The organism is Bradyrhizobium lupini (genome assembly GCF_040939785.1).
In the GTDB taxonomy this organism is placed as follows: domain Bacteria; phylum Pseudomonadota; class Alphaproteobacteria; order Rhizobiales; family Xanthobacteraceae; genus Bradyrhizobium; species Bradyrhizobium canariense_D.
The window spans coordinates 5,621,723-5,678,719 of the sequence record NZ_CP162553.1 but is presented as its reverse complement, the minus strand read 5'-3'; the positions used below and the strand labels follow the sequence as shown (position 1 = coordinate 5,678,719).

Genomic DNA, 56,997 nt, shown 5'->3' with positions numbered 1-56,997 from the left:
ACAGATCGTAGCATTTGCGGTGCTGGCCCGCAAGCAGAGATTGCGAGGTCCCGTCCGATATCGCGAGCCGCCCATCCGGCGTGACTGATGGACGGCCGCAACGCTCCTAGAAATTCGGCCCGAGCGCGATCTTGGTGATCGTGCCGTTCCTGACGCCGATCCGCCATTCCGCCGAGCCGTTGGCGAACTGGGCGATGTAGATGTCGCTGTCGAGCGCGGTGACGCCGCGGAACGAGACCGCACGCAGCGCGCCGAGCTTCGCCAGGATCGCCTGGTCGAACGGAAGCTGCTGCCGCGTGATGTCGGCGACTTCCGACGTCATGTGCTCGTAGTCCGGCTGGCCCTTGCCGACATCAGCGATATAGCGGCGCAGCATATCCTCGCCATTGGCGATCGGAACGGCGCGGCGGGCGGCGCGCCCCGGCTTCGCGCCCATGTTGGAAGCCTCGACATTGTGGAAGCGCGTCTGCCGGCCCGGCATCAGCACCTCGAGGCACCGTCCGGACTTGTCGGCGATCACCCAGGGATTGTTCACCGTGGTCGTGGCCGCCCAGCTCATGTTGGGCCTGACCACGCTCTGGGCCTTGCGATTGCCGTCGGCATCGAGATTGAAGACGCGGATGTCCTCGCCCATCTCGTTGTAGACCATGATCCGGATCGGCGAAGTGCCGGCGCGGCCGCGCACATTCGCCTCCTCGGCGCACGTGACGATGCCGCCGAGCTCGTCGTTGCCGTCGGCCCGGAAGATGACGTCGCCGGCCTTGCCGTCTGGCTCGAGCAGCAGGCGGAATTCCGCCGTGCCGTTCTTGAATTTCGCACCATAGATGTCGTAGCCGCCCGGTCCGACGCCGCGGAAGAACAGCGACTCCACCGGACCGAGGGCGACGAAGCTCGCGTGCAACTCGTCGACCTGGCGGTGGACCTTGGCGGCGAGCGGTGCGCTCATCCGGTCGTAGTTCGGCGTGCCGCTGCGCAGATCCTCGATCCCGCGCAGGATCATCTCCTTGCCGCCGGAAACCGGGACCTGCTCGCGGAAACGATCGGGGACTTCCGCAACGCGACGCGCGAAGTCGGCCTCGATCGCCTGCGCCGCGGCCGCATCGATCCGCGGTGCGAGGCGGGCGCCGAACACCGCGTTCTGGACCAGCACGCGCGAGACCCTGGCCTGCTCGTCGCGCAGGAAAACCAGCAGATTGTCGCCACGGATCGAGAAGGCGTCGGCCCCCTCAGCGAGGAGCGCAGCCCGGCCCTGTACGGTTTCCTGCACCTGGAGCCGATCCCCGTCGCGGTCCACCGTGAGCACGCGGTTCGGTGCGATCCTGTACCAGCCCACATATTGATCGAGTGATCCGGAATCGGTGGCCGCCGTCGGCATCTCGGCAACGCGAAGTGCGCGGATGTCGCGTCCATTCATGCGCAGCATCAGCTCGGCGGAGCGGCGCTCCGCATCGAGCGGGAACGTGATCTCACCGGACGAGGCGGGGTAGGATGCGATGCCGTCAGTGCCGACCGTCAGGCGCAATTTGCGCTGCCCGGTGAGCTGGCCGTAGACCTCGTCGCCGTCGCGGAAGATCGCGAACACCGAGGTCGGACCCATGGCGTAGAAATTGACGAAGGGGCGGTAATGCTGGGCCGGCACCTCTCCACTATCCGCGGCGAGCGGCGCAGGCTGCGGCGTGCGATAGGCGATCATGCCGGCGGACACGATCACGGCCGGGACGATCGCAGCCGCGATCCACGCCCGCTTGCGCCAGCCGACCGCGACGGGCATCGCGGCGGCCGCGATGATGCGCTCGACGCGGGCGCGCACGGTCGAGGCCCGCGCCATCGCGAGCTCGACCGGCCGCGGGTTTACCGTGCTTGCAAAATCAAGCAGGATTTCCGCATAGGACAGCCGGTCGTCGATCACCTCGATGGCCTCGGCGTCGCTGATGATCTCGGCAAGTTCGGCCAGACGCGCGAGCTGCCACCACGAGAACGGGCTGAACCAGAACACCGCGCGATTGAGGGAGGCGAGCAGGAGTATATAGAAATCGCGGTTGGCGACATGCGCGCCCTCATGCGCGAGCACCGCGAGGCGCTTCTTGGCGTCCCAGCCGGAAAATTGCGGCGGCACCAGAATGGTCGAGCCAAACGTGACGGGACCGCCGACGTCGCGGCTGACGCGCACATCGGCGTCGACCATGCGCGGACCGTTGATCGGCCTTGCCGCGCGCGCGAGGCGCCAGGTCAGACAGAGGCCGATGGCCAGCCGCAGCAGCAACAGGCTGGCGACGCCGGCATGGATGACGGTAGCGATCAGCCACCAATTGATTGAGACGCCGCTCTTCGACGGCGGAACAATTGCCGCGCCGGGCGTCATCGGCTGCATGGGCTGCGGCATCTCGAACGTCGAGATATCAGCCGGCATGACATCAGCCGGCACCGATACCGGCGATGGCAGCCGGGTGATCGTGACCGTCGGCCAATGCATCACGAACGGCATCGCCAGCGACGCCAGCAGCACGACGACCCACGCCGTCATGTGGACGTGCGGATTGCGCACGCGAAACAGGTTGAGGCCGAACCAGACGACGCCTCCCAGCACAAGGGAGCGCAGCGCCGCCTCCGCCAGAGTTGCGATCATTCTTTCTTCACTCCCCTCGCCTTCTTCGCCTTGGCCACCTGGTCGGCCAGTGTGCGCAACTGCTGCTGATCGAGCATCGCATTGTCGACCATGCCGACGAGGACCTCCTCCATCGAGCCGTTGCAAAACCAGTCGACGATGCGCTGCACCGCCTTGGCCGCAACCCGCGCGCGCTCTTCGGCTGCGTGGTAGACATAGGTGCGTCCGTCCACCGTGTGCCGAGCATAGCCCTTTTCTTCCAGCCGGCGCAGCACCGTGCGGACTGTCGATTCCTTCAGCCGACGCGACAGCTTCTCACGCACAATTTCGGCCGTCACAGGACCATGGGCCCAAACCAGTTGCATGACCTCGTGCTCGAGGTCGCCCAGTTCGGGCAAACGATCGTCCATGGCGGCTTACCTTGATTTCGAATTTCTTGTAACGCTACAGAGCGTCGCATATACGGCCGCGCCGCGCAACCGGGTTTCTACCTGAAATGGTATCGCTGTGCTGACCTAACGTGGCTTGCTTCAAGCGGTCGTCGGGCCCGGGCTTGTCCCGGGCATCCACGTTCTTCGTACCATCCGGCGAGGCGTGGATGGCCGGGACATAGGCGAGCGGAAGCGACGCCGTCCTTCGGACGGCTATGCCCGGCCATGACGAGGCGGAGGCCTCAGTACTGCGGCTCGTACATCTGGGACTGAACCAGTCCCTTCACGTCGTTCGGCGCGGGTCCGTCCGCGAGCCCGCGCTGAAAGGCGACATCGGCGACGGCGGCGGCGATACGCACCGAGACCTCGCGGATGCGCGGCAGCGCCGGGTAGAGGCTGCCTTGCGCGAGATCGTCCTTGCCGACGCAATCGGCGAGCGTATGGGCGGCCGCCATGAACATCTCGTCCGTGACCAGCCGCGAGCGGCTGGCGATGACGCCGAGGCCGACGCCCGGGAAGATGTAGGAGTTGTTGCCCTGGCGCGGCACGAAGGTTCGGCCGTTGAGCTTGACGGGGTCATACGGACTGCCGCAGGCAAACAGCGCGCGGCCTCCGGTGTAGCGGTAGGCGTCCTCCGCCGAACATTCGGCCTTCGAAGTCGGATTGGAGAGCGCGAACACGATCGGCTGCTCGTTGAGCTCGGCCATCGCCTTGAGCACGTCGGGCGTGAAGGCGCCACCGACCGCGGCAACACCGATGATGGCGGTCGGCTTCAGCGTCCTGATCGCGGTGAGGAAATCGGCGATCGGCGCCTGACCGGCATGGGCATAACGGAGCTTGTGACCGGACAGGCCTTGGCGGGCGCCAACGACGAGGCCGCGGAATCCACCAGCCAGTTGCGCCGAAGCGCCTCGGCTTCAGAGGCACCTTCCGCCATCATCGCGGACGTCACGAGATCGGCGATGCCGGTCGCGGCCTCGCCGGCGCCGAGGAACAGGATGCGCTGGTCCTTCAGCTTGCCGCCGTTGACGCGCAGCGCCGAAAACAGGCCGGCGAGCGCCACCGCAGCCGTGCCCTGGATGTCGTCGTTGAAGACGCAGGCCTCATCGCGGTATTTGTGCAGCAGCTTGAACGCCGAGTGGTTGGCGAAATCCTCGAATTGGATCAGCACACCCGGAAAGGTCTTTCGCGCGGCGACCATGAACTCGTCGACGAAGCTGTCATAGGCCTCGCCCGTGAGCCGCCGCTCGCGCAGGCCGAGATAATACGGGTCCTTCAGGAGCTCTTCGTTGTTGGTGCCGACGTCGAGCACGATCGGCAGGCACGTTTCGGGATGCACGCCGGCGCACGCGGAATAGAGCGAGAGCTTTCCGACCGGAATGCCCATTCCGTTGGCGCCGAGATCGCCGAGGCCGAGGATGCGCTCGCCATCGGTGACGACGATCAGCTTGGCCGGATAGGGCCAGTTCTTCAGGATCTCGGCGATCTGGCCGCGATCGCGCGAGGAGATGAACATGCCGCGTGGCCGCTGGAAAATCAGGCCGTATTTCTGGCAGGCGAGCCCGACCGTCGGCGTGTAGATGATCGGTTGAATCTCGTCGATATTGTCGACGACGACGCGGAAGAACAGCGCCTCGTTGCGGTCGTGCAAGGCATTCAGCGCGACATATTTCTCGAGATCGGTCGGCAGCGTGCGCAGATTGACCAGCACGCGCTCGACCTGGGTCTCCATCGTCAGCACGCAAGGCGGCAGCAGGCCGCGCAGGCCGAGATCGTCGCGCTCCTGCGCGGAGAAGGCGGTGCCCTTGTTGAGCAGGGGATCGCGCAGCAGCGCCATGCCGTGCACGGAATCGGACGATGTCGAATGGGCGCTGACCCGAGCAGGTCTATTCACGAATTCCCCCAGGGAGTTTCTTATTGAAGGGCGGGCATTGTCGGCCAGCGCTCACCTGAGATCAAGGACGCAGAAAACTGCGGCAAGGATTGTGATCCCGCACCGCAGCGAGATTTTGGTGACAGACCGGTCGTCGTGCGCACGAAAAGGTTAACGCCGCGAGGCTGTCGTTCTCCTCATGGTGAGGAGCGCGGAACGCGCGTCTCCGGACGATGCTTTGCATCGCCGGGCGAACCACGCAGGCCCTGCTCTCGCTTGCGGCGCATCCTTCGAGACACCCGCTCCGCGGGCTCCTCAGGATGAGGCAGTGGTATTATTCCGCCTTGATGTCGGCGGCCTTCACGATCGGCCACCATTTCTCGGTCTCGGCCTTCTGGAAGGCTCCGAGCGCTGCGGGCGTCTGCTGATCGGGCGGAGGAATCTCCTGCCCCAATTCGCCAAACCGCTGCTTGACGGTAGGATCGGCAAGCACGGTGACGATCGCCGCGTTGAGCTTCGTGACGATCTCCTTCGGCGTGTTCTTCGGTGCCCAGATGCCGTGCCAGTAGGAGATGTAGAGACCGGGCAGCCCCGCCTCGTCGACGGTCGGGATGTCGGGCGCGGAGGCGAGCCGCGTCGGCGACGTCACCGCGAACGCCTTGATCGCACCGTTCTTGTAGTGCGGCAGCGAGTTCGAGGCCTGATCGAACATGATGTCGATCTGCCCGGCCACGAGGTCGATCATGGCGGGCCCCGCGCCGCGATACGGCACGAACTGGAAGTCGGTGCCGGTCCTCTCCTTGAAGAAGACACCGGCGACGTGGGCCCCCGTGCCGGCAGTCACCTTGCCGGGGTTGGCCTTCAGCCACGCGATCATCTCTTTCAGAGTGTTGGCTTCGAGCGTCTTCCGGCCGACGATGAGCTGCGTGCCCATCGCGATCGTCGCGACCGGCTCGAAATCGGCGATCACGTCGTATGGCAGCTTGAAGATCGCGCCGTTGAGCACATGCGTGCCCCAATGGCCGATCGTGATCGTGGTGCCATCAGGCGTTGCGCGCGCGACGCGGGCGCCGGCGATGCTGCCGGAGGCGCCGGCGATGTTCTCCACCACGATCGACGTGTGCAATTCAGCGGCGATGCGTTCGGACAGGATGCGCGCCAGCGTATCGGTCGGACCGCCTGCCGCGAACGGCACCACGAGGGTGATCGGCCGCGACGGAAACGGCTGGGCGCTTAGCGGCGCGATCAACCCATAGGCGATCAGCCCAGCAATGACGATCGCATGATTATGCAATCCGGCCCACAGCCCCCGCATCAGTCTCCCCCACGCTTTTTGTCGCCCGCATGTTGTCAGCAGGCTGGAGCCGGAGTGAACGCTGCGGCGCGGGCCGAGGCAAGCTGAAAATGATGTCGGACAGCTTAGGACATGTACTCATAAACTCGCGCTGCACTTCGTCTGAGGTCCACTCTGCCTCCGATACCGGCCGCGTTGGCGCACCTCACCCTAGGTCCGAGTTGGGCCATGTGTGGAAATCGCGTGGGGCCCGCTCAGCTGGCGTTAGTGCTTCATTGGCGCGTGTCCGACCGATGATCCGCAGGCTCGGCAAATCGCACGATGGGACCCCGCCTGCTCAATCGCTCAAGAACTTCTTTCTTACTTTCAGCAAGCCGATCAACATTATTGACCACAAACGTGTGATTACCTCCGCACTACTGGTCGCACCCGCTCCACTGGGACATGGTCGCCGTTTTTGCTGACGACCTTCAGAAACACTTCTTCCCGAGTCGCTTTGTCGATCATGCGGGCAGATCCTTTGCCGAGATGCTCATCTCCCCATTGGCTCAATGCCATCAGCACAGGCAATAGCTTGATGCCGGCTTTGGTGGGTTCGTATTGATAGCGCTTTCGCGCCCCCGGCTCCTTGTAAGGAGTTTTTTCAAAGATTCCGTACTCAACAAGTTTTTCCAGGCGCTCAGACAGCACCGCTCTTGGTATGCCCAAAAACGTTTGAAAGTCCTGGAAGCGGCGAACCCCCCATGAGGCCTCGCGCAAGATCAACAAGGTCCAGGTTTCACCAACAATCTCGAGCGTTCGCTTGATGGAGCAGTTGTTTTTTAGCTCCAACATCAAGCGAAGATCCAGCTCGGGCGAATGCGCTTTTTCTGAGTTCATTTTTCATACACAGGTTGACGTTAATGACAGTTCGTTATATGAACTTAGCATGGTTTGGCGTCGAGCGGTCAGGGAACCGTAAGATTACTTGGCGGAATGAGCCATACAGCTCTCGCGGAGGGGACAATGAAGTTTCTGCAAATGTCTAAGTTTGGCAAACCCACCGAGGTGGTTGAAGTTGTCGAAAGCGATCCACCCCCACCGCCGGCAGCAAATGAAGCCACGGTCGCGGTCGAATACTCAGCGATCGGACTTGCTGAACTTCTGATGATCCGTGGCATGTATGCGATCAGGCCGCAGCCGCCCGCGCCGCTCGGGAACGAAGCTATTGGCCGCGTTGTCGCCGTAGGAGCCTCGGTTAAAAATGTAAGGACTGGCGATCGTGTCGCCATTCCGATCGGGCTTCCCGTGTGGAGACAGGCCATCACGGTGCCGGCCACCGATCTCATCGTCTTGTCTGAGCAAGCCGATCCCCAACAGATGTCAATGCTTCGGATCAATCCGCTCACAGCGGCATTGCTCCTAACCGAGTATGTCGAACTCGGCAAGGACGACTGGGTCATCCAGAACGCCGGCAATTCCGGTGTGGGACGCAGCGTCATTGCGTTTGCAAAGGAGTTCGGACTGCGCTCGGTAAGCCTCGTGCGCAGACCCGAGCTGGTGGATGAGCTGAAGTCAGCCGGAGCTGACGTCGTGCTTGTCGATGGACCCGACGTTGTGAAGCAGGTCGCAGCGGCGACCGGCAAGGCTAAAATCAAGCTGGGCATCGACGGCGTGGGTGGCGAGTCCTCGCACTCGGTAGCGTCTTGCCTCGCGTCGAACACCAAGATGGTCGTCTATGGCGGCGTCAGCGGAAAGCCCGCGGCCATGAGTCCTCTGAACATCATTTTCAAGCAGATGACCCTGGAAGGGTTTTGGCTGGGATTTCCGCGCTTTCGAGATGCACACGAAAAGCTTGCGGCTCATACGCGGACAGCCGAGCGACTGATCGCCGAAGGCAAACTGCACGTTCCGGTCGCCGGCGTTTATTCGCTCGAGCAGGCAACTCAGGCCATGGCGCATGCGCAAAAAGGCGGGAAAGTCCTTCTGAAACCCAACTAATGGATGATCAACGGTCAGGCGCCCTGAATTCTAAGCGCCTGAAACCGCAGCTAGTGCGATATCGAAAGCGATGGCCCTAATTCCAATAGGGCGAACCGGAGGACACATGACTGCTCTTTTAGATCTGGTGCTTGAGTCTCACGGAACTCTTGAACGATGGCGAAAATTCAACGCGATCGACGTGAACCTCTCGATGCATGGTTCGCACTGGACTAGAAAGGGATGGGATGGTGTCTTCGAAAATGTTCAATTGAAGGCGCAAACGAAAGAACAGCGAACTTGCTTTACGCACTTTACCGAAGAGGGCGTGCAAAGCATCTACGAACCGGATCGTGTTCGGCTAGAGACAATCGACGGGAAGCTTATCGAGGAGCGCGTACATCCAAGAAATGCGTTTGAAGGACATACTCTTCAGACGACGTGGGATAGGCTGCATCTGGCTTACTTTACCGGGTATGCACTTTGGAATTATCTGAATACTCCATTTATGTTTGTCACTGAGAGTGCCAAAGCGGAAGAGATAGACCCGGCGACCGACCAAGGCACGGTACGCCGGCGGCTCAAGATCACTTTTCCCGAGAAGGTTGGAACTCACTGTCCGGACCAGATATTCCACGTCGATGAAAACGGGCTCATCGCTCGTTTGGATTATACCACACTCGTGGCAGGTGGCGCTCCAGCCGCGCACTACATGTCCGAGTACAAGAACATTCAAGGGATTATGATGCCAACCAAACGGCGCGCGTTCAGGAGAAACCCGGACGGAAGTATAAATACCGAATCTGTCCTCGTCGGTATCGATATCTCTGCAATTGCTTTGACTTAAAAAAGCATTCAGACGGCAGGAAGCACGCAAGCAAATGGGTACCCCCCGACTGCCCCATGGCGCGCGCCGTGGGTGTCATCGGCGATTGGGGTAGACACAATCGACTTGAGGAGCGCGTACATCCAAGAAAAACGTTTGAAGGACACGCGCGAGTACGTTCATGGCGTGGACACAAACGAACTTAAGGGCAAGGCGGGGCCAAAAGGCGCCACCTCCTCTGTTCTGAGTTATCGTTGGCATGCTGACTTCCGGTTTGGATCACGAGCCGCCGATCACACGCAAGGTCGGACACTTCCGCTTTCGATTGGCAAGCCGACGTTTATGGACAGACTCTCTAGCCGACCGCTCGCCTTGGCGTCAGATGAGCGGCGCCATCAGCCGGCGGCGCGATGTGCATCAGGATGGTCTGGGTGGCGGATGCGACCTCGATGCCGTTGTGCTGGAAACGCTGCTTCATGCGGCGGTTGAATTCGCGCTGCACCGGCCAGCGGCCGGCCTCGGTGCAGCGGATCTGGCCGACGATCGACACCATGGCGCCGTCGACCTTGTCGATGCCCCAGAGCTCGAGATCGCCGCGGATCAGACTGCGGAATTCCACCTCGCGGCGCATCTCGTCGACGATGTCCTTGAGGATCTGGCCGGCGCGGTCGGTATCCTCCTTGTAGGCGACGTTGACGCTGACGGACGCATTGCCGGCGCCGCGGCTGGCATTGGTGATAGTCGTGACCGCGCTGAACGGCACGATGTGCACGGCACCGTCGCCGGCACGAAGCCTGATCGTGCGGATCGAGACGTTCTCGACCACGCCCGATAGCCCGGACACGCTGACGCTGTCGCCGACCTGGACGGTGTTCTCCAGCAGCAGGAACAGGCCGGTGATGAGATCCTGCACCAGCTTCTGCGAGCCGAAGCCGATGGCGATGCCGACGATGCCGGCGCCCGCCAGCAGCGGCGCGACGTTGACGCCGATCTCGCTGAGCGCCGTGAGGCCGACGACGGTGGCGATCACGCAGAGCAAGGCCGTCCGCAGCATCGGCTGAAAGGTCCGCAGCCGCGCGGCGCGGGCATAGTGCCCGTCGCGCGACAGCGTATTGATCTGGCGGTCCAGCAGCGCGTTGCTGGCTTCCCAGATCGCCGCCGCGATGAATACGGCAAGTCCGATCGTCACCACCGCCGAGATCAGCCGGCTGCCGATCTGGCCGCCATAGAACCAGACGATCGCGTCCACGCCCCAGACTTCGAGCACGGCCACCAGGCCGATGAAGGCGATCACGCCAGATACGATCTTGCGCAGCAGCGGCAGATAGCGGTTGGCGCGGATCTCGAGGCCCGGAAAGCGCTGGAGAATTTCCGGCTTGATGCGGAAGCCGCGGTCGATCAGGCCCAGCGTCAGCATGATGGCAACGCGCGTGATCAGCGCCACCGCGATGGTGCCGACGAAATATTGCAGCAGCAACGAATAGCCGTTGCGGATGTTCAGCGCCCACACGGCCCACAGCGCGAGGTCGAGCGCGATGGCGAGATAGTGCCAGCCGCCCGCGATGCGGTTGCGCAGTCGCGCCGCGATGCCCTGCCGGTCGGCCGGCGCGCGGATGGCCTCGGCGACCTGGCGGCGGCATTGCAGGATGATGACGACGATGAAGAGATGCACGACCAGCATCACCATGCGCAGGAGCGCGGCATAGCCGCCGCGATGCAGGCCGAGCAGCAGCGCCACATTCGCAAAGGCGATGCCGGAGACGCCGACACCGACGATACGGCGCGCCCAGATCTCGATATAGGCGGCGGTTTCGGCCTTGACCGGAAACAAGCCGAACGGTCCCGCCAGCACACGGACCACACAGATGAGCCCGCGCGAGAACGCATAGGCGTTGACGACGGCGAGGATCACGAGACGGACGGTGGTGGGCCCCCCGATCTCGGTGCCGAGCAGCGCCGTGGCGACGCCGACAAAGACCAACACGGGTAGCAGCTCGAGCAGGAAGCGTCCCAGCACGAGCGGCAGCCGCAGCATGATTTGCCAGGCCCGCGCCAGGCTGTGGCGGCGCATGTGCAGTTCGGGCGCCGGGGTGACATCGGCCACGGATGACGGCGGATCGGCAATGGGCAACACCTGCACCGGCAGACGCGCCGTTTGCGGCATGCGCCCTTCCAGGAACACGACGGGGCGGCGGATCAGACGGAAGATCACCCATTCGGCGCAGAAGGCGCAGCCGAACACCAGCGCAAGCTTCCAGGCGATCTCGATCAGGAGATTGTAGGCCGCGGGATCGTTCGCGGTCCGCACGATCCAGTAATAGAACGCCGGGAAGTGCGTGAGCGTCCTGGCCATATCGGCAACGTCTCGCGAAATCTCGCCGATTTCCTCGGACACGGTGAGCATGAGCTGCGCACCGAGGCCGTCGGCCGCGAGCGGGATCGGCGATTTTGGCTCGGGCGCGGGCTGCTGTGCACCGGACGCATTGGCGATCGCGCGCAGCGTGTCGATCATCTGCGCGCGCTTCTTGTCGTCCTGCAGCGTTTCCAGCGCGCGCTTGGCCTCATCGGGCGACAACGCGGCAGCGCTACTCGTCGGCGGCGCGGCGCGGGCGCAGGAGAGAGTGAGATCGCGATCAAGAGCGCGGCGAGAAGCGCGGAGGCAAGCTTATGCGACACGAGGGATCCCTGGGAAAATGAATGCGACGGCGACGTCGGGCCCGTCACCGCCGAAGCACATGCATCATGTCGGATCGACGCTATTCGCCCGGGCGCTGTGTCGGAAGTTGGCCAATGAGGCGACATTCTCTTGGCATTTGCCGCGGTGCAGGAAACGGGAACCGCGGTCTCAAGGCAGGACGTGCAGCGATCGGAATGCAGGCACGCGGCTGGAAGCTCAACCGCGGCCATTCTTCGAGACGCCCGCCTGCGGCGAGCCCTCAGGATGAGGGATGAATATGCGGCAACATTTCAACGCAGTGGATGCAGCTGAGCCTCATCCTGAGGAGCCGCAGAACGCGGCGTCTCGAAGGACGAGGCGCTCGCTCAGGCGCCGCTCAGACGTCATATGCGACAGCCCTGATATGCGACAGCCCTCCGTCATTCCGGGAGTCGGCCCGGAATGACGGCCGTGAGGAGGAGGAAGAGAGAAGCACGATGTCAAAAGCACGGCGGCCGCGTCACGGCCCTCCGACGTGGATCGGTGTGCAATCGATGTGATGCACAATACAGCGCCGGGCAGGTAGGGGCTATGCCACACTGATGCAGCCCTCTAAACCTTGGCCCGGCGTGCCGTTCGCGGTTTTCTGCCGCTATGCGATAGTCCGAACGAGCTCCATCGCACTTAACGCGGCTGGATCTGCGGAGGTGGTGTCATAGACCTCCCCTTGCTCTTGATGTGGACGTTGCGCGTCGCTTGTTTGCGACCATTGAGATGGTCCTCCCGTGACGCAGAACTGTCAAGCAAGATCAACCGCGCGCAAATCACATTTGAGGGCGCGTTCCATCTGACTGCGACGGATTCGCTTGCAGCGAAATGCGAGAAGTGGGCGAATTGCGAGGCCGCCCTTCCCGCCAATGTAGAACGCTTCTGCTACCGGTGGACGCGAGTACTGAGGAATTTGGGGATGATGACATCATGCCCCTGTTTTGCCCGACGAGTCAAACGATTTCGTTAAATCCGCAAGCGCTCGCGCTGACCTTCAAGTCATTGATTTCGTTATCCCCGGCTACTGTGCATGGGGTTGTTTTCGCGTTTTTTGTTTCTTGCCCGCCTTCTCCTCCTTCTCCAGCGCCTTGCGCACCTCGTCGAATTCACCCGCCGAGGCCTTGTCGGCGCGAGGGAAGCGCAGATCGAGCTTTTCGAGCGCCGCGACGATGGCCGACCCGATCACGACGCGCGCGAACCATTTGTGGTCGGCCGGCACGACATACCACGGCGCATGAGGCGTTGCCGTGTGCCGGACGATGTCCTGATAGACCGCCTGGTAGCGCGGCCACAGCGCGCGCTCCTTGATGTCGTCCATGGAGAACTTCCACTGCTTGGACGGATCCTCCAGCCGGTCGAGGAAGCGCTCGCGCTGCTCGTCTTTGGACAGGTTGAGGAAGAATTTCAGCACCACGGTGCCGTTGCGCGCGAGATAGCGCTCCCACGCACAGATGTCCTCGAACCGCTCCTTCCAGATGTTCTTGGTGACGAGCTTTGACGGCAGCTTCTCCTTGGCGAGGACCTCCGGATGCACGCGCGTCACCAGGCATTCCTCGTAATGAGAGCGGTTAAAGATGCCGATATGCCCGCGCTCCGGCAGCGCGATTGCATGGCGCCAGAGGAAATCGTGGTCGAGCTCCTTGCTGTTCGGCGCCTTAAAGGCACTGACTGCGCAGCCCTGCGGATTGATGCCCTCGAAGATCGCCTTGATCGCAGAATCCTTGCCGCCAGCGTCCATCGCCTGGAACACGATCAGCACCGACCAGCGGTCCTGGGCGTAGAGCTTCTCCTGAAACGCGATCAGCCGCTTCTTGTTGGCATCGAGAATGTCCTGCGCCTTCTCCTTGTCGAGGTCGCCCTTCTCGTCGGTCTTGTGATCCTTGAGATGAAACTTGCCCGAACCATCGTAGCGGAATGGCGTGATGTAGCGGTCAAGTTCCTGGGCGAGCGATTTGGACGACTTCTTGCTCATGAGCGCGGTGCACCTTGCGTTGCGGCTTCAATCGGTCGAGCAAGCTACCAAGGATGCCCTTCGGAAGGAATATGATGAACAGCACCAGCAGCACACCGTAGACGAGATTGTCCCAGCCGACCGCCTTGGTGCCAAAGCCGATGCGCAGGGTCTCGGCCAGCATAATCGTGATGATAGCGCCGAAGGTCGGGCCGAGCGAGACGAACAGGCCGCCGACGATGGCCGCGAACACCATCTGGAGCGACACCGCGATGCCACTGACGGTATCGGGCGTGATGAACATCTGGTACTGGCAGTAGAGCGCGCCGGCCAATGCCGTCATCAGCGCGCTGAGCAGCGTGATCTTCAGCTTCTCCGCGGTGACGTCGACGCCGGCGGCGGCCGCGGCGTCCTCGTCCTCCGAGATCGCCTCCAGCGCATAGCGGGCCATGCTGCGGTCGACCCAGTGCCAGACCACGATGCCGAAAAGCCAGACCCCGAGCGCGATCAGGTACCAGGTGATCTTGTCGTCGAATTGCAGCGACCAGAGCTTGTTGCCCGCGGCCCGGTTCGGCGTGTAGCCGAGCGAGCCGCCGGTGTAGTCGCGCGTCGCCGTGATGACCTGGAGCACGATGCCTGAGAGCGCGAGCGTCACCAGCACGAAATAGTGCCCGGTGATGCGGAAGCGAAAACAGGGATAGCCGACGATCAGCGCCAGCGCGCCGGCCGCGACCATGCCGATGGGGATGCCGATCCAGGGCGACCAGCCCAGGTGATTCCAGAGTAGTGCGGTGACATAGGCGCCGATCCCCATGAACCCGCCATGGCCGAGCGAGACGAGGCCGAACCGCCCCATCATCGACCAGGACGTATAGGCGAACGACCAGATCAGGATCAGCACCAGGATGTGCAGATGATAGGGATCGCGATAGACGAAAGGCAGCGCGACCAGCGCCGCCAATCCGATCCCCCAAGCTGCAAGCCGTCTCCGCCCCATCATCGGCGCCTCGCGAGCAGGCCCGCGGGCCGGATGAACATCATGACGATGAAGAACGCGAAGGCGAGCACATAGCCCCATTCGAGATCGGAGAACAGGCCGCCGAGCGAGATGATCTCGGCGAACACGAAGGCGGCGATGAAGCCGCCGATGAAATTGCCGAGGCCCCCGAGCACGCAGATCAGGAAGGTGATCGGACCGAACGACAGGCCGACGAAGGGATGCACGTCATATTGCAGAACCAACAGGCAGGCGGCGAGCCCGGCCAGCCCCCCGCCGATCGCGGAGGTGATGATATAGATCCGCTTCGTGTCGACGCCCATCAGCGCCATGATCTGCCGGTCCTGCGAGATCGCGCGGATCGCGGTGCCGGTGAAGGTCCGTGTCATGAACAGATAGACCGCGACCATGCCGACCAGCGCAGCCAGGAAGGACAGAAGTCGTGCGTAGCTGAAATTCATGTCGCCGAAGGCGAGCACCGGCAGGCGGATGCCGAGGTTGCGGAAGTCGATGCCGAAGGCGACGGTGGCAAAGCTCTGCAGCACGAACAGCACCCCGCCGGTCGCCAGCAACTGGTTGATCGGCGGCGCGGTGAGGAGCGGCGCGATCACGAGGTAATGTAGCGCCGCGCCGAGCACCGCGACCAGCAGGATGGTGAGCGGCGCGGCGACGAAATAGCTGATGCCGTAATACTGCACCAGGAAGTACATGGCGTACATGCCGATCATCACCAGCTCTGCGTAGCAGATCCAGGTCACGTCGATGACGCCGAAGATCAAATTGAGCCCGAGCGCGAGCAACGCCAGCACGCCGCCGAGCAGGATGCCGTTGATCACGGCCTCCAGCAGGTAGATGTCGAAAATGTCCAGAAATGCTTGCATGCCTGCATGAACCTCACACCCCGAGATACGCTTCCTTGACCGTGTCGCTCGCCAGCATCTCGGCCGAGGTGCCTGAGGACCTGATCGTACCCGCCTCGATCAGATAGGCGCGATCGACCACTTTCAGCACCTGCTGCACATTCTGCTCGACGATCAGCACGGTCAGCCCGCTGGCGCGGATCCGCTTCACCAGCTCGAACACCTGCTGCACCACGACCGGCGCGAGCCCCGCCGACGGCTCGTCGAGCAGCAGCAGCTTTGGATTCGACATCAGCGCGCGGCCGATCGCGCACATCTGCTGCTCGCCGCCGGACATGGTGCCCGCCATCTGGTGGCGGCGCTCCTTCAGGCGCGGAAACAGCTCGAACACCACGTCCAGCCGCTCGGCATAGTGGCCGCGCGCCTCCTGCATGAAGGCGCCCATCTTGAGATTGTCGTCGACCGAGAGCTGCGGAAACAGCCGCCGGTTCTCCGGCACATGCGCGATCCCGAGGCTGACGATCTTGTGCGGCGGCGTGGCCACGACGTCGACGGCTTCCATTCTGATCGAGCCGCGCGAGGGGCGGATCAGGCCGGAGATGACGCGCATCAGGGTGGTCTTGCCGGCCCCGTTGGGACCGATGACGCCGACGGCCTCACCCGCCCTCACGTCGAGATCGACGTCGAACAGTGCCTGGAAGGTACCATAGCCGGCATTGACGCCGCGGAGCTCCAACATCACTGCACCCCCGCGCGGCGGCGCGCTGCGGCGGCCGCGGCCTGCGTGGTCTCGGCATCGGTGCCGAGATAGACCTCGATGACGCGGGGATCGCCGGCAACGGCACTCGGCAAACCTTCCGAGATCTTCTCGCCGTGATCGAGCACCATGACGCGATCGACGACGCGCATCAGCACGCCCATGATGTGCTCGACCCAGATGATGGTGATGCCGAGCTCGTCGCGGATGTTGCGCAGCATGTCGGCCGCCTGACCCATCTCGGCCTCGTCGAGGCCGCCGAGGCTCTCATCGGCCAGCAGAAGTTTTGGCGCGGTGGCGAGCGCTTTCGCCAGTTCGAGCTTTTTCAGGCCGGCTGCGCCGAGGCCGTCGACGCTGGCATGCCGATCGGTCGGCAAGCCGACCATCGCCAACGATCTTTCGGCCGCCTCCTCGGCCCTGGCACGGCTGTGGCGGCCCTGGCCGTAGAATCCGGCGAGCGCGACGTTCTCGAAGATCGTCAGGCGGCGGAATGGCCGCGGGATCTGGAAGGTGCGACCGATGCCGCTGTTGATGATCCGGTGCGGCGGAAGGCCCGCGATCTCGAAGCCGTCGAACAGGATCGAACCGGACGTCGGCGCCAGCGTGCCCGAGAGCATATTGAAGATCGTGCTCTTGCCCGAACCGTTGGGGCCGATCAGGCCGAGGATCTCGCCCTGGTCGACTTTGAACGACACATTGTTGACGGCGGTGAAGCCACCAAACCGCTTCACCAGCCCGCTGACTTCCAGCACCGTCCCGCTCTCCTCTCTGCGCGCCCTGGCGCTACTGGTTGCTGTAGGTGGTGCCCTTCGGCAGCGGCAGCACGGCCTCGCGCTGCGCCTGACTCTTGGGCCACACCACGGAGGATTTGTCGTCGATATACTGGATCACGACCGGGAATGAGCGCTCGTTCTGCCCGGCCATCGGCGTGCCCTCGCCGTAAAACTTGACGCCGAATCCGAGCATGGTGCCTCCTTCGGGAATATCGGTGTCGAGCGCAGCCTTGCGCAGCGCATCCGGATCGACCCCGCCATACTTCTTGATCGCGCGCGGCAGCACGTCGTTCATGAACACATACGTGTTGGACGCACCGATGCCGACATGCGCCGAGCGGATGGCGACCCCGGGCCGGATTTTGTCGAACTCCTCGCCGACCATCTTGATCACCGGCGGGAGCTTGGGATCCATGGTCTTCTGGTTGGCAAGCCAGATCGAAATCGGGTCGGTGTTGAAGATGTAGGTGGCATCCACCCCCATGCCTTCCTTCAGCTTCTCATAGACGCCGTAACCCGCGCCGTGCCCCATCAGCGCGCCGAACTTCAGCCCCTGCTCGCGCGCCTGACGCAGCAACAGCGTGATATCGGGGTTGTAGCCGGTGTGGAAAATGACGTCGGGCTTGGCGCGCTTCAACTTGGTCACCAGCGCGGAGAGGTCAGGCGCGGTGGCCGAGTAGCCTTCCTTCATCACGACGTTGAATCCCGCCTTCTTCGCGCCGGCCTCGTTGCCCCTGGACACGTCGACGCCATAGGCGCCGTCTTCGTGAATGATGGCGACGCGCAGATCCTTCGGCTCCTTGTCGAACTTCGCCTTGGCATTCTGCGCGATGAAATCCATGGTCATCATGCCGAACTGGTCGCCGCTCGCCTGCGGGCGGAAGACATATTTGTAACCCTTCTCGTTGAACACGGCCGACGAGATGCAAGTCGTCATCCACATGAACTTCTTGAGCTGCTCGACGCGGGCCGCGACCGGCACACATTGCGCCGAGGAGAAGAAGCCGAGCACCATGTCGACCTTTTCCTGCTCGAGCAGGCGGACGGATTCGTTGATCGCGATGTCGGGCTTGCTTTGCGCATCGGCATAGACCGCTTCGATCTTGTAACCCTCGACGCCGGTCCTGGCGAAATGGTCGAGAATGATCTTTGCGCCGATATAGCCGAGTTCAGAGCCACCGCCGGCGAGAGGCCCGGTCAAATCGAAAACGACGCCGATCTTAATCTTCTTCTCTTTGCCTTGATCCTGAGCCTGGGCGGACGCCGCCAAGCCCGTCGCTGATATCGCGACCAACAGCCCACGTACCAAACGGGCAGCCCTGCGCACGCGCATCAAAACCTCCCCTGGACGATTGTGCATTGCATTCTTTTTGGTTTTATATTTTCGCCCATCACATGGGCTGAGCGCAGCGATGTCAAGCCTCGCGCATCAGCGCAACGCGAACTGCTGCTCGACGAAGGCCGTGACAAATCGCGGCATGGACGGCGTGAGATCGCTCACCCCGCGCACGAGATGAATGGCCGAGAGCTCTGGCTCGGCCTCGTCCGCCAGATTGGCTTCGATCCGCGCACGCGCCACATCACCCGGCATGTCCAGGTTGACGATTTGCAACATCGCAATCGTCGGGCCGGTGACGACGCAGTGCCAGTCCGGCTCGACCCGATAGTCGGCGGCGGTCAGGCCGGTCTCTTCCTCGAGTTCGCGGATCACGCTGCCGGGAATGTCCAGCGTGTGGCCCCTGACGTCTTCGAGATCGGGCGTACCGGACGGGAAATAAATCCGGCCCGCATTGGCGGTGTGCTGCGCCATCTCACCCATGACGAAGGCGCCGTCGGAGGCGCGCAACGCGCCCATGCCAAAACCGTTGAACACGGCCTTGTCGGGAAAACCCCAATCGCGCCAGGCGAGGAAGCTCGCGAAATCGGTCTCGAAATAGGTCGCAGAAAGATGCCCGTCCGCGAACGTTGCATCACGCCCGAGCAGGACGCGACCGTTCCAGATCTTTGGCCGCTCGCGCTGCTTCTCGGCGAAATGCGTGGCGATCTCGGCGCGCCGCTCCTCCGCGAACGCCCAGACGATCGGCCGCACGGCAAGTTCAAGCGTCGTGACGCGATGAATGATTGGTGACGTCATGACGCCTGATGACCACGCCTTCGCGTCAGTTATTTGACGCTTCCCGTGGTCTTCTTGGCCTGCTCGACATACTTGTTGGTGAAGGTCTTGCTGACGTCGATCTTGGCGTTGGCGACCTCGGGCGATCCAACGCTGAACACCGCGAGCACGGCGTCGGCGCCCTTCGGGTCCATCTTGCCGGTCTCGGAGAACATTGGGATCGTGTTCTTCAGTGCCGCGAGATAGAGGTCCTTGTTCTTGCCAACCGTCTCCTCCGGCATCTTCGCCATGATCTCCTCGGGCGAGTGCGAGTGGATCCAGGCGAGCGTGCCCAGGATCGCGTTGGTCAGCGCCTGCGTCTCCTTCTCGTGGCCGGCGACCCAGGCCGCGGTCGAGTACAGCGCGCCGCCCGGATATTCGCCGCCGAACGTCTCAAGCGTATCCTTTTGCGTGCGGGTGTCCGAGAGGATGCGCAGATCCTTGTGGCTGCCCTGGAGCACGGTCACGGAGGGATCGAGCATCACGGCCGCATCGATCTGGCCCTGCTCCATGGCGGCGACCGCAGTGGCGCCGAGGCCAACGCCGATCACGGCGGTGCTGGCGGGATCGACGCCATTCTTCTTCAGCATATACTTCAGGAAGAAGTCAGTGGAGGAGCCGGGCGCGCTGACGCCGACCTTCTTGCCGGCGAGGTCCTTGATCGACTTGATCTCGTTGGTGTGCGACGGCGAAACCACCAGCACGAGGCCGGGATAACGGTCATAGACCACGAAGGCCTGAAGCTCCTGCTTCTTGGCCGCGAGGTTGACGCAATGGTCGAAATAGCCGGAGACCACGTCGGCGCTGCCGCCGAGCACGGCCTTGAGCGCGTCCGAGCCGCCCTTGAGGTCCACGAGCTCAACGTCGAGACCCGCCTTGTCGTATTCGCCGAGCTGCTTTGCCAGCACCGTCGGCAAATAGCACAAACAGGAGCCGCCGCCGATCGCGATCGTGACCTTGCTTTGCGCCGCGGCAAGACCGGTGGTGAGCGTCAGCGCGAGCAGCGCGCCCGCGAGCCTGGCTATCGTGTTCTTCATTGGTTTCCTCCGTTCGGCTGGCGGCACCATAAAGCAGCCGGGCTGGCTTGAGAAGCAGGACCGAAGGCGCTGGCCATCGGCCTTTCGGCGCAATAGCATGAAGCCCACAAGAACAATTCTTGATGGGGAGGATCATCCATGAATCGCCTTGCAATCGGACTGTCGATCGCCACCGCTTTTGCCGCCGGATGCGGCGCAACCCACCTGCTGCGGCCGGCGCTGGCCGCGGAGAACATCACTCCGCAGATCATCCACACCGGCGAGATGGAGGGCGACGCGCTGGGGAACGCCAACGCCGTCGGCTACCGCTCCAAGACGTTCGCAAGCGCCGATGGCGCCACCATCTCGATCCAGGTCGGCAATGTGCCCAAGCACATGCATCCCAACACCAACGAGATCCAGTACATTTTAGAGGGCACCGGCACGATCTGGTTCGGTGACAAGGAAGTCACGGTGAAGCCGGGCGACCTCGTCATCATCCCGAAGGGGACGCCGCATGGCGGCACCAAGCCGATCAGCGGACAGGTCAAGGCGATCGCGATCAAGACGCCGCCGCAGGCGCCCGATGACACCAAGCTGCTGGACTGATCGATCCGGGGCTCGCGCGTTGCGCGGGCCCCTTGCGGCCTAGCCGCGTCCGTCCACGGTCGGGCGCCACACCAGCAGTCTCCGCTCCACCAACGTCACGCCAAAGTCGATCAGGATGACGAAGGCCGACAGCACGAACATGCCGGCGAAGACGCCGGCGACGTCGAATATGCCCTCGGCCTGCTGAATGAGGTAGCCGAGCCCCGCCGCCGATCCCAGATACTCGCCGACGACGGCACCGACCACGGCAAAACCGACCGACGTGTGCAGCGAGGAGAACATCCACGACAGCGCCGAAGGCCAATAGACGTGCTGCATCAGCTGCCGCTCGCTCATGCCGAGCATGCGGCCGTTGTCCAGCACGGTGCGGCTGACCTCCTTGACGCCCTGATAGACGTTGAAGAACACGATGAAGAACACCAGCGTCACGCCGAGCGCGACCTTGGACCAGATGCCCAGCCCAAGCCACAGCGCGAAGATCGGCGCCAGCACCACACGCGGCAGAGCGTTGACCATCTTGACGTAGGGATCGAACACCGCGGCGACCAGCGGCTGGCGCGCGAACCAGAAGCCGATCAGCACACCGCCGGCCGATCCGATCACGAAGGCCAGGATCGATTCCGTCAGCGTGATGCCGAGATGCTTCCAGATCACACCGGACGAGAACCATTTGACGATCTGGGCGAAGACATCGACCGGATTGGAGAAGAAGAACGGCGGCAGCAGGATCTTGCCGAACACGGGCACGGTCGACAGCAATTGCCACAGCGCGAGGCAGACCACCGCGACCAGCACTTGCAGCGTAAGCAGCGTGACGCGCGACATCAGACCGCCTCCGCCGCTTGCGTGGACTGCGCATAGCCCTTCATGACCTCGTCCTTGAGCACGCTCCAGATCTCGCGATGAAGCGCATGGAATTCCTTGTCCAGCCGCACTTCGAAAATGTCGCGCGGGCGCGGCAGGCTCACGCGCCAGTCGCCGATGATGCGGGAGGACGGCCCCGCCGACATGATCACGACGCGGTCGGCGAGCGCGATCGCCTCTTCCAGATCATGGGTGACGAACAGCACGGCCTTGCGGTCAGCGTTCCAGAGGTCGAGCAACAGGTTGCCCATCACCTGCCGGGTCTGTGCATCCAGCGGTCCGAACGGCTCATCCATCAGCAGGATCTTTGGATCGCGGATCAGCACCTGCGCCAGCGCCACGCGCTTGCGCTGGCCGCCCGAGAGCATGTGCGGATAGCGGTTGGCGAAGGCACCCAAGCCGACCGAGGTCAGCCATTTCTGCGCCCGCGGCAGTGCCTCGCTGCGCGGCGTGCCGCTGACTTCGAGCCCGATCGCGACGTTGTCGAGCGCGGTCTTCCAGGGGAACAGCGCATCGGCCTGGAACAGGTAGCCGGCGTCCCGGTTCAGCCCGGCAAGTGGCTGGTCGAATATCCTGACGCTCCCCGCAGCCGGCTTCAGCAGCCCGGCCGCGACGTTGAGCAGTGTTGATTTCCCGCAGCCGGTCGGGCCGACGATGGCGACGAACTCGCCCTGCGCCACCGTCAGATGCGCCTTCTCCACCGCCGTATAGACCCGCCCGTCCCCCAACTGGAACGCGACCTTGGCATCTTCCAGCGCCACTGCCGTAGGCGTTATCATATGCTTCCTCCGAACTTGGCCCGATGCCTTAGCCGCTCGCGCGACCAAGTTCAATCAAGCCGCCAAGCGTGCTACGCATGGGCCTTGTCATCACCTCCCTTCCCCCCTCCCTTCCCTGGGGCGGGTCAGCGCAGTGAGCCCCGCCCGATGCCGTCCAGGCCGATGATTGGCTATGCCCACGTCACCAAGAGCTTCGGCGCGCTCAAGGCCGTGGACGATGTGTCACTCGACATCGCCGAAGGCGAATTTGTAGCCGTCGTCGGCGGCTCGGGTTCGGGCAAGACGACGCTGCTGCGGCTCGCCAACCGCCTGATCGAGGCGGATGGGGGCACGATCACGGTCGAGGGCGACGACGTGCAATCCGTCGATCCGGTCGCGCTGCGGCGCCGCATCGGCTACGTTTTCCAGAGCGGCGGACTGTTCCCGCATCTGAGCGTCGCCGACAATATCGGGATCACGCCGAAGCTGCTCGGCGTCTCGGCAGCGGATATCGCAACACGGGTCGATGAGTTGCTCGAGCTCGTGCAGCTCGACCGGGCCGCCCATCGCGGGCGGTTGCCGGATGCGCTCTCGGGCGGCCAGCGCCAGCGTGTCGGCGTGGCGCGGGCGCTTGCGGCAAGGCCCCGCATCGTGCTGATGGATGAGCCATTCGGCGCGCTCGATCCCCTTACCCGCGATGCGCTCGGCGACGATTTTCGCGAGCTGCACCGCAAGCTCGGCCTGACCACCGTGATGATCACCCACGACATGACGGAAGCGATCCTGCTCGCCGACCGCATCGCGGTGATGCGCAGCGGGAAGCTGCTGGCGCAGGGCACGCCAGTGGAGCTCTCGAAAAGCAGCGACGCCTACGTGCTGGAGCTGCTGCGGACGCCGCGACGCCAGGTCGAGCGATTGAACGCGCTCCTGCTAAAGGGCGGGGCGGCATGAGCCTTTTCACGGATCCGCGTTGGGGCGAAGCGCTGGCGCATTTGCCCGACTATCTCGGCAACCACGTGCGGGTGAGTCTCGCCGCGCTTGCGCTCGGCCTGATCGTCAGCCTGCCGCTGGCGATTCTGACGCGCAACCGTCCCACGCCGCGCGCTGTGCTGCTCGCGCTCGCCAGCATCGTGCAGACGGTGCCCGGGCTGGCGCTGCTCGCGCTGTTCTATCCGCTCCTGCTGCTCGCGGCCTCCGTGGCGCTGGCCTGGTTCGGCGTCTCCTTCTCCGCTTTCGGCTTCCTGCCGGCGATGCTGGCGCTGGCGCTCTATTCGATGCTGCCGGTGCTGCGCAATGGCATCACCGGCCTCAACGGCATCGATCCCGCGCTGATAGAGGCTGCCAAAGGCGTCGGAATGACCGCGCGGCAGTCGCTGGTGATGGTCGAACTGCCGCTGGCGCTGCCGGTCATGATGGCGGGGATCCGCACCGCCGCGGTGTGGGTGATCGGCACCGCGACGCTGTCGACCCCGATCGGGCAGACCAGCCTCGGCAATTACATCTTTGCCGGGCTCCAGACCCAGAACTGGGTGTTCGTGCTGTTCGGCTGCTTTGCCTCGGCCCTGCTGGCGCTCGCCGTCGATCAACTGCTCGGCCTGATCGAGAGCGGCCTGCGCTGGCGCAGCCGCGTGCGTGCGGCGCTTGGCGCGGCCGGGATCGCGGCACTGGTCGCCGCAACATTGGTGCCGACGATGGGGCGCTCGTCACAGAACTATGTCGTCGGCGCCAAGACGTTCGCCGAGCAGTATGTGCTGTCGGCGCTGATGCGGGACCGGCTTCAGGCCGCCGGTCTCTCCGCCGTCGCACGATCCGGTCTCGGCTCAAGCGTGATCTTCGAGGCGTTGAAAGCCGGCGATATCGATCTCTACGTCGATTATTCCGGCACGCTCTGGGCCAATCAGCTTCACCGCACGGACATCAAGCCGCGCGCGGAGCTGTTGGCGGAGCTGCAGACAACGCTTGCGAAGGAGAACATCACCCTGCTCGGCGAGCTCGGTTTCGAGAACGCCTATGCGCTGGTGATCCCGAAGAAGCGCGCGGAGGCGCTTGGCATCCGCACCATCGCCGATCTCGCCGCGCATGCTTCGACCCTGTCGATCGCCGGCGACTATGAGTTTTTCTCGCGACCCGAATGGGCGGCGCTGCAAAAAGCCTATGGCCTCTCGTTCCGCGCCCAGCGCCAGATGCAGCCGGACTTCATGTATGCGGCCGTCGCCAGCGGCGAGGTCGATGTCATCGCCGGCTACACCAGCGACGGGTTGATCGCAAAATACGATCTCGTTGCGCTCGACGATCCCAGCCACGCGATCCCGCCCTACGATGCGATCCTGTTGCTGGCCCCAAAGCGCGCCGGCGACGAACGGCTGCGGGCCGCGGTGAAGCCGCTGCTCGGCAAGATCGACATCGCGACCATGCGCGAAGCTAATTTGCGCGCCGCCGGCAATGACGCGAATTCGTCGCCGGATGCAGTGGCGAAATGGCTATGGGAGAAGGTGGGTGGGCGGTAGCCGCGCCATTCGTTCAACGTCGTCCTGGCCTTCGCCAGGACGACGTTGGAGAGACGCTACAGCCCCCTGATCATCCCCGCATCGATCAGCAGCCGGTTCAGCCGGCGCGCTTCGGCCCCGTCCTTGCAGCCGTAGAAGATGCCCTTGCAGCGGAGCATGATCTCCTTCTGCTCGGCGAAGGACGGATCGAGCGGGATGCCGGCGGCTTCCTGGATGACCAGCGGCAGATACGGGCCGTCGACCGTGTCCATCACGGCCTCGCTTTTCACCGGCTCGAAATTGACGGCGTCGATCGCGTAGTAAGTCGCGTAGAGACGTGGGTCGTAGGCGTCGAGCTTCTTGCCGAGAGCGCCCTCGTCGAGCCCGGGCTCGAGGATACCGGGCGCGAATTCCGGCTGATGATCGCCGTAGCGCACGATCAGGAAGGGTTCGCCGGGAAATTTCTTCTTCAAGCCCGCGAGGAAAGCGTTGTACTGCTCGGCGCTCATCGCCTGCCGCCGCAGGTACTCGTCGATGGACGGCACATTGCCCGGTGCGCGCCAGTTCGGCAGCAGATCCGGGCGGAAGCGCGTCTCCCAGGGGAAATGATTGGCGCCGAGATAGATGAAGGTGAACAGCGGCTTGTTCGGCGTCCGCTCGCCGATCAGCCGGAGCGCCTTGTCGTAGAAGAAGCTATCCGGCTCGACATCCTTGGCGCCGAGATCCTTGGAGTCGAGGAAGCGTTCGATGCCGGTCGTCACCTGAAAGCTGCGCGCGGCCATGAAGCCGCCATAGGCGGGGTAGAGCGACATCGTGTCGTAGCCGCAGCGGCGCAGCGCCAGCGGCAGGCCGCGCTCGACACGGCCTGTTGCAATGCGCGTCACGAAATAGGCGAAGCGGCCGAACGAGCGCGACGACAACCCCGCGAGCACGTTGTATTCGGTGAACCAGCTCGGCCCGCCATTGCTCTCGGCCAGGAACGCGCGCTCCTTGCCGTCCCAGGATTTGAAATGGCTGCCGTAGCCGGCCGGCACCTTGATGCCCTGCGCGGCGCGGATGTCGAAGCTCGATTCATCATGGACCATGATGATGTTCGGCCGCCGGCCGGCAGGATGGCAGGCATCGACCAGCGGCATGTTGAGCCGTTCGTTGGTCGAAGCGGCCGACTCCATGAAGCCGTAATGCGCGAAGTCGGAGACCGCGCTGACGCCGGAGCGGAAGAACTTCGAGAGATAGCCGTCGTCGTAATAGCCGCGCCAAGCCTCGTCCGGATGGTAGAGCGAATAGCCGACCAGCGCGGCGAGGCAGGCGAGCATCGAGGCGAGCGCCGGTAGCCTACGGATGCGGAATGGGTCGAGCCACCACAGCGCATACATCAGCGGCAGCGTGACCAGGCCGGCCCCGATCACCGACCAGCGCAAATTCGGGAAGATCGTGAACAGGAACGCCACCGTGTCGCGGTCGATCATCATCAGGTCGATGAAGTTGGCCGTCATCTGCACGACGTCGTGCTTCAGCCGTGACAGCAGCACCAGCACCACGACCATAGTCAGCGACAGCGCACCCGAGAGCGCCGGCCGCCGCAGCAGCGCGATCCAGAAGAAGTTGAGGATGCCCCAGGCCAGCACGAAGGAGAGCCGTGCGCCGAAATCCGTCTCGGTCTCGTACATCAGGACGAGCGCCGCGAGATGCGGCGCTGCAACCGCGAGCAGCCGCCAGATGCCGAGCGCAGCGACGCTTGCCAGCACGGCGGTCGTGGCAGAAGGACCTGGATTGGGCGCGGACGCCATCGACGACACGCAACTGCTGGTCCGGCACGGTGATGCCGAGCCGGCTGACCGGGCCTGCGGCGTTCGGCGCAGCCGGAAGGCCTGCACCGTGTCATAAAACTGTAATTGAAAGGTCACGGACAAGCAACGCGTGTCGCGGTCCGACCTTCGCTTAATGTTAGCGGAAGCCGATCGGTCTCCGGGCCCAATTCGTCCCTAGGGCAAATCCCGCAGTGCAGAACCGACTTGCCGTCTAGTCGAGGCCTTCGACGCTGACCAGGCGGGCAGAACTGCAAGCGTCCCGGACCGCTTTGAGTCCCTGGTAGGTCGCGCCTGTGTAAAATGCCTCCCAGGCTGCGACGGATGGGAATTCCAGCAGAACGATCCTGCGGGGCTGCCAGTCTCCCTCGTAGACCTTGTGGGCGCCCCCTCGCGCCAGATATCGAGCTCCAGCGGCCTCCAGGGCGGGCTTCACGCCCAACATGAAGCTTTGGTACTGCTGCAAATCCCTGATCTCGACGTCGAAAATCACATAAGCCGGCATCTCAAGACGCTCCCACGATCGGAAATTGATCACCTGTCCGGCAATGGTCTCACCTCGGAGGCTCAGCCCTGCGGCAGCAGCCCGAGCCGCTTGGCGATGATGCGGTCGACCACACGCTTGGGCAGCGTGGCCGTCATCAAATGCCGCATCCGGTCCGGCGTGATCTGGTAGCGAACCTTGGGCCTCTCGGCGGTGAGCGCCTCGAAAACGACCTCGGCAATCCGCTCGGCCGGCAGCCCGGTCTCGCCGAGCTTCATCATGAACGCCATGACCTTGTTCAGCGCCGGCAGATAAGGCGAGTTCTGGTAGACCGAAAGATCGATCTGCTCGGCCTTGCTCCAGATCGGCGTCTTGACGGCGCCGGGTGCGACGATAATGACGTCGATGCCAAACAGCATCAATTCGCGGCGCAAGCTCTCCGACAGACCTTCGATGGCATGCTTGGACGTGCAGTAAGGCGCCGACAACGGATTGCCGTTCTTGCCCGCGACCGAGCTGATCATCACGATCCGGCCCTTCGGTCCCTCCAGCGACGGGTCGGCGCCCAGCAGCGGCCCAAAGGCCTGCGTCGCGATGACCGGGCCGATGACGTTGATCTCCATCTGCCGGCGAAAGTCGTCGACCGACAATTCGAGCACGGGACCGGCGACCGCGACGCCGGCGTTGTTGACGAGACCGGCCAGCGTCTCGCCGCCCAGCGCCTCGCGGACTTTTCGCGCAGCCGCGAGGACCGCCGCCTCGTCGGTGACGTCGAACAGCAGCGCCGTGAAGTTCGTACCGAATTCACCCATGAGCCGATCCGCATCGGCCTGCTTGCGGACACTACCGAAAACACGATAGCCGCGCCCGATCAGAAACTTCGCAATGGCCCAGCCGATGCCAGTGGACGCGCCGGTGACGACGACGGATCGCATGATCTTCCTCCCCAAGAGCTCCCGCGATCATGCAGGCGAAAGGTGCCGGGGCGCAATGCCGTCCACCGCTCAAGGAGACGCCGCGGGTGTCAGTTCTTAAGTTGAAGCGAGGTGCGAACCTCGCGACGTGCGATTGATTGCATCCTGAAGGTATGGATGAAGAGCCGAATCCTTGACCCTGAAGACGCTGGGCTTTTGAGGATCGGGAGCTTCTGAGAAATTCCGAAAACAACGCGAGACCAAGAATGTGGTTTAAGCGTCAGTTCTTCATGCTCAGGGAGCACTTCAGCTCGCGAAGAATTTGAATGAAGCAGCAATGCTTCGCGCGAGACGAAAAGAGCGAGACCGCTGGTTGCGATCTCGCTCGAATATAATCGCGAAGATTTAAGAATTGGTTTGGCGAGCGAAGCTTGTGTTTTCGCTCGCGTGTCCGGATGCGGCGCAACCGATACGCCGCATCCGAACGGCCGCTTAGTTCTTCGACTTGTCGACCAGCGCGCCCTTCTTGATCCAGGGCATCATGTCGCGCAGCTTGGCGCCGACTTCCTCGATCGGGTGCTCGGCGAGCTTGGCGCGGGTCGCCTTGAACGAGGTCTGGTTGACCTTGTTCTCGAGCATCCAGTCGCGGGCGAACTTGCCGGACTGGATGTCGTTCAGAACCCGCTTCATCTCCTTCTTGGTCTCGTCGGTGACGATGCGCGGGCCGGTGACGTACTCACCGTACTCCGCGGTGTTGGAGATCGAGTAGTTCATGTTGGCGATGCCGCCTTCATAGATCAGGTCGACGATCAGCTTCACTTCGTGCAGGCACTCGAAATAGGCCATCTCCGGGGCGTAGCCGGCTTCGACCAGCGTCTCGTAGCCGCCCTTGATCAGCTCGACCAGGCCGCCGCAGAGCACGACCTGCTCGCCGAACAGGTCGGTCTCGCATTCTTCCTTGAAAGTGGTCTCGATGATGCCGGCACGGCCGCCGCCGACGGCGGAGGCGTAGGACAGGCCGAGGTCGTGGGCGTTACCCGAGACGTCCTTGGCGATCGCGATCAGGCAGGGCACGCCGCCGCCACGCTGGTATTCCGAACGCACCGTGTGGCCGGGGCCCTTCGGCGCGATCATCAGAACGTCGAGATCGGCGCGCGGGTCGAGCAGGTTGAAGTGGACGTTGAGACCGTGCGCGAAGACGAGGGCGGCGCCCTTCTTCATGTTGTCGTGCAGTTGCTCGCGGTAAATGTCGCCCTGGAGCTCGTCCGGGGTCAGCATCATGACCAGATCGGCCCATTTGGCGGCCTCGGCGACTTCCATCACCTTGAAGCCGGCAGCTTCCGCCTTCTTGGCCGAGGCCGAACCCTTGCGGAGCGCAATCGCCACGTCCTTGACGCCGGAATCCTTCAGGTTCAGCGCATGGGCGTGGCCCTGGCTGCCATAGCCGACGATGACGACCTTCTTGCCCTTGATCAGGTTCAGGTCGGCGTCGCGATCGTAATAAACACGCATGGTCGTTTCCTCGTTCAGGGGCCGGAATCGGCCGTTGGTCAGGTCTTGTCGGTCAGGTCTCGGACGGTGAAATTTGCGGATTTCGGGGGCTGTCTAGAGCATTTTCGGCCCCCTGGGAAACCCGTTTCTGCATGGAAAGCTGAGGCATCATGCATCCATAACGACGGGGTAGAGAGACGCCAGCAGCAGGATCGCCATCAGGATGTTGAAGGCGCGGACCAGCCGCTCGGAGGTCAACACCGGCCGTAGTGCAGTGCCGAACAGGACCCAGACCACGGTCGAGACCGCGCCGACGAGTAGGCTGACCAGGGTCTGGATCGCGATATTGATGGGGAATTGGGCAATCGCCGCGTAGGCGGTGATTGTGCCGATCACGATCACCCAGCCCTTGGCGTTGATCCACTGGAACATCGCCGCGCCCCAGAAGGTCATCGGGCCGCGGCCGGTCTCGCCGTCCGGCGTGGTCGGGCCGGACAAAGCAATCACGGCGGCAAGGTAAATCAGATAGACCGCGCCGGCGTATTTCAGGATGGTCTGAAGGATCGGATAGGCCAGAAACACTGTACCGAGCCCGAGACCCACGGCGGCGATCATGAAAGCAAAGCCGATGACGATACCGGCGATGTGGGGGATGGTGCGCCGAAAGCCGTAGGTCAGGCCCGAGGCCAGCAGCATGATGTTGTTCGGCCCGGGCGTGAAATACATCACGACCATAAAGGCGAGGAAGGCATAGAAGAGCGAATAGGCCATAGTCACCTCAAGCGGTCTTCGGCAGGACCTGCGGACGCTTCGCGAGCACCATCACCGCGATACCGCCGATCACGGTGAGCATGCCGGCGAGACGCAGCGGGCCGAACCGCTCGCCGAACACGATGCTGGACGCAGCCGAGCCGACGAACGGCACCAGCAGCGCGAACGGCACCACTTGCGCGGTGGGATAGTCACGCAGCAGCCGGCCCCACAGCCAATAGGCGATGCTGGTGGAGATGGCGCCGATCAACAGCAGGCAAATGAGGCCGGTGAGCGACATGTGGACCAGCGACTGCCAGGTCGGCGTCGGTCCGTTGACCACCAGCGTGAGCGCGAACAGCGGCACCGCGGTGGCGAGGCACAACCAGGCGAACAGATCGAACATCGGCACGCCGCGGGCGCCGCGCAGCAGGACATTGCCGACCGCAAAGCTGACCGGCGCGATCATCAGCACGGCGAAGGCACCGACGCTGAAATCATAGCCGACCGTGCCGCAGATCATCAAAAGGCCGATGGCTGCGATGACGATGCCCAGCGTCTGCACCGGCGTCGGCCGCTCACGGAATGCGATCGCGGCAAAGCCGATCGTGAACAGCGCCTGGCTCTGCACGACGACGCTGGTCAGCCCCACCGGCACGCCATGGGCGATGCCATAGGCCTGGCTCAGAAATTGGCCGAGAAAGAGCGTGAAGCTGATCGCGATCAGGAGCGACCAGGCGACTTTGGGCTTGCGGATGAATAGGCACGGCACCGCGGCAATGGTGAAGCGCATCGCCGTCATCAGCTCCGGCGAAAATTCGTCGAGCGCGATCCGGCTTGCCACGAAGGCAAGCCCCCAGATGACCGCCACCAGGATGGCGATGAGGATGTCGGCCGGCTTCATTGTCGTTCCCGGTTCTGCCCTGTCGTGCAGCCCTGTTTGTTGTTCTGGTCGAGCCTTGCTCGCCGGCCGTTACGTCGAGGAATTGGGTTTCCGCAGCAGATAGGTGCCGTGCATCGGGGCGTGGTAATCGGCCGAGACCAGCGTGAAGCCGACGTCGGTCAGCATCCGCTCCATGACCCAGCCGAAAGTGGAATACTCGTCGCGCATGTGGGTGACGACGCTTTCACGCGGGACATCGTGGTTCTTGATCTCAAAGTCGGCCCATTGGTCAACGTCGCGCTCGAGCGCATCGGGCATCGAGGCGTAGACGATGTCGCGCAAATAGAAAGTGGCACCGGGCTTGAGCGCGCGATAGATCCGCGACATGGCTACCGCCTTCCAGAAATCCGGCAGATGGTGCAGCGTGAACTCGCTGACGATCAGGTCATAGGATTCCGGCCGGTAGGCGAAGCTGAGCAGGCCGGCGGACTGCGTGCGCACGGGCGCCTTGCGCTCGCGCGCGTAGATCTCGGCGAGCGCCAGCATCGCGGGCGAGATGTCGATGGCATCGACCTCGGCGCCCATCAGCGCCGCCTCGGTCGCGAGCACGCCGTTGCCGCAACCGATATCGGCAATGCGCCAGCCGCGCTGGACGCCGAGCATTTTCAGCGCGGCGCGCGCCCGTAGATCGGCATCGTCATGACTGTCGTAGATCGAGGCCACTGCAGGCCCGATCCCTATCCGGTTCCGCTCGTTGTAATACCAGTCGCGCGCCAGCATGGCTCACATTCCTTCAGGCCCGCGACCAATCGCGGCAACACCGGTGCGCGACACTTCGACGAGGCCAAGCGGACGCATCAGGTCGATAAACTGATTGATCTTATCTGTATTGCCTGTGATCTCGAACACAAAGCTCTCGGTGGTGGCGTCGATCACGCGGGCGCGGAACGCGTCCGCCAGCCGCAGCGCCTCGACGCGATGCTCGCCCTGCCCGCGCACCTTGACCATCGCCAGCTCGCGCTCGATCGAGCGCTTGGTCAGCGTCATGTCGACGACGCGATAGACCGGGATCATGCGGTCGAGCTGATGCTTGATCTGCTCGATCACCATGGGCGTACCCGTGGTGACGATGGTGATGCGCGAGAGATGCTTCTGGCTCTCGGTCTCCGAGACCGTGAGGCTCTCGATATTGTAGCCGCGCCCCGAGAACAGGCCGATGACGCGCGCGAGCACGCCGGGCTCGTTCTGCACGAGCACCGAAAGCGTGTGCGTCTCGTTCGGGTCGTGGCGCTCCTCGATGAAATAGGCGGATGCGGGCTGGTTCATTGTCGTCCCCTTCATTCTCGTCGTTACGCCGTCGCCCGATGAGCGACCGGCGCATCCGTCCCGACCCAACCGCGGAACAGATCGAAATCGATATTGCCGCCGGACAGCACGAGACCGACGCGCTTGCCCGACAATGTTGTCTTTTCCTGAAGCGCCGCGGAGAGCGCGGCGGCGCCAGCGCCTTCGGCAAGGTTGTGCGTGTCGGTCCAGAGCGCATGGATCGCGAGCGCGATTTCATCGTCCGTCACCTGGACGATACGCGAGGCGCCCTTGAGGATGACCGCGAGCGCTTCCGGATCGGGAATCCGCGTCGCCATGCCGTCCGCGAGCGTGTTGCTGGTCTCGGTGGTCACCACCTGACCCGCCGCGAACGACAGCGCGTAGGACGGCGCCTCGGTCGACTGCACGCCCACGATCTCGGTCTTCAGGCCGAGCAGATCGCGCGCCATGATACAGCCGCAGATCCCCGAGCCTTGCCCGATCGGCACATAGAGGATGTCGAGATCGGGCGCGGCCCGGAACAATTCGAGCGCATAGGTCGCCACGCCCAGCACCAGGTCCGTATGGAACGACGGCACGATGTGCAGCCCGGCGAACTGCGCGTGGCGTCCGGCTTCCTCGCGTGCGGCCTGAAAGTCCTCGCCGTGCTCAACGAGTTCGGCGCCGAACGCCTTCATCGCGCGGTTCTTCTCGACCGAATTGCCGCGCGGCACATAGATCACGGCAGTTACGCCATGGCGGCTCGCCGCAAAGGCGAGGCTCTGGCCATGATTGCCGCGCGTCGCCGAGATGATGCCCGGAATGTTCGGCCGTTCGCGCTTCAGCCGATCGAGATAGACCAACCCGCCGCGCACCTTGAAGGCGCCCGCCGGCGTGTGATTCTCGTGCTTGACCACGACCTGCGTGCCGAGCCGCTCGGCGAGCAGCGGCCAGGCGTGCGCCGGCGTTGCCGGCACCGCCTGCCCCACGATCGCATGTGCGCGTTCGAGCTCGTTCAGGTCGAACATCACGCTCACACCAGCGCCTTACCGCCGGCGAACGCCTTCGCGGTGGCTTCGTCGTTGGCCTGCTCCGGCAACAGCATCTCGTTGTGCGCCTTGCCGGAGGGGATCATCGGGAAACAGTTTTCCAGCGACGCGACGCGGCAGTCGAACAGCACCGGGCGCTTGACCGAGATCATCTCCTGGATGGCTCCGTCGAGATCACCGGGCTTGTGCACCTGGAGGCCGACGCCGCCGTAGGCTTCCGCGAGCTTGACGAAGTCCGGCATCGCCTCCGAATAGGAATGCGACAGGCGGTTGCCATGGAGCAGCTGCTGCCACTGCCGCACCATGCCCATGTACTGGTTGTTCAGAATGAAGATCTTGATCGGCAGCTCGTACTGCACAGCCGTCGACATCTCCTGCATCGTCATCTGCACCGAGGCATCACCCGCGATGTCGATGACGAGGCTGTCGGGATGGGCAACCTGCACGCCAACCGCGGCCGGCAGGCCGTAGCCCATGGTGCCGAGACCGCCCGAGGTCATCCAGCGATGCGGCTCCTCGAAGCCGTAGAACTGCGCGGCCCACATCTGATGCTGGCCAACCTCGGTGGTGATGTAGGTGTCCTTGCCACGCGTCGCCTCGAACAGGCTCTGGATCGCATGCTGCGGCAGGATGACGTCGTTGCTCTTCCTGAAATAGAGCGAGTTGCGGGCGCGCCACTGCGCGATCTGCTGCCACCAGGCCTTGATGTCGGGCTTCTTCGCCTCCGCCTTGAACACCTGGAGAATGTCGCCGAGAATGTTGCCGCAGTCGCCGATGATCGGCACGTCGACGCGGATGTTCTTGTTGATCGAGGACGGGTCGATGTCGATGTGGATCTTCTTCGAGCCCGGCGAGAACGCATCGACGCGGCCGGTGATGCGGTCGTCGAAGCGCGCACCGACGCACAGCATGACGTCGCAATCATGCATGGTCATGTTGGCTTCGTAGGTGCCGTGCATGCCGAGCATGCCGAGCCAGCTCTTGCCCGAGGCGGGATATGCGCCGAGGCCCATCAGCGTGGAGGTGATCGGAAAGCCGGTGACCTCGACCAGCTCCCGCAGCAGCCTGGTGGCTTCAGGGCCGGAATTGATCACGCCGCCGCCGCTGTAGATTACGGGGCGCTTGGCGCCTGAGAGCAGCGCCACGGCCTTGCGGATCTGCGTCGCATCGCCCTTCACCCGCGGCGCGTAGGAGCGATGCACGTCGGATTTGCGCGGCGGATGATAGGTGCCGGTCGCGAACTGCACGTCCTTGGGCACGTCGACGAGCACCGGGCCCGGTCGACCCGTAGTCGCAACGTAAAACGCCTCGTGCAGCACCTTTGCGAGATCGTTGACGTCGCGCACCAGCCAATTGTGCTTGGTGCAGGGGCGCGTGATGCCGACGGTGTCGCATTCCTGGAACGCGTCGTTGCCGATCAGATGCGTCGGCACCTGGCCGGAGATGCAGACCAGCGGGATCGAGTCCATCAGCGCGTCGGTGAGCGGCGTCACCATGTTGGTGGCGCCGGGACCGGAGGTCACCAGGGCAACGCCGGGCCGGCCGGTCGAACGCGCATAGCCCTCGGCGGCGTGACCCGCACCCTGCTCGTGGCGGACCAGGATGTGCTGGACCTCGCTCTGCTGGAAGATCTCGTCGTAGATCGGGAGCACCGCGCCGCCGGGGTAGCCGAAAATGTCGGTCACGCCATGATCGATGAGCGCGCGGACGATCATCGCGGCGCCGGTCATCTGGTTCGGATCGTGGCTCTTGTCGCTCATTGGCTTGCTCCGGATGCGCTGTTGTCAGCGGCTTCGTTCGTGTCGGGTTTTCGGAAATAAAAAAGGCCCCGAAGAGGGCCCATGCACACCGCCTGTCATGTGGATGGCAGCTAGCCACCCCCGGCGGTGTGCCTGGGTACGACGGCGATAAGGAGTTTGGTAATAATGTTACGCATGGCAGGTGCCCGGCTTCCCAAAGGTTGCGCGAAACATAGCGGCCAGCGCCCCGATGTCAAGGCAATGCGGCCGTTCCCGCGCGATTTTGGCAGTGTAGCGGTGTTCCCGGGGTTGGGCGAGAGGTAAATTCGGGAGCCGAGGCACAAAAGCGTGTCAGCCTTGGTCCCGCGCCGCGTTCACGATCGCCGCCAGCCAGCCCCGAATCTCCCCCGGCTTCACCCACTCGAATTCGGGCAATTGGTGCCGGAACCAGGTGAACTGCCGCTTGGCGTAGTGGCGGGTGTCGGCGCGGCCGATGGTCGCCGCCTGCTCCAGGCTGAGCTCACCGCGCAGATGCCGGATTAGCGCCGGCACGCCATGAGCCTTCATCGCCGGCAGCAGCGGATCGAGGTTTCGGGCGGCGAGACGCACCGCCTCCTCTAGCGCGCCGGCACCCAACATGGCGTCGAAGCGGGCGTCGATGCGCGGATAGAGCTCGTCGCGCTCGGGCGCGAGGAACACCGCCCGAAAACTGTCCTTGGGCAAGAGCGGCGGCTGGCCCTCATGATGCCAGTCCAGCAGCGAACGGCCGGTGGCTTCGACCACTTCGAGCGCGCGCGCAATGCGCGTGCGATCGCGACGGTTCAAGCGCTCGGCCGCCCGCGGATCGGAGGCTGCGAGTTCGTCGTGCAGCGCTTCGACGCCGTTCCGCTCCAGCCGCGCCCGGACGTCCTCGCGCACCTCGAGAGGGATCGGTGGCACCACGGAAAGGCCCGCCGTGAGCGCCTTGAAATAGAGCCCGGTGCCGCCGATGAAGATCGGCAGGCGCCCTTCGGCTTTCGCCGCTTCGAGCGCCTTGGCCGCGTCGCCCACCCAGGCACCGGCTGAAAAATTCACGGCCGCATCGACATGGCCGTACAGGCGATGAGGCACCTGCGCCTCGTCGCCAAGGGTGGGGCGCGCGGTGATGATGCGGAGGTCACGGTAGACCTGCATGGAATCGGCATTGATCACGACCCCGCCCGCAGCGAGCGCAAGCTCGAGCGCCAGCGCCGACTTGCCGCTGGCGGTCGGGCCTGCGATAAGCACCGCCTTGCCAACATGCCTTCTGCCGACTTGCCCCTCGCTCACGAAAACCTCAAATGTCCCTCGTTGCCACGCTGATCTGCAACCCGAATAATCCCGCGCTCGACTCGACCATCGTCGACGGCGCCCGCGCCGTGCTGCCTCAGGCAGCTCCCGCGCACTGGCTGTTCGACGGGGTTGCAGTCGACATCCCATTCGGCGCCGACAGTAACCTCGAAGGCGACCGTCACGCCATCGAGCAGCGGCTCCGCGAGCTTCGCGGCGACCTGCCCATCGACATCGTGGTGCAGCCAGTCGGCTTCCGGCGCAAGAAGCTTTTTCTCGCCGACATGGATTCCACCATGATCGGTCAGGAATGCATCGACGAGCTCGCCGATTTCGTCGGGGTGAAGGCCCATGTGGCCGCCATCACCGAGCGCGCGATGCGCGGCGAGATCGAGTTCGAGCCGGCGCTGCGCGAGCGCGTCGCGCTGCTCAAGGACCTTCCCGCCAGTGCCGTCGACGAGGTGCTGGCCAAGCGCATTACGCTGACGCCGGGTGGCCGCGAACTGGTCGCGACCATGCGCGCCCATGGCGCCTATGCCTGCCTCGTCTCCGGCGGCTTCACGCTTTTCACCAGCGCGGTCGCCACCAGGATCGGTTTCCAGGAGAACCGCGCCAACGAGCTCGTCGTCCGCGACGGCAAGTTCACTGGCGAGGTGAAGGAGCCGATTTTGGGGCGCGCGGCAAAGCTCGCGACGCTGGTGGATCTGATGGAATCGTTCGATCTCGACGACATCGACTCGCTGGCGGTCGGCGACGGCGCCAATGATCTCGCGATGATCCAGGCGGCGGGGCTGGGCGTGGCGTATCACGCCAAGCCCGCGGTGGCCGCCGCTGCGGCGGCGCGGATCGATCATGGCGATCTCACCGCGCTGCTGTACGCGCAGGGGTATCGGCGCGAGGAGTTCGTGGAGGCGTAGCCTCCTCCTCTCCGCCGTCATGCCCGGGCTTGTCCCGGGCATCCACGTTACGCTCGTCCGCATGGCAAGGCGTGGACGGCCGGGTCAAGCCCGGCCATGACGAGAGGTGAAAGCGAGCGCTCTTACTGCACGCTCAGCGCGACAAAACGCAGCTCGCCGTCGGCGTTCGACACCAGCAGCAGCACCGATTTCTTGCCGTCCTTCTTGAGCTGGTCGACCCGTTTCTGGATGTCGGCGCCGCTGGAGACGGCCTCCTGCGCCACCTCGACAATGACGTCGCCGGCCGAGAGGCGCTTCTCGGCGGCATCCGAATTGGCGTCGACATTGGTGACGACCACGCCCTTGACGCTGTCCTTGATCTTGTAGCGCGCACGCAGGTCCTTGCTCAGCGCGGCGAGATCGAGGCCGAGCGCCTTCTGTGTCACGGTTTTTTCAGGCGGAGGCTCGTCGGTCTTCACCGCGGCCTGCACCTTGTCGGCATCCTGCAACCGGCCGAGCGTGACCTTCTTGGTTTCCTCCTGGCTCTTGCGGATGATGACGACGTCGACCTCCTTGCCGACCGCCGTGTCGGCGACCACGCGAGACAGATCCTTCGGGTCCTTGACGTCCTTGCCGTCGAACTTGACGACGACGTCGCCGGGCTCGATGCCGGCCGGTTTGGCCGGGCCCTTGTCGTCGACACCGGCAACCAGCGCGCCGCGCGGCGGCTTGATGTTGAGGCTCTCGGCGATCTCGTCGGTGACGCTCTGGATGCGCACGCCAAGCCAGCCGCGGCGCAATTCGCCGAACTGGCGGAGCTGGTCGACGACACCCGCCACCGTCTTCGACGGTACGGCGAAGCCGATGCCGATCGAGCCGCCGGACGGCGAGATGATCAGCGTGTTGACGCCGATGACGTCGCCATCGAGGTTGAACAGCGGACCGCCGGAATTTCCGCGGTTGATGGAGGCGTCGGTCTGAATGTAGCTGTCGTAGGGACCTGAGGAGATGTCACGGTTCTTCGCCGAAACGATACCGGCCGTCACGGTGCCGCCGAGGCTGAAAGGATTGCCGATCGCGACGACCCAGTCGCCGAGGCGCAGCTTGTCGGAATCACCGAACTTCACCGACACCAGCGGCTTCGACGGCTTGAACTTGAGCACGGCAAGGTCGGTCTTCTTGTCGACTCCGACCAGTTCGGCCTTGATCTTGGTCCCGTCGTTGAGAATGACGTTAATCTCATCGGCGTCCGCGATGACATGGTTGTTGGTGACGACGACGCCTGACGTGTCGATGATGAAGCCACTTCCGAGCGAGTTGGTCTTGCGCGGCGCCGGGCTGTTCTCGCCGCCCTTGCTGCCGCCGCCGGGACCCTTGCGGTTCTTGAAGAAGTCGTCGAAGAACTCCTCGAAGGGCGAACCGGGCGGCAGTTGCGGCATGGCATTGCTGCCGCCGCCCCCGCCCTTGGCTTCGACGGTCTGCGAGGTCGAGATGTTGACGACCGCGTCAATCACCTTCTCGGCGACGTCGGCGATGCCATCCGGTCCGCGCGCATAGGCCGGTGTGCCGAGTGCGCTGAAAGCGCCAACGGCGAGCGCGGCCAGCCCTAAGCGCAAACGGGTCGGGGCAATGGTGGCAGCGGTCATTGTGATCTCCAGGAAACAAGGATTCGACGTCAAGACTGCGCTCGAACGGGGGGACGGCGCAAGCGCGGACCTTAACGGGCCTCAAGACCCGGATAATAAGGCGAAAACCGGTCCCTCGCCTTCACTTTGGCGTTGGTGCGACGGCTAAATTGGACGTCGCATAACCCAGATCAGGACCAGGCCGGCCACGGCCGAACCAATGCCGACCGCCCGCAGGACGTTATCCGGCGTGGCCATCGCGCTTTTCATGGCCTTGCGCATCCAGGCCGGACTTGCCGCGAACATCAAGCCTTCCAGCACGAACAGGATGCCCAAACCGATGAGGAAGTCGGCGAACGCAATGGACCTCATCGGATTGGAACCTCCCGTTGTGCTGTTCTTGTCTGGACGAAGGGCGGCCAGACTTGCCGCCCTTGTCTCACTTACGGCTTCGCTGGCGTCGTGGTCGCCGTCTTGCCGGACGGGTTACCAAAGAACCGGAAGAAATCCGAGTCCGGGCGCAGCAGGAAGCGGGTGTCGTTCGCGCGCAGCCCGGTCTCATAGGCCGCCATCGAACGGTAGAAGGCGAAGAAATCCGCGTCCTGGCCGTAGGCTTCGGCGAACAGACGGTTGCGCTCGGCATCGCCGACGCCGCGCGTCTGCTCGGCCAGCGACCTTGCATCCGCCTCGATCACGGTCGCCTCGCGGTCGGCCTTGGAGCGGATCTCCTGGGCCTTCTGGCCGCCCTGCGCGCGGAACTCGGCGGCTTCGCGCTCGCGTTCCGTCTTCATGCGCTGATAGACCGCCTGGCTGTTCTGCTCCGGCAGATCGGCGCGGCGGATCCGGACGTCGACGACCTGGATGCCGTAGCCGTCGGCCTCGTGGTCGAGCTGATCGCGGATGCGCTGCATCAGCTTCTCGCGGTCGTCGCGGACCACGTTGATGAAGGTGACCTCGCCGAGCACGCGGCGCAGCGCAGCGTTCAAGAGCGTGGTGAGCTGGATGTTGGCGGCCTGGATCGAGCCGATGCTCTGATAGAAGCGGAGCGCGTCCTTGATGCGGTAACGCGCGAAGGCGTCGACCACGAGCCGCTTCTGGTCGGACGCGATCGCTTCCTGCGACGGGTTCTCCAGATCGAGGATGCGCTTGTCGATGTTGATCACCGAATTCCACGGCGCCTTGAAGTGCAGGCCGGGAGCGGTAACGACATCGACGGGCTTGCCGAACTGCAGCACGATGGTCTGCTCGGTCTGCGCCACCGTGAACAGGGACATGTAGCCCACGATCACGACGAGCAGGAGGCCGAGCAGCGTGACGATACCTGTGACCGGAGATCTCATCGGTTGCCTCCGGTCGTCTGCTGGCCGGTTGCAGGCGGCCGCTTGGCCGTCAACTCGCTGAGCGGCAGATAAGGCACGACGCCCTGGCCCGACTGGCCGCCGTCATAAATGAGCTTTTCCGAACCGCCGAGCACGCGCTCCATCGTCTCCAGATAAATCCGTTCACGCGTCACGTCGGGCGCCTTCTTGTATTCCTCGTAAACCTTCAGGAAGCGCGAGCTCTGGCCCTTGGCCTCGGCGACGGTCTGCTCCCTGTAGCCTTCGGCGGCCTGCATGATCTGCGCCGCACGCCCGCGTGCCTGCGGCACGACCTGGTTGGCATACGTCTGCGCCTCGTTCTGCAGCTGCTCGAGATTGGCGCGCGCCGCCTGGACGTCGCGGAAGGCGTCGATCACCTGCGCCGGCGGGTCGACCTTCTGCATCTGCACCTGGCTGATCTGAATGCCGGCGCCGTAGCTGTCCAGGGTCTTCTGGATTAGTTCCTGCACGCCTTGTTCGGTAACGTTGCGCGCGCCGGTCAGGATCGGCTGGATCTGCGAGCGGCCGATCACCTCGCGCATCGCGCTCTCGGCGACCGCCTTCACGGTGCCTTCGGGATTCTGGATGTTGAAGAGGAAATCGCCGACGCCGTTGGGCTTGATGCGCCAGAGCACGGTGAAGTCGACGTCGACGATGTTCTCGTCGCCGGTCAGCATCAGGCTCTCTTCCGGCACGTCACGAATGGAGCGGCCGCGCCGCGCCGGGTCGTCGATCAGCGTCATGCCGATGGAGATGGTGGAAACGCGCAAGGCCTTTGGCAGCAGCACGGTCTCGATTGGATAGGGCAGATGGTAGTTCAGGCCGGGCTCCACGGTGCGGACATGCTTGCCGAAGCGCAGCACGACGCCGAGCTCTTCGGACTGCACCCGGAAGAAGCCCGACAGCAGCCAGAACGCGACGATGAGCAGCACGATCAGCGTGATGCCGATGCCGGAGAAATAGCCACCCGGCATGATCTGCTGGAGGCGATCCTGGCCGCGCCGCAGAAGATCTTCCAGATCCGGCGGCCTTGGCCCGACCGGTTGCGGGCCGTTGCCCCATGGTCCCTTCGGACCCGAGCCCCATGGGCCACCGCCCTGATTCTTCCACGGCATTCGACGCTCTCCTCGGCAGGGTGAAATTGCCCCCGCCCGCTTTGTCCGGTCCGGCTTTATAGGGGACAGGCAGGTCCCTTACAACGCAGCCCTCGCCGCCCTCCGAGCTAAGCTTGGGGGCAGAAAAGTCAATGTTAACATTGGCAAATGCGGTTAATGGCCTGCCCGCCGACGATATGTCACATAGGAGTAGTCGGCGCTGTCGTGGGGTCCGGCAGGATGACGGATGCGTTCAACCTCATCCCACTCTGCCCTGTCGATGTCGAAATGCGTGTCGCCTTCGGGCCGGGCATGCACTTCGGTGATCTCGAGGCGATCGGCGCGATCGAGCCATTGCCGAAAGATTTCGGCGCCGCCAATCACGGCGATCTCGGCGACCGAACGCCGCAGGGCATCGCCGCGCGCGATGGCGTCTGCGGCGGCAGTCGATGTCGTCACGATGGCGCCGGCGGCGCGATAATCCGCATCGCGCGTGACGACGATGTTGGTGCGGCCGGGAAGCGGCCGGGGCAGGGATTCGAAGGTCCTGCGGCCCATGATCACGGGCTTGCCGATCGTGAGCGCCTTGAAGCGCGCCATGTCGGATTTCATTCGCCACGGCATTGCGTTGCCGGCCCCGATGACGCCGTTCTCCGCGATCGCGACGACGAAGACGATCTCCATCAGGTCGCGCTCCCGGCAAGCCGCGTCAGCGCCGGACCGGTGACGCGGCACAGCGTCCAGTCCTCCAGCATGATGGCACCGAGCGATTTGTAGAACGCGATCGACGGCGCGTTCCAGTCAAGCACCGCCCATTGCAGCCGCGACCAGCCGTTCTCGACGCATTCCCTGGCGAGGTGCACGAGCAGAGCCTTGCCGAGGCCCCTGCCCCGATGCGATGGCCGCACATACAAATCTTCGAGATAGATGCCGTGGCGGCCGCTGAACGTCGAAAAATTCGCAAACCACACCGCGAAGCCGACCGGCTCGCCGTTCCACTCGGCGAGAGCGCAATGGAGTTGCGGTCGTTCGCCGAACAGTGCGTCGGCGATGTCAGCCTCGGTCGCCTCGACCTCGTGCGAAAGTTTTTCGTACTCGGCGAGCTCGCGGATGAAAGCGAGAACCAGCCCGGCCTCACCGGGACGCACACGGCGGATGTTGAGCTGCATCGACTTCAGACCGCGACCGCGGCCTTGATGTGCGGATGCGGATCGTAGCCGACGAGCTCGAAGTCCTCGTAACGGAAGGAGAAGATGTCCTTCACGTCGGGGTTGATCCGCATCACCGGCAGCGCGCGCGGTGCGCGCGTGAGCTGGAGCTTCGCCTGCTCCAGATGGTTGGAATAGAGATGGGTGTCACCGAACGAATGCACGAAGTCGCCGGGCTTCAAGCCCGTGACCTGCGCCACCATCATGGTGAGCAGTGCGTAGGAGGCGATGTTGAAGGGGACGCCGAGGAACACGTCGGCCGAACGCTGATAGAGCTGGCACGACAGCTTGCCGTTGGCGACATAGAACTGGAACAGGCAGTGGCACGGCGGCAACGCCATCTTGTCGACCTCGGCCGGATTCCAGGCCGAGACGATCAGGCGGCGCGAGTCCGGGTTGCGCTTGATCATGTCGATCACATTCGCGATCTGATCGATGCTGCGTCCGTCCGGCGCGGGCCAGGAGCGCCACTGGTGGCCGTAGACGGGGCCAAGATCGCCGTTGGCGTCGGCCCACTCGTCCCAGATGGTGACGCCGTTGTCGCGCAGATATTTGATGTTGGTATCGCCTTTCAGGAACCACAACAGTTCGTGCACGATCGCCTTCAGCGGCAGGCGCTTTGTCGTCAGCATCGGAAAACCGGCGGACAGGTTGAAGCGCATCTGATGGCCGAACACCGACAGCGTGCCGGTGCCGGTCCGGTCGGTCTTTTCGGCGCCGTCTGAAAGAATCCGCTCGAGCAGGTCCTGATACTGGTGCATGTGCGTGAGCCTTTGGGGAGGCGGCGAACTTAGCGGCCGCCCCCGCGCTGCGACAGCGGCGATTCGCCATCCATGCGCATTATACCCGGAAAAGTGAGCGCTCCCGGTGCAAACGACAAGGGGCGGAACTCAGCGTCCCGCCCCTTGTCTATCAGATTGATCCTGCTGGCCAACTTGCCGGCTTGGGTTCGGGTCACGGCGCGCCGACGCTGGCGGCGCCCCTAGTTTTCGGATTCGGTGAACACCTCGTCGCGCTTGGCACGCAACGCCGGCAGCACCGTGAGCACCAGGAGGAAAGCGGCGATGCCGAGCAGCACGGCCGACAGCGGACGCGTCAGGAACACGCTCCAGTCGCCGCGCGAGATCAGCAGCGCGCGGCGCAGGTTCTCTTCCATCAGCGGTCCGAGCACCATGCCGAGCAGCAGCGGCGCCGGCTCGAAATCGTGCTTGATCAGCCAGTAGCCGACCAGACCGAACACGCCTGCCAGGATGACGTCGACCGGCGCGTTGTTCACCGAGTAGATGCCGATCGCGCAGAAGATCACGATCGAGGGGAACATCAGCCGGTAAGGGACGCGCAACAGCCGCACCCAGATTCCGACCAGCGGCAGGTTGATGATGATCAGCATCAGATTGCCAATCCACATCGAGGCGATCATGCCCCAAACCAGCTCCGGCTGCTTCTGCATCACCTGCGGACCGGGCACGATGCCGTGGATGGTCATCGCGCCCACCATCAGCGCCATCACGGCATTGGGCGGGATGCCGAGTGTCAGCAGCGGGATGAAGGAGGTCTGCGCCGCGGCATTGTTGGCGCTTTCCGGCGCCGCCACGCCTTCGATCGCACCGCGGCCGAACCGCGACGGGTTCTTGGCGATCTTCTTCTCGAGCGTGTAGGACGCAAAGGACGCGATGACCGCGCCGCCGCCCGGCAGGATACCGAGGATCGATCCGAGCACGGTGCCGCGCAGGATCGCAGGCGCCGAGTCGATCAGGTCTTTCCTGGTCGGCATCAGGCCGGTGATCTTCTGCTGCACGAGGTCGCGGTTCATCTCGGCGCCGGCGTCGAGGTTGCGGATGATCTCGGCGAAGCCGAACACGCCCATCGCCACCGTCGCAAAGCCGAGACCGTCGGCAAGCTCCGGAATGTTGAACGCCATGCGCGAGGCGCCGGTCTCGATGTCGGAGCCGACCATCGACAGCATCAGGCCGAACACGATCATCGCGATCGCTTTCAGGACCGAGCCCTTGGCCAGCACCACCGCAAAGATCAGGCCGAGCACCATCAGCGAGAAATATTCCGCCGGGCCGAACGCCAGAGCGAGCTTGGTCAGCGGCGCACCGAGCACGGCGATGAGCACGGTCGCAACGCATCCGGCGAAGAACGAGCCGATCGCCGCGATCGCCAGCGCCGGGCCGGCACGGCCTTGCTTCGCCATCTGGTGACCGTCGATGGCGGTAACGACCGACGTCGCCTCACCGGGAATATTGACCAGGATCGAGGTGGTGGAGCCGCCGTACTGGGCACCATAATAGATGCCGGCGAGCATGATCAGCGCGCCGACCGGCGGCAATCCGAACGTGATCGGCAGGAGCATCGCCACGGTTGCGACGGTGCCGATACCGGGCAGCACGCCGACCAGTGTGCCAACCAATGCGCCAATCAGGCACATGAGAATATTGATCGAGATCGGGAGCGACAGACCGTAGAGCCACCAGGGTGACCACCAGGAGATCTGAAACACCACACCGAAACCAAGGCCCAGATTGTGGAAGAGATCGAACATCACACCCTCACTGAACCAGGAAGCGCGGGAACATCGGCATCGGCAGGCCTAGCACGTAGGGGAAGAGCAGCGCGCAGCCGAGCGTCAGGCAGGCGCCGACAATGAGCGCTTCGACCCAGCGTGTCTCATGCGTACCCATCGCCGCGATCATGAAGCTTGCGAACGCCGTTACCACCACCCCAAGCGGACGAATCGCCAGCGCGAAGAAGACGATCGAGAACATCACGAAGAGCGGCCCACGCCAGGCATAGTGCGCCATGCTGGGCCCGTCGGTCAGCAGCCCCGTCAACGCGATGCCGGCGCCAAGTGCGACGAGGAGCCCGCCAAACATCCGCGGCGCCGTGCCGGCGCCAAAGGAGAAGCCCCGCATCCCCTGCAAATCGCTAGAGGCCCACAGTGCGAACAAGGCGAGCGCCATCAGCACGATTCCGCCGACATAGTCCTGCGCGGACCTGATCGTCATGAAGAACGTGAGAATCGCCACCGCAAAGATCGGATAGGAATAGATCAGCGCCAGCAGCACATCGGATGACGCCTTCTTGGTGTCACCGCCGACCGCCCCGAGCAACGCGCCGGGCGCCCCCGCGAGCAGCGCAGTCGCGTGGCTGATGACGACGGCGGCCGGCCCGCGTCCAGCGCCCCAGCCAAAGATCGTCCCGAACGACCAGATGAATTCGAAAATCTGCGGCGCTATGGCCAGCAGACAAAAGCTGATCACCACCGAGGTGTTTCGGTTGGCTGTCGCCGAGTGGCCCATCGTATCGGCCATGCATGTCTCCTCCGCGACCCGTAAGCCACGAGCACTGTTGTTCTAATCGGCTGGAAATCGATGCCCCCGCCCGGATCCCTGCCTAGCCATTTTCATTACACAATGCCAGCAAAACCCAACAAGCCCCCGACGAGCAAAATCCATAGTGGATTGATGCGCGAGACGGATGCGACCAATGCAACCGTCGCGGTCAGAAGCAGCGCAGCAAGCGTACGATCGGTCGACTCGGCGAGGATCAGGGCGCTCGCCGCCATCAGGCCGATCGAGAGCGGAACCAGTGCAGCCTGGATCAGCCCGGGCCAGCGCGATTGGTTCGGCCGGTTGAGGAGCCGGCTGACATAATAGGCAAGCAACGCGGTGGGCAGGCACATGGCCAAAGTCGCCGCCAGGGCGCCGGGGATGCCGGCGACAGCATAGCCGATCAACGTGACGATAAGCACATTCGGACCTGGTGAGAGCTGCGCGATCGCATAGGCATCGGCGAACTGCTTGTCGGTCATCCAGTGATGCACATCGACCGCGATGCGGTGCATCTCGGGCACCGCCGCCGCGGCACCGCCGACCGCGAACAGCGACATCAGACCGAAGGTCGAGATCAGCCCCCAGATCGGGTTCTCCGCGTTCATGCTGCTACCTTCCGCCGCATCAGGAAAGTGGCGCCGACGCTGACGGGGATCGCGACCAAAAGCACGGCCTGGAGCGGCAGGCGAAGGACGCCGATGGCGAGGAACACGCCCAGCATCAGGATGAGCGCCAAGGCGTCCAGCCGCTTGAGCAGCGGCGTCATCATCCGGAAGACCACCGCGATCAAGAGGCCGACGGCCGCACAGGAAATGCCCGCGAGGATGCGGCGCAGCACGTCCACATCGCCGAACCGGGCGTAGATGATCGCGAGCACCGTCATGATCAGCGTGGGCGGCAGCAACAGCCCTGCAAAGGCGGCAATGCCGCCGGCGATCCCGCGCAGCCGCGCGCCGAACACCATCGAGAGATTGACGATGTTGGGCCCGGGCAGGAAATGGCAGAGCGCAAAAGTCTCGTTGAACTCGTCCGCCGTCATCCAGCGGTGCTGCTCGACGATGGCCTGCCGGGCGAATACCAAAACCCTCCGAAGCCCGCCAGCGACATCCTGGCGAAGGCGAGGAACAGCGCGAGCAAGCCCGGCGGAACGGCGCTGGTGGCTGGACCGTCCGGCTCTTGAACTGGTTGTTGCGCGACCGGTGCGGAATCCTCGGACATGTCAGGAGCTTAGAACGCCGGCCGGCAGGCGGCCAAGCCTGCCGGGAACCTATCCAGAGGGAACCTCGGAATGATCGCTCGAAACACCTGTTATTTGAAACGTTTGCCCCCTATATTGGGAGTGCCGGTTCGCCGGCTATGGAAATAAACGGTCGTCGCAATAAACCATTCGGACCCGGGGGCGGTACCCGGCGCCTCCACCAAAGCCCATCAGCGGGCTGGCCCTGAAAGCGGGCTTTGGCGGGGGCGAAATAGGATCGACGAGGGCGTAAAGGGCGTTCTTTTTCCCGGTATTGTTCCGCCGTTATCGGGCTATGCAATAGTTGCCAACGACAACTTTGCTCCGGTTGCTCAGGCTGCGTAACGCAGTTTGAAAGACCATTCTGAAGTCCTAACGGGTTAAGCTCCGTTAGGCGGGGTTCGGAGGCACCTGGCAACAGAAGCCTCCACTTACCTCTTATTTCCTACCCCGCGGGGACTCCTGCTGACCCGTCAGGCGCGGTACTATTGCGACTTGGCGAGTCGGGCCGGCAGGGCCCAGCTCCTGGAATGCAACAGGACCACCATGGCGACCGATCATATCCGATACGATGTGCTGGCCCGCGACGCGCTGCGCGGCGTGTTGCGCAAGGTGCTGACCGACGCCGCGTCCCAGGGACTACCCGGCGAGCATCATTTCTTCATCACCTTCGTGTCGAAGGCGGAGGGCGTGAAGCTGTCGTCGCGGCTGCTGGCCCAATATCCAGAAGAGATGACGATCATCCTGCAGCACCAGTTCTGGGATTTGACCGTGCTCGAGGACCGCTTCGAGGTCGGCCTGTCTTTCGGCGGCATTCCGGAGCGGCTGATCGTGCCGTTCAGCGCCATCAAGAGCTTCCTTGATCCGTCCGTGAAATTCGGCCTCCAGTTCGACACCTCCGATGTCGCCGACGTCTCGGCCGAGACCTTGCCGGCCGCTCCCGCCCCGTCCGCGGTCGCGGTAGCCCCTGCCACTGACCCTGCGGAAGGCACTGAGGAGCCGGCGGCTCCGAACCAGGGCGGCGCCGAAGTCGTGCGATTGGATCGTTTCCGCAAGAAATGATCTAGATCGGGTCGGCGCCCGTCGCAGGCGGCCAAACTCCCTATATAGAGGCACATGATGAGGCCGCGCGGCATTTCGCGCGGCGGAATGGATGTGCTCATGGCCAAAACTTCCCTCTCGAAGACTTCCCCCTCGAAGACCGACGGCTCCTCGCGCCCGGCGACCCGCACCGAGACCGACAGCTTCGGCCCGATCGAGGTCCTCGCCGATCGTTATTGGGGCGCGCAGACCGAACGCTCGCGCCAGAATTTTCGCATCGGCATCGATCGCATGCCGATCTCGCTCGTGCATGCGCTCGGCATCGTCAAGCTCGCCGCAGCGCAGTCCAACCAGGAGCTCGGTTTGCTCGACCAGCGCCGCGCCAACGCCATCATCCGCGCTGCGCGCGAGGTGATCGAGGGCAAGCTGGACGATCATTTTCCGCTGGTGGTGTGGCAGACCGGCTCGGGCACCCAGAGCAACATGAATCTCAACGAGGTCATCGCCAACCGCGCCAATGAGATCCTGGGCGGCGAGCTTGGCGCCAAGAAGCCGGTGCATCCCAACGATCACGTCAACATGAGCCAGTCGTCGAACGACTCGTTCCCGACCGCGATGCATATCGCGGCGGCAAGCCGCATTACCGCCGATCTGGTCCCTGCCCTTGGCGAATTGCTGCGTGCACTGCGCAAGAAGGAGAAGGAGTTCGCAAAGATCGTCAAGATCGGCCGCACCCACACCCAGGACGCGACGCCGTTGACGCTCGGCCAGGAATTTTCCGGCTATGCCGCACAGGTCGAAAGCGGCATCGCCCGGCTCAAGGTCGCGGTGAAGGAGCTCTATCCGCTGGCGCAGGGCGGCACCGCCGTCGGCACCGGCCTCAATTCGAAGCCGCGCTTTGCAAAACTGTTCGCAAAGCACGTTGCCGGGATTACCAAGCTGCCGTTCACCAGCGCGGCCAACAAATTTGAGGCGCTGGCTTCGAACGACGCCTATGTATCGGCGCACGGCGCCATCAATTCGGTCGCGACAGGCCTGTTCAAGATCGCCAACGACATCCGCCTGCTCGGATCGGGTCCGCGTTCGGGCCTCGGCGAACTCATGCTGCCGGAGAACGAGCCGGGCTCCTCGATCATGCCGGGCAAGGTCAATCCGACGCAGTGCGAGGCGATGACGATGGTGTGCTGCCAGGTGTTCGGCAATCACACCGCGATCACGGTCGCCGGCAGCCAGGGCCATTTCGAGCTCAACGTCTATAAGCCCGTACTGGCCTACAACATGCTGCACTCGATCCGGCTGATGGCGGACGCCGCGCGCTCCTTCACCGAGCATTGCGTCAGCGGCATCCGCGCCGACGAGAAGCGCATCAAGGAACTGATGCAGCGCTCGCTGATGCTGGTGACGGCGCTCGCCCCCAAGATCGGCTACGACAACGCGGCCAAGGTGGCCAAGACGGCGCATGCCAACGGCACCACCCTGAAGGAAGAGGCGCTGCGGCTTGGCTTCGTCTCAAGCGAGGAATTCGACCGCCTGGTGCGCCCCGAGAAGATGACCAGCCCGGGATAAATTCCGAATTCCGATAGCCATCCGTAATGATACGGAGCCCCTAGCTCCATTAAATGTAGGGCTTAAAGGACGGGATTTGATTACCGTCAATGTCGCGGCGGGATTGCGTGTTACGTAGCCCCTCCGCCCCCACGGGGCGGAATTCATCGTTTGATGGCCCAAGGGTCGATTGACGAGGACAAGCGAATGGCGATCAAGTCTCATCGGGCGCAATTCGGCGCACAGTTTCTGAATGTTTCATCCTGCCCACGGAGGATCGGATGATGGAGACGCGACATGGCGAACGTCATCAACCTGAATCGTTTCCGGAAGCGCGCCGAGCGGGAAGCCACGGCGAAGCAGGCGGACGCCAACCGAACGAAGTTCGGCCGCACGAAGGCGGAGCGGTCGGCGGAGGAGACGCGCGCGGATCAGGCGAAGACGCACCTGGACCAGCACCGGATCGATTGCGAGGAGCAGCCATGAAGTCGCCCGTCGTGAAACGGTCGATCGTCGTCGCCGGCCACAAGACCAGTGTCAGCCTGGAAGAGGCGTTCTGGAACGGCATGAAGGAGATCTCGGGCCTGCGCAACATGACGCTGTCCGAGCTGGTCGGCGAGATCGACAGCAACCGCCAGCAGGGCAATCTGTCCTCGGCGATCCGCCTGTTCGTGCTCGACTACTTCAAGAGCCGCGCCATGGCCGCCATCCAGGCGGAAAAGGTCCCGGCCCAGTAGCCGTCTTTGCGCCGATCCTTGATGCCGATCCTGGCGCCGATCGCTTCTGTCACGAAGCTGGTACTTTAAAATCACTCTAAGGTGCAGTTTCAGCGACCGAGCGCGCTTGACCTCGATGCCCTGCGTTGAAAATACAGGGCATGACCGACATCCATGATACGCGTCCGCAGATGCCGCTGGGCCTGGCCCAGCGCGGCTATACCGGCGTCATCCAGCACCTTTCCCCCAAGGACGCAGGCTCGGCACTCTCGGACATCGAACTCGAGAGTCGGCTGATCGAGCTCGGCTTCGTCGAGGGCGCGCGGGTCGAGATCCTGCACGAGGGGTTGGTCGGCCGCGACCCGATCGCCGTGCGGGTCGACAGCATCACCATCGCGGTCCGCCGTCGCGAAGCCATGGCCATTATCGTCGCCTGAAGCGACCGGACCCCAATTCCATGGAAGCACCCCTGCTGCATCTCGCCCTGGTCGGCACGCCAAACAGCGGCAAGACCTCGCTGTTCAATGCGCTGACCGGCAGCCGGCAGAAGGTCGCGAACTATCCCGGCGTCACCGTCGAGCGCAAGGAAGGCTTCTTCGTCACGCCCTTGGGACGCCAGGTCTCCGTGGTCGACCTGCCGGGCACCTATTCGCTGCGCGGACGGAGCCCGGACGAGGAGATCACCCGGGACTTCGTGCTCGGCAAGGCCACCGGCGAGATCGTGCCCGACCTCGTGCTGTGCGTGGCGGACTCGACTAATCTGCGCCTGACCATCCGCCTGCTGCTGGAGCTCAAGCGCACCGGCCGGCCGATGATCCTCGTGCTCAACATGTTCGACATCGCGACCCGCCGCGGCATCACTGTCGACGTCGAGCGGCTCGCCAAGGAGCTCGGCGTGCCCGTGGTCACCTCGATCGCGGTGCGCAAGGGCGGCACGGCCGACCTGCTGTCGCTGACCGACGAGATTTCGGCAAAGCTCGCCGCCGAGCCGGGAGAGAACAATTGGCGGGCGCTCAGCGTGGCCGACTTGCGCGCCACCCAGCGCGAAGCCGACCGCATCATCGCCGACTGCGTCAGCCTGCCCAGCCGGCCCGACACCTGGACGGCGCGGATCGACGCGGTCGTGCTGCATCCCGTCGGGGGGCTGATCGTGCTCGCGGCGATCCTGTTCGTGATGTTCCAGGCGGTGTTCGCCTGGGCGCAGCCGCTGATGGAGTTGCTCAATTCCGGCTTCGACCTCCCTCGGCGAGTTCGTGCACGCGACCTTACCCGCAGGCCTGCTGCAGAGCTTCCTTCAGAACGGCGTGATCTCAGGCGTCGGCAGCGTCGTCGTGTTCCTGCCGCAGATCATCATCATCTTCCTGTTTATCCTGCTGCTGGAAGATTTCGGCTACATGGCGCGCGCCGCGTTCCTGATGGACCGCATCATGGGCGGCGCCGGCCTGCACGGCCGCGCCTTCATTCCGCTGCTGTCGAGCTTCGCCTGCGCCATCCCCGGCATCATGGCGACGCGCGTGATCGACAACAAGCGCGACCGGCTGACCACGATCCTGATCGCGCCGCTGATGACCTGCTCGGCGCGCATTCCCGTCTACACGCTGATCATCTCCGCCTTCATTCCGGCCAAAGACGTCTGGGGCTTCATCAACCTCCAGGGCCTCGTGATGTTCGGCCTCTACGCTGCCGGCATCATCAGCGCGCTGCTGGTCTCGTTTCTCATCAAATTCTTCATGCTGCGCGACTATGCGCCGGCGCCGTTCATGCTGGAGCTGCCGGACTACAAGATGCCGCGGCTGAAATCGATCGCGATCGGCGTCTACACGCGGGCCAAGATGTTCCTGCACCGCGCCGGCACCACGATCTTCTCGATGATGGTGCTGATCTGGTTCCTGGCCTCGTTCCCGCAGCCGCCCGCAGGCGCAACCGAACCGGCGATCGATTTCAGCCTCGCTGCGATCATCGGCAAGGCACTCGAGCCGCTGCTGGCGCCGGTCGGCTTCAATTGGCAGATCGCGGTCGCGCTGATCCCCGGCATGGCGGCGCGCGAGGTCGCGGTCGCGGCGCTCGGCACCGTCTATGCGATCGAAGGCGGCAAGGAAGCGGCCGAGCAGATCGGCCAGGTGCTGGCGACGAAATGGTCGCTCGCGACCGCGCTGTCGATGCTTGCCTGGTACATCTTTGCCCCGCAATGCGCATCGACGCTGGCCGTGATCCGGCGCGAGACCGGAAGCTGGACCTGGATGGCCGTCACCTTCTTCTACATGCTGGTGCTGGCCTATGCCGCGAGCCTTCTGACCTACAATGTCGCGGTCGCGTTCGGGGCGGGGTAGGCCCCAAACAAAAAACTGCGAAAACAACCCCATGCACAGTAGACGGGTGTTGTGAAATCAATGACTTACACTTGTGCGAAAATCGTCCGGCCGCAGGGCTGCGCCAGTTGCTCCGTCGGGCAAAACAGGAGCATGATGCCATCATCGCCACGACCGACCATATCTGGCGTCAAGCCGGTTTATGCGCCAGCACCGTTCCAATCCGCTCCTTCTTGAGCGCGAACTGCGCGGCCAATGCGAGGCCGAATGCCAGGCAGAACGTCGTCCCAGCCGCAATGAAGCGCAGCTTATTGGTTTCCCAGATTGCCCCCTCCTGTGCCATCAGCGACAGCAGTTGGGGCAGAAGCAAGAACACATTGGTTGCCGCAAAGCCGAAGCAATTGAACAGCCGCCACGCGACCGTTCGCATCGAATTGTCGATGTCCGGCAGATCGGAGCAGCTCTGCCTGTCGAGATAGTACGAAATATAGACTGTCACGAGCGCCGGCCCGAGGCCCCACCGCAACATCGCAAAGTAAAGGCTGGCGAGGGACATTTCCCGCAAATTGCCCTCGCCAAAGTTATGCACGGCCAACGTCAGACCAGCGGGCCCTACGGCGAGCGCGACCAGGAAGCTCCAGCAATAAGTGGTGAGGTGGGACTGATCTGAATCGCTTCCCAGAGACGACATCGCAAATCGAAGCAAGAGAACGACGACGATTGCCAATCCATAATTGCAAAGCGAATACATGACCCATGCAATGGAGCGATTGGGGTCCTGCGCCCAGACGACGCCTCTGCCTTGCAGCACGTCATAAATCACGGCCGAAATGGTCACGCCCAGATAAACGGAGCAGATCAAGGCAATGATATAGACGATCCAGTACCGTAGCGGATTGTCGTGAATGGGCGCATCGATTTCGATGCCGAATTTGCTGGCCTCGTTGCGCAGGTCGATGCGGGAGCCGTTGCGATAGATCAGGTAACACGCGACAAGCCGGGCAAATCGGTTGTAGAGGTCCTTGATCAGTTGCGTGGCCTGGGGCGCAGCAAGGCCCGTCAACGTCCCAGCCTTCCACTGGCTCATCGTCGGCGCCCCCTGCTGGAAGTCTGCCATCAGCTTGTCGAAACCAAAGCTGTCCTCGGTGAAGAAGGTGGCGTCATCTCCGGTGTCGCGTCCCTGCGTCAGCCACCATTTCATGTAACAGATTTCCGCCCACATCCGATCCGGGGTGTTCGGATCCTTGCGGAAGTCCTGATCGACGACATCCGGAGAATTCGCGATGACTTTCGAGAGCACCTCCTGCGGCACACGCAGCGAAAAGCGGATTTGCGCCATGATCTGCTTCGCGAGCTGAGGCACGCTGATCCAGCTCTGGATCACATCGCGCACCATCAGCAGGACGTTCCATTGAGCCTCCTTCGTCAGGAGGAACAGATACACGATCCCCATTGCGGCGACGACGGTCAGGTACGGAGCAGACTGACTTTTCGCAGCCTCTATGAAGGCTACCGGAAATGCAGGAACCAGCGGCGCCAGGGCAATGACGTCGCGGTTCTCATGGATGAGAAGAAGGAAGAAGCCGCATGAGAATACGACAAAGATGAACCCGCCCAATCGATACTGCTGCCGGGTCGTCATGTATCGCGGGAAAGTCGGGACTTCGGCAATGTTGACCGCGCGGCCAAAAGCCTGCCAGGCCAACCGGCCTGCCACCACCAGGCCCAACAACGTGATGGACCAGCGCACCAGCGAAGGAACCAGGTCGGACGCGGCGTCACCGACCTGATCTGCGGAGGCTTGTGTCGATAGTAAAATGGAAATGACAATTCCCAACACGATGCTAGCCATAGCCTGAACTCCCTCTTGAGCGAGATAGTTCGAACGGGCCGCTCTACGCGGAATTAGGCGTACCGTAAATCCGGAGCGACCACGTGTGTGTGAACCAATTCACATCCTCTGGACGTTTTCGTGCAGCTCTCTCTCTGAAGAGGCACAATGCCTTGCCCGCAAGAAAATCGCCGGACCGCATCCGGAAAGAGCCTCGCACAATCAGCGCTATCAGCTGTTCGCCGGTTGCACCGTCGCGCAAAACAGGCGCATGATGGTATTGTCGGAGAATTGGCGCGACGCTTCGTGACGGCAAGCTAGGCCGGCGTAGCACGCCTTCTCAGCCGCGGGCCGGGCTCGCCGGAAACGTCGCGGTGAACACCGTTTCATCCCGCATCGACGACGCGACGATCAACCCGCCATGGGCGCGCGCGATCTCTTGGGCAATGTACAGTCCGAGCCCAAGCCCTTTCTGGTTCGGCAGAACGTCGCCGCGATCGAACGCAGTGAAAAGGCGCGGGATCGCATCAGCCGGAATTGGCGCGCCTTTGTTGGCAACGCTGAGATCAAAGCCAGCGCCGGTCGTCTGCGCCAGCACCCTGATCGGCTTGTCGGCGGCGCCATAGGAAATCGCGTTGCCGAGAAGATTGGACAGCATCTGACCTATGCGGTCGGCGTCGATTCTCACAGGTCCCGGAACGTTGACGACCGTTTCGATGACGCGATCCGGGTGCACGTTCTCGAACTCCGCGACGATTTGCCTGATGACAGGCTCGAGTGGCTGTTCTTTCAACTTGAGCTGCATCCCGGCGCCGAGCCGCGCGCGGGCGAAGTCCATGACATTGTCGATCAGGCCCGCCATCCGGCCCACGCTTCCCTGCAGGAGGTTGATCCAGTTCTTCCCCTCGTCATCGACCTTCTTGTTCAGAAGCCGCAGGCCGCCCTGGATCGAGGCAAGAGGGTTTCGGAGGTCGTGACCGAGCACGGCGATGAACTGCTCGCGCAGTTCCGCATTGCGTTGTTCCAGCGCGAGCCTGTTCTCGATCAGTTCGACGCGCTCGGCCGCGTCGAGATGAGACGCGATCAGCTCGGCAAAAAGCTTGAACATGCCGATGACTTCGGGAGTCCGAAGCTTGCGCGGCTTCGGATCGATCGCACAAAGAGTTCCGAAGAATGAACCGTCGGGCAGAATGATCGGCACGGAGATGTAGCTTTGGAAGCCATATTGTGCAGGCGTGTGATGCTTGCAGTAGCCGGCGTCTTTGCTGACATTCTCGATGACGACCGCCTCGCGGCTCTGCCGGATCTCATGGCAGATCGTGGTCTCGACCTTGAGCTCGTCACCGGGTTTCAGCCCGAACGCAAGTTCGTCACGCGAGGCACATGTGATCCACCTGTCCTCGGTGACGCGGGCAACGGCCGTAAACCCCATGCCGGTGGTCCGGCTGACCACGTCGAGGATGGTCGAGACCGCAGCGATCCCGCTGATCTTGGCTATGTCGCGCTCGAAATCCATTGCCACTCCGCTTGGGAACATTCGCCCCGGGCCGGCCGCCCAACTGAAAGCGCGTCCTTGCAACGGTGAAAAGCACTGCCAGCCAAGTCATTCCGCGTCAATGTTACTCGACGCCCCACCTCGGAAGCGGCTATCTGTTCCCAATGGAACATTTCAGAACGGCGAGGCTCAGCGCCGAAAGGCTTCGTGAAAATCATCTCGCCGACCTCGTCGCGTTGCATCTCGATGCCGAGGTTTCGCGCTATCTCGGCGGCGTCCGTTCGGCGGAGAAGACGAAGACCTATCTCGACGCCAATATGGCGCATTGGGATCAGCATGGCTTCGGTCTGTGGGTGCTGCGAACGAAAGACGGGGCATTCGCCGGGCGAGCGGGCATCAGGCATATCCTCGTGGACGATGTCGACGAGATCGAGATTGCCTACGCGTTCAAGCGCGAATTCTGGGGCCGTGGCCTTGCAAGCGAGACCGCGACCGCACTCACCGATATTGGACTGTTACACCATGAGCTGCCGTCCCTCATTGGCCTGGTCTATGTCGGCAATGGCGCATCGCGCCGAGTTCTGGAGAAGTCCAACTATCTCCTCGAGCGAACCACGTTCCGTCACGGCGAGAACGGCGTCCTCTACCGGATCCGGCG

Annotated in this window: 50 protein-coding genes, 1 other RNA gene and 3 pseudogenes (1 of these 54 running past the window's edge); 14 read left to right on the top strand and 40 right to left on the bottom strand. The window is 63.5% G+C overall.

Annotated elements, in window-relative coordinates; all coding sequences use genetic code 11:
• Window positions 1–106 precede the first annotated feature (106 nt).
• The 5 genes and pseudogenes from AB3L03_RS26960 to AB3L03_RS26940 all read right to left on the bottom strand — a co-directional run bounded on the left by AB3L03_RS26960 (window position 107) and on the right by AB3L03_RS26940 (window position 7,082).
• Window positions 107–2,626 carry a M56 family metallopeptidase gene (locus AB3L03_RS26960; RefSeq protein WP_368507282.1) on the bottom strand — a complete coding sequence of 840 codons (2,520 nt, stop codon included), beginning with the start codon at window positions 2,624–2,626 and terminating at the stop codon, window positions 107–109.
• Window positions 2,623–3,015 (bottom strand): BlaI/MecI/CopY family transcriptional regulator, encoded by a 393-nt coding sequence (locus AB3L03_RS26955; protein WP_018457458.1) that lies wholly within the window; start codon window positions 3,013–3,015, stop codon window positions 2,623–2,625. The genes AB3L03_RS26960 and AB3L03_RS26955 overlap by 4 nt, the downstream gene beginning before the upstream one ends.
• Before the next feature lie 263 nt (window positions 3,016–3,278).
• Window positions 3,279–4,873, bottom strand: a pseudogene (locus AB3L03_RS26950) (NAD-dependent malic enzyme).
• A gap of 370 nt (window positions 4,874–5,243) precedes the next feature.
• Window positions 5,244–6,224, bottom strand: coding sequence for a tripartite tricarboxylate transporter substrate-binding protein (locus AB3L03_RS26945; protein WP_368507281.1), 981 nt, complete (start codon window positions 6,222–6,224; stop codon window positions 5,244–5,246).
• Between the two features lie 384 nt (window positions 6,225–6,608).
• Window positions 6,609–7,082 (bottom strand): helix-turn-helix domain-containing protein, encoded by a 474-nt coding sequence (locus tag AB3L03_RS26940; protein ID WP_018454364.1) that lies wholly within the window; start codon window positions 7,080–7,082, stop codon window positions 6,609–6,611.
• Window positions 7,083–7,208: 126 nt separating this feature from the next.
• On the opposite strand from AB3L03_RS26940, the gene AB3L03_RS26935 reads away from it, so the two are divergent.
• The gene (locus AB3L03_RS26935) at window positions 7,209–8,183 is read left to right on the top strand and encodes a zinc-dependent alcohol dehydrogenase family protein (RefSeq protein WP_018454363.1); all 975 of its coding nucleotides are present in this window, start codon (window positions 7,209–7,211) and stop codon (window positions 8,181–8,183) included.
• 106 nt (window positions 8,184–8,289) lie between these two features.
• Entirely contained in the window at window positions 8,290–9,009 is a 720-nt protein-coding gene (locus AB3L03_RS26930; RefSeq protein WP_018454362.1) for a hypothetical protein, read from the top strand.
• Window positions 9,010–9,343: 334 nt separating this feature from the next.
• Here AB3L03_RS26930 and AB3L03_RS26925 read toward each other — a convergent pair whose 3' ends face one another.
• From AB3L03_RS26925 to AB3L03_RS26885, 9 genes are all read right to left on the bottom strand, one after another.
• Window positions 9,344–11,563: a mechanosensitive ion channel domain-containing protein gene (locus AB3L03_RS26925; RefSeq protein ID WP_368507280.1), complete on the bottom strand. Its 2,220-nt coding sequence runs from the start codon at window positions 11,561–11,563 to the stop codon at window positions 9,344–9,346.
• A 1,150-nt stretch (window positions 11,564–12,713) separates the two neighbouring features.
• Window positions 12,714–13,664, bottom strand: a complete 951-nt coding sequence (locus AB3L03_RS26920; protein ID WP_368507279.1) for a polyphosphate kinase 2 family protein — start codon at window positions 13,662–13,664, stop codon at window positions 12,714–12,716.
• Window positions 13,624–14,643: a branched-chain amino acid ABC transporter permease gene (locus AB3L03_RS26915; RefSeq protein ID WP_368507278.1), complete on the bottom strand. Its 1,020-nt coding sequence runs from the start codon at window positions 14,641–14,643 to the stop codon at window positions 13,624–13,626. Before AB3L03_RS26915 ends, AB3L03_RS26920 begins: the two co-directional genes overlap by 41 nt.
• Complete coding sequence (locus tag AB3L03_RS26910) at window positions 14,640–15,521, bottom strand: branched-chain amino acid ABC transporter permease (protein ID WP_368507277.1); 882 nt, start codon at window positions 15,519–15,521, stop codon at window positions 14,640–14,642. Before AB3L03_RS26910 ends, AB3L03_RS26915 begins: the two co-directional genes overlap by 4 nt.
• A 13-nt stretch (window positions 15,522–15,534) precedes the next feature.
• Window positions 15,535–16,239 carry an ABC transporter ATP-binding protein gene (locus AB3L03_RS26905; RefSeq protein ID WP_368507276.1) on the bottom strand — a complete coding sequence of 235 codons (705 nt, stop codon included), beginning with the start codon at window positions 16,237–16,239 and terminating at the stop codon, window positions 15,535–15,537.
• Window positions 16,239–17,009 (bottom strand): ABC transporter ATP-binding protein, encoded by a 771-nt coding sequence (locus AB3L03_RS26900; RefSeq protein WP_368507275.1) that lies wholly within the window; start codon window positions 17,007–17,009, stop codon window positions 16,239–16,241. Before AB3L03_RS26900 ends, AB3L03_RS26905 begins: the two co-directional genes overlap by 1 nt.
• Before the next feature lie 31 nt (window positions 17,010–17,040).
• Complete coding sequence (locus AB3L03_RS26895; RefSeq protein WP_368507274.1) at window positions 17,041–18,363, bottom strand: ABC transporter substrate-binding protein; 1,323 nt, start codon at window positions 18,361–18,363, stop codon at window positions 17,041–17,043.
• Window positions 18,364–18,459: 96 nt separating this feature from the next.
• Window positions 18,460–19,164 carry a hypothetical protein gene (locus AB3L03_RS26890; protein WP_018454354.1) on the bottom strand — a complete coding sequence of 235 codons (705 nt, stop codon included), beginning with the start codon at window positions 19,162–19,164 and terminating at the stop codon, window positions 18,460–18,462.
• A gap of 29 nt (window positions 19,165–19,193) precedes the next feature.
• Entirely contained in the window at window positions 19,194–20,219 is a 1,026-nt protein-coding gene (locus AB3L03_RS26885) for an ABC transporter substrate-binding protein (protein ID WP_018454353.1), read from the bottom strand.
• A 138-nt stretch (window positions 20,220–20,357) separates the two neighbouring features.
• Here AB3L03_RS26885 and AB3L03_RS26880 point away from each other — a divergent pair, with 138 nt between their 5' ends.
• Window positions 20,358–20,807 (top strand): cupin domain-containing protein, encoded by a 450-nt coding sequence (locus tag AB3L03_RS26880; RefSeq protein WP_085350257.1) that lies wholly within the window; start codon window positions 20,358–20,360, stop codon window positions 20,805–20,807.
• 39 nt (window positions 20,808–20,846) lie between these two features.
• Here AB3L03_RS26880 and AB3L03_RS26875 read toward each other — a convergent pair whose 3' ends face one another.
• On the bottom strand, window positions 20,847–21,632 hold the full coding sequence (locus AB3L03_RS26875; protein ID WP_018454351.1) for an ABC transporter permease: 786 nt from the start codon (window positions 21,630–21,632) through the stop codon (window positions 20,847–20,849).
• Window positions 21,632–22,450 carry an ABC transporter ATP-binding protein gene (locus AB3L03_RS26870; RefSeq protein ID WP_026232716.1) on the bottom strand — a complete coding sequence of 273 codons (819 nt, stop codon included), beginning with the start codon at window positions 22,448–22,450 and terminating at the stop codon, window positions 21,632–21,634. Before AB3L03_RS26870 ends, AB3L03_RS26875 begins: the two co-directional genes overlap by 1 nt.
• A gap of 147 nt (window positions 22,451–22,597) precedes the next feature.
• Here AB3L03_RS26870 and AB3L03_RS26865 point away from each other — a divergent pair, with 147 nt between their 5' ends.
• Window positions 22,598–23,380, top strand: a complete 783-nt coding sequence (locus tag AB3L03_RS26865; protein ID WP_018454349.1) for an ABC transporter ATP-binding protein — start codon at window positions 22,598–22,600, stop codon at window positions 23,378–23,380.
• The gene (locus AB3L03_RS26860; protein WP_368507273.1) at window positions 23,377–24,936 is read left to right on the top strand and encodes a glycine betaine ABC transporter substrate-binding protein; all 1,560 of its coding nucleotides are present in this window, start codon (window positions 23,377–23,379) and stop codon (window positions 24,934–24,936) included. The genes AB3L03_RS26865 and AB3L03_RS26860 overlap by 4 nt, the downstream gene beginning before the upstream one ends.
• A 56-nt stretch (window positions 24,937–24,992) precedes the next feature.
• Here the strand turns inward: AB3L03_RS26860 and AB3L03_RS26855 are convergent, their stop codons facing one another.
• The 11 genes from AB3L03_RS26855 to miaA all read right to left on the bottom strand — a co-directional run bounded on the left by AB3L03_RS26855 (window position 24,993) and on the right by miaA (window position 36,646).
• Window positions 24,993–26,705 carry a sulfatase-like hydrolase/transferase gene (locus AB3L03_RS26855; protein WP_368507272.1) on the bottom strand — a complete coding sequence of 571 codons (1,713 nt, stop codon included), beginning with the start codon at window positions 26,703–26,705 and terminating at the stop codon, window positions 24,993–24,995.
• A gap of 232 nt (window positions 26,706–26,937) precedes the next feature.
• Window positions 26,938–27,228, bottom strand: a complete 291-nt coding sequence (locus tag AB3L03_RS26850) for a DUF1330 domain-containing protein (RefSeq protein ID WP_018454346.1) — start codon at window positions 27,226–27,228, stop codon at window positions 26,938–26,940.
• 62 nt (window positions 27,229–27,290) lie between these two features.
• Window positions 27,291–28,142 (bottom strand): SDR family oxidoreductase, encoded by an 852-nt coding sequence (locus AB3L03_RS26845; RefSeq protein WP_018454345.1) that lies wholly within the window; start codon window positions 28,140–28,142, stop codon window positions 27,291–27,293.
• Between the two features lie 471 nt (window positions 28,143–28,613).
• Window positions 28,614–29,633, bottom strand: a complete 1,020-nt coding sequence (ilvC, locus tag AB3L03_RS26840) for a ketol-acid reductoisomerase (RefSeq protein WP_085385123.1) — start codon at window positions 29,631–29,633, stop codon at window positions 28,614–28,616.
• A gap of 147 nt (window positions 29,634–29,780) precedes the next feature.
• Complete coding sequence (locus tag AB3L03_RS26835; RefSeq protein ID WP_085385122.1) at window positions 29,781–30,383, bottom strand: LysE family translocator; 603 nt, start codon at window positions 30,381–30,383, stop codon at window positions 29,781–29,783.
• 7 nt (window positions 30,384–30,390) lie between these two features.
• Complete coding sequence (locus AB3L03_RS26830; protein WP_085385121.1) at window positions 30,391–31,266, bottom strand: EamA family transporter; 876 nt, start codon at window positions 31,264–31,266, stop codon at window positions 30,391–30,393.
• Between the two features lie 69 nt (window positions 31,267–31,335).
• Window positions 31,336–32,025, bottom strand: coding sequence for a class I SAM-dependent methyltransferase (locus AB3L03_RS26825; RefSeq protein ID WP_085385120.1), 690 nt, complete (start codon window positions 32,023–32,025; stop codon window positions 31,336–31,338).
• Between the two features lie 3 nt (window positions 32,026–32,028).
• Window positions 32,029–32,571 (bottom strand): acetolactate synthase small subunit, encoded by a 543-nt coding sequence (gene ilvN / locus AB3L03_RS26820; protein WP_007613340.1) that lies wholly within the window; start codon window positions 32,569–32,571, stop codon window positions 32,029–32,031.
• Between the two features lie 23 nt (window positions 32,572–32,594).
• Window positions 32,595–33,578: a threonine dehydratase gene (locus AB3L03_RS26815; protein ID WP_368507271.1), complete on the bottom strand. Its 984-nt coding sequence runs from the start codon at window positions 33,576–33,578 to the stop codon at window positions 32,595–32,597.
• A gap of 5 nt (window positions 33,579–33,583) precedes the next feature.
• On the bottom strand, window positions 33,584–35,359 hold the full coding sequence (locus tag AB3L03_RS26810) for an acetolactate synthase 3 large subunit (RefSeq protein WP_368507270.1): 1,776 nt from the start codon (window positions 35,357–35,359) through the stop codon (window positions 33,584–33,586).
• A 330-nt stretch (window positions 35,360–35,689) separates the two neighbouring features.
• The gene (gene miaA / locus AB3L03_RS26805) at window positions 35,690–36,646 is read right to left on the bottom strand and encodes a tRNA (adenosine(37)-N6)-dimethylallyltransferase MiaA (RefSeq protein WP_368507269.1); all 957 of its coding nucleotides are present in this window, start codon (window positions 36,644–36,646) and stop codon (window positions 35,690–35,692) included.
• Between the two features lie 11 nt (window positions 36,647–36,657).
• Between miaA and serB the strand changes: the two genes are divergently transcribed.
• The gene (serB, locus tag AB3L03_RS26800; RefSeq protein WP_018454339.1) at window positions 36,658–37,563 is read left to right on the top strand and encodes a phosphoserine phosphatase SerB; all 906 of its coding nucleotides are present in this window, start codon (window positions 36,658–36,660) and stop codon (window positions 37,561–37,563) included.
• 122 nt (window positions 37,564–37,685) lie between these two features.
• Here the strand turns inward: serB and AB3L03_RS26795 are convergent, their stop codons facing one another.
• The 11 genes and pseudogenes from AB3L03_RS26795 to AB3L03_RS26745 form a co-directional block, all read right to left on the bottom strand.
• Window positions 37,686–39,188, bottom strand: coding sequence for a Do family serine endopeptidase (locus tag AB3L03_RS26795; protein WP_018454338.1), 1,503 nt, complete (start codon window positions 39,186–39,188; stop codon window positions 37,686–37,688).
• Between the two features lie 144 nt (window positions 39,189–39,332).
• Window positions 39,333–39,539: a DUF2065 domain-containing protein gene (locus tag AB3L03_RS26790; RefSeq protein ID WP_018454337.1), complete on the bottom strand. Its 207-nt coding sequence runs from the start codon at window positions 39,537–39,539 to the stop codon at window positions 39,333–39,335.
• A 71-nt stretch (window positions 39,540–39,610) separates the two neighbouring features.
• Complete coding sequence (gene hflC / locus AB3L03_RS26785) at window positions 39,611–40,507, bottom strand: protease modulator HflC (RefSeq protein WP_018454336.1); 897 nt, start codon at window positions 40,505–40,507, stop codon at window positions 39,611–39,613.
• The gene (gene hflK, locus AB3L03_RS26780) at window positions 40,504–41,640 is read right to left on the bottom strand and encodes an FtsH protease activity modulator HflK (protein ID WP_007600977.1); all 1,137 of its coding nucleotides are present in this window, start codon (window positions 41,638–41,640) and stop codon (window positions 40,504–40,506) included. Before hflK ends, hflC begins: the two co-directional genes overlap by 4 nt.
• Before the next feature lie 153 nt (window positions 41,641–41,793).
• On the bottom strand, window positions 41,794–42,303 hold the full coding sequence (locus AB3L03_RS26775; protein WP_018454335.1) for a dihydrofolate reductase: 510 nt from the start codon (window positions 42,301–42,303) through the stop codon (window positions 41,794–41,796).
• Window positions 42,303–42,788, bottom strand: coding sequence for a GNAT family N-acetyltransferase (locus AB3L03_RS26770; protein WP_018454334.1), 486 nt, complete (start codon window positions 42,786–42,788; stop codon window positions 42,303–42,305). Before AB3L03_RS26770 ends, AB3L03_RS26775 begins: the two co-directional genes overlap by 1 nt.
• Before the next feature lie 5 nt (window positions 42,789–42,793).
• Entirely contained in the window at window positions 42,794–43,588 is a 795-nt protein-coding gene (locus tag AB3L03_RS26765) for a thymidylate synthase (RefSeq protein ID WP_007613362.1), read from the bottom strand.
• Between the two features lie 221 nt (window positions 43,589–43,809).
• Entirely contained in the window at window positions 43,810–45,375 is a 1,566-nt protein-coding gene (locus tag AB3L03_RS26760) for a tripartite tricarboxylate transporter permease (RefSeq protein ID WP_018454333.1), read from the bottom strand.
• Between the two features lie 7 nt (window positions 45,376–45,382).
• Entirely contained in the window at window positions 45,383–46,144 is a 762-nt protein-coding gene (locus AB3L03_RS26755; protein WP_018454332.1) for a tripartite tricarboxylate transporter TctB family protein, read from the bottom strand.
• 95 nt (window positions 46,145–46,239) lie between these two features.
• Window positions 46,240–46,770 (bottom strand): chromate transporter, encoded by a 531-nt coding sequence (locus tag AB3L03_RS26750; RefSeq protein ID WP_368507268.1) that lies wholly within the window; start codon window positions 46,768–46,770, stop codon window positions 46,240–46,242.
• Window positions 46,767–47,383: pseudogene (locus AB3L03_RS26745) on the bottom strand (chromate transporter). The gene AB3L03_RS26750 and the pseudogene AB3L03_RS26745 overlap by 4 nt, the downstream one beginning before the upstream one ends.
• Before the next feature lie 84 nt (window positions 47,384–47,467).
• Between AB3L03_RS26745 and ssrA the strand changes: the two are divergent.
• From ssrA to AB3L03_RS26710, 7 genes and pseudogenes are all read left to right on the top strand, one after another.
• Window positions 47,468–47,834, top strand: a transfer-messenger RNA (tmRNA) gene (ssrA, locus tag AB3L03_RS26740).
• A gap of 114 nt (window positions 47,835–47,948) precedes the next feature.
• Entirely contained in the window at window positions 47,949–48,464 is a 516-nt protein-coding gene (locus tag AB3L03_RS26735) for an SspB family protein (protein WP_018454329.1), read from the top strand.
• A 99-nt stretch (window positions 48,465–48,563) separates the two neighbouring features.
• Entirely contained in the window at window positions 48,564–50,009 is a 1,446-nt protein-coding gene (fumC, locus tag AB3L03_RS26730) for a class II fumarate hydratase (RefSeq protein ID WP_244561280.1), read from the top strand.
• Between the two features lie 276 nt (window positions 50,010–50,285).
• Complete coding sequence (locus tag AB3L03_RS26725; protein WP_018454327.1) at window positions 50,286–50,474, top strand: DUF4169 family protein; 189 nt, start codon at window positions 50,286–50,288, stop codon at window positions 50,472–50,474.
• On the top strand, window positions 50,471–50,725 hold the full coding sequence (locus AB3L03_RS26720; RefSeq protein WP_018454326.1) for a ribbon-helix-helix domain-containing protein: 255 nt from the start codon (window positions 50,471–50,473) through the stop codon (window positions 50,723–50,725). The genes AB3L03_RS26725 and AB3L03_RS26720 overlap by 4 nt, the downstream gene beginning before the upstream one ends.
• A 140-nt stretch (window positions 50,726–50,865) precedes the next feature.
• Window positions 50,866–51,141, top strand: a complete 276-nt coding sequence (locus AB3L03_RS26715; RefSeq protein ID WP_018454325.1) for a FeoA family protein — start codon at window positions 50,866–50,868, stop codon at window positions 51,139–51,141.
• 20 nt (window positions 51,142–51,161) lie between these two features.
• Window positions 51,162–53,034 (top strand): annotated as a pseudogene (locus AB3L03_RS26710) (ferrous iron transporter B).
• Between the two features lie 169 nt (window positions 53,035–53,203).
• Here the strand turns inward: AB3L03_RS26710 and AB3L03_RS26705 are convergent.
• Window positions 53,204–54,865 carry a hypothetical protein gene (locus AB3L03_RS26705; protein WP_247475476.1) on the bottom strand — a complete coding sequence of 554 codons (1,662 nt, stop codon included), beginning with the start codon at window positions 54,863–54,865 and terminating at the stop codon, window positions 53,204–53,206.
• A gap of 319 nt (window positions 54,866–55,184) precedes the next feature.
• The gene (locus AB3L03_RS26700; RefSeq protein ID WP_018454322.1) at window positions 55,185–56,360 is read right to left on the bottom strand and encodes a GAF domain-containing sensor histidine kinase; all 1,176 of its coding nucleotides are present in this window, start codon (window positions 56,358–56,360) and stop codon (window positions 55,185–55,187) included.
• A 143-nt stretch (window positions 56,361–56,503) separates the two neighbouring features.
• Between AB3L03_RS26700 and AB3L03_RS26695 the strand changes: the two genes are divergently transcribed.
• Window positions 56,504–56,997, top strand: the 5' portion of a protein-coding gene (locus tag AB3L03_RS26695; RefSeq protein WP_018454321.1) for a GNAT family N-acetyltransferase. Its footprint extends 4 nt past the window's final position; 494 of the gene's 498 nt are visible here — the first part of the coding sequence; the start codon lies at window positions 56,504–56,506; its stop codon lies off the right edge, out of view.

Excerpts from the sequence above, each read along its gene's own strand:
- AB3L03_RS26735 (WP_018454329.1), top strand. The coding sequence starts at position 47,949 with ATGGCGACCGATCATATCCGATACGATGTGCTGGCCCGCGACGCGCTG.
- AB3L03_RS26790 (WP_018454337.1), bottom strand. The coding sequence starts at position 39,539 with ATGAGGTCCATTGCGTTCGCCGACTTCCTCATCGGTTTGGGCATCCTG.
- AB3L03_RS26700 (WP_018454322.1), bottom strand. The coding sequence starts at position 56,360 with ATGGATTTCGAGCGCGACATAGCCAAGATCAGCGGGATCGCTGCGGTC.
- AB3L03_RS26715 (WP_018454325.1), top strand. The coding sequence starts at position 50,866 with ATGACCGACATCCATGATACGCGTCCGCAGATGCCGCTGGGCCTGGCC.
- AB3L03_RS26755 (WP_018454332.1), bottom strand. The coding sequence starts at position 46,144 with ATGGCCGATACGATGGGCCACTCGGCGACAGCCAACCGAAACACCTCG.
- ilvN (WP_007613340.1), bottom strand. The coding sequence starts at position 32,571 with ATGAACCAGCCCGCATCCGCCTATTTCATCGAGGAGCGCCACGACCCG.
- AB3L03_RS26955 (WP_018457458.1), bottom strand. The coding sequence starts at position 3,015 with ATGGACGATCGTTTGCCCGAACTGGGCGACCTCGAGCACGAGGTCATG.
- hflK (WP_007600977.1), bottom strand. The coding sequence starts at position 41,640 with ATGCCGTGGAAGAATCAGGGCGGTGGCCCATGGGGCTCGGGTCCGAAG.
- AB3L03_RS26865 (WP_018454349.1), top strand. The coding sequence starts at position 22,598 with ATGCCGTCCAGGCCGATGATTGGCTATGCCCACGTCACCAAGAGCTTC.
- AB3L03_RS26935 (WP_018454363.1), top strand. The coding sequence starts at position 7,209 with ATGAAGTTTCTGCAAATGTCTAAGTTTGGCAAACCCACCGAGGTGGTT.
- AB3L03_RS26810 (WP_368507270.1), bottom strand. The coding sequence starts at position 35,359 with ATGAGCGACAAGAGCCACGATCCGAACCAGATGACCGGCGCCGCGATG.
- AB3L03_RS26910 (WP_368507277.1), bottom strand. The coding sequence starts at position 15,521 with ATGCAAGCATTTCTGGACATTTTCGACATCTACCTGCTGGAGGCCGTG.
- AB3L03_RS26850 (WP_018454346.1), bottom strand. The coding sequence starts at position 27,228 with ATGCCGGCTTATGTGATTTTCGACGTCGAGATCAGGGATTTGCAGCAG.
- AB3L03_RS26705 (WP_247475476.1), bottom strand. The coding sequence starts at position 54,865 with ATGGCTAGCATCGTGTTGGGAATTGTCATTTCCATTTTACTATCGACA.
- AB3L03_RS26860 (WP_368507273.1), top strand. The coding sequence starts at position 23,377 with ATGAGCCTTTTCACGGATCCGCGTTGGGGCGAAGCGCTGGCGCATTTG.
- AB3L03_RS26770 (WP_018454334.1), bottom strand. The coding sequence starts at position 42,788 with ATGCAGCTCAACATCCGCCGTGTGCGTCCCGGTGAGGCCGGGCTGGTT.
- AB3L03_RS26960 (WP_368507282.1), bottom strand. The coding sequence starts at position 2,626 with ATGATCGCAACTCTGGCGGAGGCGGCGCTGCGCTCCCTTGTGCTGGGA.
- AB3L03_RS26855 (WP_368507272.1), bottom strand. The coding sequence starts at position 26,705 with ATGGCGTCCGCGCCCAATCCAGGTCCTTCTGCCACGACCGCCGTGCTG.
- AB3L03_RS26920 (WP_368507279.1), bottom strand. The coding sequence starts at position 13,664 with ATGAGCAAGAAGTCGTCCAAATCGCTCGCCCAGGAACTTGACCGCTAC.
- AB3L03_RS26815 (WP_368507271.1), bottom strand. The coding sequence starts at position 33,578 with ATGTTCGACCTGAACGAGCTCGAACGCGCACATGCGATCGTGGGGCAG.
- AB3L03_RS26945 (WP_368507281.1), bottom strand. The coding sequence starts at position 6,224 with ATGCGGGGGCTGTGGGCCGGATTGCATAATCATGCGATCGTCATTGCT.
- AB3L03_RS26750 (WP_368507268.1), bottom strand. The coding sequence starts at position 46,770 with ATGAACGCGGAGAACCCGATCTGGGGGCTGATCTCGACCTTCGGTCTG.
- AB3L03_RS26880 (WP_085350257.1), top strand. The coding sequence starts at position 20,358 with ATGAATCGCCTTGCAATCGGACTGTCGATCGCCACCGCTTTTGCCGCC.
- hflC (WP_018454336.1), bottom strand. The coding sequence starts at position 40,507 with ATGAGATCTCCGGTCACAGGTATCGTCACGCTGCTCGGCCTCCTGCTC.
- AB3L03_RS26835 (WP_085385122.1), bottom strand. The coding sequence starts at position 30,383 with ATGGCCTATTCGCTCTTCTATGCCTTCCTCGCCTTTATGGTCGTGATG.
- AB3L03_RS26940 (WP_018454364.1), bottom strand. The coding sequence starts at position 7,082 with ATGAACTCAGAAAAAGCGCATTCGCCCGAGCTGGATCTTCGCTTGATG.
- AB3L03_RS26760 (WP_018454333.1), bottom strand. The coding sequence starts at position 45,375 with ATGTTCGATCTCTTCCACAATCTGGGCCTTGGTTTCGGTGTGGTGTTT.
- AB3L03_RS26885 (WP_018454353.1), bottom strand. The coding sequence starts at position 20,219 with ATGAAGAACACGATAGCCAGGCTCGCGGGCGCGCTGCTCGCGCTGACG.
- AB3L03_RS26825 (WP_085385120.1), bottom strand. The coding sequence starts at position 32,025 with ATGCTGGCGCGCGACTGGTATTACAACGAGCGGAACCGGATAGGGATC.
- AB3L03_RS26845 (WP_018454345.1), bottom strand. The coding sequence starts at position 28,142 with ATGCGATCCGTCGTCGTCACCGGCGCGTCCACTGGCATCGGCTGGGCC.
- serB (WP_018454339.1), top strand. The coding sequence starts at position 36,658 with ATGTCCCTCGTTGCCACGCTGATCTGCAACCCGAATAATCCCGCGCTC.
- AB3L03_RS26875 (WP_018454351.1), bottom strand. The coding sequence starts at position 21,632 with ATGTCGCGCGTCACGCTGCTTACGCTGCAAGTGCTGGTCGCGGTGGTC.
- AB3L03_RS26895 (WP_368507274.1), bottom strand. The coding sequence starts at position 18,363 with ATGCGCGTGCGCAGGGCTGCCCGTTTGGTACGTGGGCTGTTGGTCGCG.
- AB3L03_RS26725 (WP_018454327.1), top strand. The coding sequence starts at position 50,286 with ATGGCGAACGTCATCAACCTGAATCGTTTCCGGAAGCGCGCCGAGCGG.
- AB3L03_RS26830 (WP_085385121.1), bottom strand. The coding sequence starts at position 31,266 with ATGAAGCCGGCCGACATCCTCATCGCCATCCTGGTGGCGGTCATCTGG.
- AB3L03_RS26720 (WP_018454326.1), top strand. The coding sequence starts at position 50,471 with ATGAAGTCGCCCGTCGTGAAACGGTCGATCGTCGTCGCCGGCCACAAG.
- AB3L03_RS26890 (WP_018454354.1), bottom strand. The coding sequence starts at position 19,164 with ATGACGTCACCAATCATTCATCGCGTCACGACGCTTGAACTTGCCGTG.
- ilvC (WP_085385123.1), bottom strand. The coding sequence starts at position 29,633 with ATGCGTGTTTATTACGATCGCGACGCCGACCTGAACCTGATCAAGGGC.
- AB3L03_RS26915 (WP_368507278.1), bottom strand. The coding sequence starts at position 14,643 with ATGATGGGGCGGAGACGGCTTGCAGCTTGGGGGATCGGATTGGCGGCG.
- AB3L03_RS26905 (WP_368507276.1), bottom strand. The coding sequence starts at position 16,239 with ATGTTGGAGCTCCGCGGCGTCAATGCCGGCTATGGTACCTTCCAGGCA.
- AB3L03_RS26870 (WP_026232716.1), bottom strand. The coding sequence starts at position 22,450 with ATGATAACGCCTACGGCAGTGGCGCTGGAAGATGCCAAGGTCGCGTTC.
- AB3L03_RS26765 (WP_007613362.1), bottom strand. The coding sequence starts at position 43,588 with ATGCACCAGTATCAGGACCTGCTCGAGCGGATTCTTTCAGACGGCGCC.
- AB3L03_RS26795 (WP_018454338.1), bottom strand. The coding sequence starts at position 39,188 with ATGACCGCTGCCACCATTGCCCCGACCCGTTTGCGCTTAGGGCTGGCC.
- AB3L03_RS26930 (WP_018454362.1), top strand. The coding sequence starts at position 8,290 with ATGACTGCTCTTTTAGATCTGGTGCTTGAGTCTCACGGAACTCTTGAA.
- AB3L03_RS26775 (WP_018454335.1), bottom strand. The coding sequence starts at position 42,303 with ATGGAGATCGTCTTCGTCGTCGCGATCGCGGAGAACGGCGTCATCGGG.
- fumC (WP_244561280.1), top strand. The coding sequence starts at position 48,564 with ATGGCCAAAACTTCCCTCTCGAAGACTTCCCCCTCGAAGACCGACGGC.